This window comes from Aeromonas sp. ASNIH8 (assembly GCF_002919855.1).
GTDB classification, from domain to species: Bacteria; Pseudomonadota; Gammaproteobacteria; order Enterobacterales; family Aeromonadaceae; genus Aeromonas; species Aeromonas caviae.
In genome coordinates this window covers 1-56,150 of record NZ_PQLN01000019.1, presented here as the reverse complement: position 1 = coordinate 56,150, position 56,150 = coordinate 1, and the positions used below count along the sequence as shown (strand labels likewise).

Annotated in this window: 51 protein-coding genes, 4 tRNA genes and 3 pseudogenes; 33 read left to right on the top strand and 25 right to left on the bottom strand. The window is 62.6% G+C overall.

Annotation, left to right across the window (positions count from 1 at the left end; translation table 11 throughout):
• Window positions 1–122: 122 nt before the first annotated feature.
• A pseudogene (gene tyrS, locus C3418_RS07415) lies at window positions 123–758 on the bottom strand (tyrosine--tRNA ligase); the annotation flags it as partial.
• Between the two features lie 145 nt (window positions 759–903).
• Between tyrS and C3418_RS07410 the strand changes: the two are divergent.
• Window positions 904–1,713 (top strand): helix-turn-helix transcriptional regulator, encoded by an 810-nt coding sequence (locus tag C3418_RS07410; RefSeq protein ID WP_103858240.1) that lies wholly within the window; start codon window positions 904–906, stop codon window positions 1,711–1,713.
• A gap of 48 nt (window positions 1,714–1,761) precedes the next feature.
• Here the strand turns inward: C3418_RS07410 and exeN are convergent, their stop codons facing one another.
• The 12 genes from exeN to exeC form a co-directional block, all read right to left on the bottom strand.
• Complete coding sequence (gene exeN / locus C3418_RS07405) at window positions 1,762–2,520, bottom strand: GspN family type II secretion system protein ExeN (protein ID WP_103858239.1); 759 nt, start codon at window positions 2,518–2,520, stop codon at window positions 1,762–1,764.
• Window positions 2,517–3,008, bottom strand: a complete 492-nt coding sequence (gene exeM, locus C3418_RS07400) for a GspM family type II secretion system protein ExeM (protein WP_010675717.1) — start codon at window positions 3,006–3,008, stop codon at window positions 2,517–2,519. The genes exeN and exeM overlap by 4 nt, the downstream gene beginning before the upstream one ends.
• Window positions 3,005–4,189: a GspL family type II secretion system protein ExeL gene (exeL, locus tag C3418_RS07395; RefSeq protein ID WP_080989970.1), complete on the bottom strand. Its 1,185-nt coding sequence runs from the start codon at window positions 4,187–4,189 to the stop codon at window positions 3,005–3,007. The genes exeM and exeL overlap by 4 nt, the downstream gene beginning before the upstream one ends.
• Window positions 4,190–4,302: 113 nt before the next feature.
• Complete coding sequence (gene exeK, locus C3418_RS07390) at window positions 4,303–5,322, bottom strand: GspK family T2SS minor pseudopilin variant ExeK (protein ID WP_069784267.1); 1,020 nt, start codon at window positions 5,320–5,322, stop codon at window positions 4,303–4,305.
• Window positions 5,323–5,411: 89 nt separating this feature from the next.
• On the bottom strand, window positions 5,412–6,053 hold the full coding sequence (gene exeJ / locus C3418_RS07385; RefSeq protein WP_103858238.1) for a GspJ family T2SS minor pseudopilin variant ExeJ: 642 nt from the start codon (window positions 6,051–6,053) through the stop codon (window positions 5,412–5,414).
• A gap of 44 nt (window positions 6,054–6,097) precedes the next feature.
• Entirely contained in the window at window positions 6,098–6,451 is a 354-nt protein-coding gene (gene exeI / locus C3418_RS07380) for a GspI family T2SS minor pseudopilin variant ExeI (protein ID WP_257713654.1), read from the bottom strand.
• A gap of 65 nt (window positions 6,452–6,516) precedes the next feature.
• A complete protein-coding gene (gene exeH / locus C3418_RS07375; RefSeq protein ID WP_010675722.1) occupies window positions 6,517–7,080 on the bottom strand; it encodes a GspH family T2SS minor pseudopilin variant ExeH in 564 nt (187 codons plus the stop codon).
• A 47-nt stretch (window positions 7,081–7,127) separates the two neighbouring features.
• Complete coding sequence (gene exeG, locus C3418_RS07370; RefSeq protein ID WP_010675723.1) at window positions 7,128–7,559, bottom strand: GspG family T2SS major pseudopilin variant ExeG; 432 nt, start codon at window positions 7,557–7,559, stop codon at window positions 7,128–7,130.
• A 116-nt stretch (window positions 7,560–7,675) separates the two neighbouring features.
• Entirely contained in the window at window positions 7,676–8,896 is a 1,221-nt protein-coding gene (exeF, locus tag C3418_RS07365) for a GspF family T2SS innner membrane protein variant ExeF (protein WP_103858237.1), read from the bottom strand.
• Window position 8,897: 1 nt separating this feature from the next.
• Window positions 8,898–10,403 (bottom strand): GspE family T2SS ATPase variant ExeE, encoded by a 1,506-nt coding sequence (gene exeE, locus C3418_RS07360; RefSeq protein WP_103858236.1) that lies wholly within the window; start codon window positions 10,401–10,403, stop codon window positions 8,898–8,900.
• Window positions 10,403–12,457, bottom strand: a complete 2,055-nt coding sequence (gene exeD, locus C3418_RS07355) for a GspD family T2SS secretin variant ExeD (RefSeq protein ID WP_010675726.1) — start codon at window positions 12,455–12,457, stop codon at window positions 10,403–10,405. Before exeD ends, exeE begins: the two co-directional genes overlap by 1 nt.
• A gap of 21 nt (window positions 12,458–12,478) precedes the next feature.
• A complete protein-coding gene (gene exeC / locus C3418_RS07350; RefSeq protein ID WP_270835689.1) occupies window positions 12,479–13,327 on the bottom strand; it encodes a GspC family type II secretion system variant ExeC in 849 nt (282 codons plus the stop codon).
• 216 nt (window positions 13,328–13,543) lie between these two features.
• On the opposite strand from exeC, the gene hslR reads away from it, so the two are divergent.
• The 7 genes from hslR (at window position 13,544) to C3418_RS07315 (ending at window position 20,573) form a co-directional block, all read left to right on the top strand.
• On the top strand, window positions 13,544–13,942 hold the full coding sequence (gene hslR / locus C3418_RS07345) for a ribosome-associated heat shock protein Hsp15 (protein WP_010675728.1): 399 nt from the start codon (window positions 13,544–13,546) through the stop codon (window positions 13,940–13,942).
• Between the two features lie 104 nt (window positions 13,943–14,046).
• A complete protein-coding gene (hslO, locus tag C3418_RS07340; protein ID WP_010675729.1) occupies window positions 14,047–14,931 on the top strand; it encodes an Hsp33 family molecular chaperone HslO in 885 nt (294 codons plus the stop codon).
• Window positions 14,932–15,080: 149 nt separating this feature from the next.
• Window positions 15,081–16,706 (top strand): phosphoenolpyruvate carboxykinase (ATP), encoded by a 1,626-nt coding sequence (gene pckA, locus C3418_RS07335; protein ID WP_010675730.1) that lies wholly within the window; start codon window positions 15,081–15,083, stop codon window positions 16,704–16,706.
• Between the two features lie 173 nt (window positions 16,707–16,879).
• Window positions 16,880–17,545 carry a GntR family transcriptional regulator gene (locus C3418_RS07330; protein ID WP_103858235.1) on the top strand — a complete coding sequence of 222 codons (666 nt, stop codon included), beginning with the start codon at window positions 16,880–16,882 and terminating at the stop codon, window positions 17,543–17,545.
• 33 nt (window positions 17,546–17,578) lie between these two features.
• Window positions 17,579–19,381 carry an aminopeptidase P family protein gene (locus C3418_RS07325; RefSeq protein WP_041213951.1) on the top strand — a complete coding sequence of 601 codons (1,803 nt, stop codon included), beginning with the start codon at window positions 17,579–17,581 and terminating at the stop codon, window positions 19,379–19,381.
• A gap of 137 nt (window positions 19,382–19,518) precedes the next feature.
• Complete coding sequence (locus C3418_RS07320) at window positions 19,519–19,971, top strand: N-acetyltransferase (RefSeq protein WP_103858234.1); 453 nt, start codon at window positions 19,519–19,521, stop codon at window positions 19,969–19,971.
• 131 nt (window positions 19,972–20,102) lie between these two features.
• Window positions 20,103–20,573: a glycine zipper 2TM domain-containing protein gene (locus C3418_RS07315; RefSeq protein WP_010675734.1), complete on the top strand. Its 471-nt coding sequence runs from the start codon at window positions 20,103–20,105 to the stop codon at window positions 20,571–20,573.
• Window positions 20,574–20,650: 77 nt separating this feature from the next.
• Here the strand turns inward: C3418_RS07315 and C3418_RS07310 are convergent, their stop codons facing one another.
• A complete protein-coding gene (locus C3418_RS07310) occupies window positions 20,651–21,604 on the bottom strand; it encodes an inorganic triphosphatase (protein WP_103858233.1) in 954 nt (317 codons plus the stop codon).
• A 169-nt stretch (window positions 21,605–21,773) separates the two neighbouring features.
• Between C3418_RS07310 and C3418_RS07305 the strand changes: the two genes are divergently transcribed.
• Together C3418_RS07305 and C3418_RS07300 are read left to right on the top strand one after the other, a co-directional pair.
• Window positions 21,774–22,454, top strand: coding sequence for a TIGR00153 family protein (locus tag C3418_RS07305; RefSeq protein WP_010675736.1), 681 nt, complete (start codon window positions 21,774–21,776; stop codon window positions 22,452–22,454).
• A 25-nt stretch (window positions 22,455–22,479) separates the two neighbouring features.
• Window positions 22,480–23,745, top strand: coding sequence for an inorganic phosphate transporter (locus C3418_RS07300; RefSeq protein ID WP_039040595.1), 1,266 nt, complete (start codon window positions 22,480–22,482; stop codon window positions 23,743–23,745).
• A 90-nt stretch (window positions 23,746–23,835) separates the two neighbouring features.
• On the opposite strand, the gene C3418_RS07295 is transcribed toward C3418_RS07300, so the two are convergent.
• Complete coding sequence (locus C3418_RS07295) at window positions 23,836–25,074, bottom strand: multifunctional CCA addition/repair protein (RefSeq protein ID WP_103858232.1); 1,239 nt, start codon at window positions 25,072–25,074, stop codon at window positions 23,836–23,838.
• A gap of 229 nt (window positions 25,075–25,303) precedes the next feature.
• Here C3418_RS07295 and C3418_RS07290 point away from each other — a divergent pair, with 229 nt between their 5' ends.
• From C3418_RS07290 to mltC, 5 genes are all read left to right on the top strand, one after another.
• Window positions 25,304–26,947, top strand: coding sequence for an ExeA family protein (locus C3418_RS07290; RefSeq protein WP_010675739.1), 1,644 nt, complete (start codon window positions 25,304–25,306; stop codon window positions 26,945–26,947).
• Entirely contained in the window at window positions 26,947–27,630 is a 684-nt protein-coding gene (gene exeB / locus C3418_RS07285; protein ID WP_042882413.1) for a GspB family T2SS assembly factor variant ExeB, read from the top strand. The genes C3418_RS07290 and exeB overlap by 1 nt, the downstream gene beginning before the upstream one ends.
• 167 nt (window positions 27,631–27,797) lie before the next feature.
• Complete coding sequence (gene mutY, locus C3418_RS07280) at window positions 27,798–28,883, top strand: A/G-specific adenine glycosylase (RefSeq protein WP_042014850.1); 1,086 nt, start codon at window positions 27,798–27,800, stop codon at window positions 28,881–28,883.
• Window positions 28,880–29,152 carry an oxidative damage protection protein gene (locus tag C3418_RS07275; RefSeq protein ID WP_010675742.1) on the top strand — a complete coding sequence of 91 codons (273 nt, stop codon included), beginning with the start codon at window positions 28,880–28,882 and terminating at the stop codon, window positions 29,150–29,152. The genes mutY and C3418_RS07275 overlap by 4 nt, the downstream gene beginning before the upstream one ends.
• Before the next feature lie 119 nt (window positions 29,153–29,271).
• Window positions 29,272–30,375, top strand: a complete 1,104-nt coding sequence (gene mltC, locus C3418_RS07270) for a membrane-bound lytic murein transglycosylase MltC (protein ID WP_041211728.1) — start codon at window positions 29,272–29,274, stop codon at window positions 30,373–30,375.
• Window positions 30,376–30,432: 57 nt separating this feature from the next.
• On the opposite strand, the gene C3418_RS07265 is transcribed toward mltC, so the two are convergent.
• Complete coding sequence (locus C3418_RS07265; RefSeq protein WP_039040598.1) at window positions 30,433–30,813, bottom strand: YgiW/YdeI family stress tolerance OB fold protein; 381 nt, start codon at window positions 30,811–30,813, stop codon at window positions 30,433–30,435.
• 234 nt (window positions 30,814–31,047) lie between these two features.
• Here C3418_RS07265 and C3418_RS07260 point away from each other — a divergent pair, with 234 nt between their 5' ends.
• Both C3418_RS07260 and ompA read left to right on the top strand, forming a co-directional pair.
• Entirely contained in the window at window positions 31,048–32,055 is a 1,008-nt protein-coding gene (locus C3418_RS07260; protein ID WP_103858231.1) for an SGNH/GDSL hydrolase family protein, read from the top strand.
• Between the two features lie 279 nt (window positions 32,056–32,334).
• Window positions 32,335–33,366 (top strand): porin OmpA, encoded by a 1,032-nt coding sequence (gene ompA / locus C3418_RS07255; RefSeq protein WP_103858230.1) that lies wholly within the window; start codon window positions 32,335–32,337, stop codon window positions 33,364–33,366.
• Window positions 33,367–33,421: 55 nt separating this feature from the next.
• On the opposite strand, the gene C3418_RS07250 is transcribed toward ompA, so the two are convergent.
• From C3418_RS07250 to C3418_RS07240, 3 genes are read right to left on the bottom strand one after another with little or no spacing between them, the layout of a single operon-like run.
• Window positions 33,422–33,991: a membrane integrity-associated transporter subunit PqiC gene (locus C3418_RS07250; RefSeq protein WP_010675747.1), complete on the bottom strand. Its 570-nt coding sequence runs from the start codon at window positions 33,989–33,991 to the stop codon at window positions 33,422–33,424.
• Window positions 33,991–35,637 carry an intermembrane transport protein PqiB gene (gene pqiB, locus C3418_RS07245; protein ID WP_029314825.1) on the bottom strand — a complete coding sequence of 549 codons (1,647 nt, stop codon included), beginning with the start codon at window positions 35,635–35,637 and terminating at the stop codon, window positions 33,991–33,993. Before pqiB ends, C3418_RS07250 begins: the two co-directional genes overlap by 1 nt.
• Window positions 35,630–36,901, bottom strand: a complete 1,272-nt coding sequence (locus tag C3418_RS07240) for a paraquat-inducible protein A (protein WP_103858229.1) — start codon at window positions 36,899–36,901, stop codon at window positions 35,630–35,632. Before C3418_RS07240 ends, pqiB begins: the two co-directional genes overlap by 8 nt.
• A gap of 177 nt (window positions 36,902–37,078) precedes the next feature.
• Here C3418_RS07240 and hfq point away from each other — a divergent pair, with 177 nt between their 5' ends.
• Window positions 37,079–37,438, top strand: coding sequence for an RNA chaperone Hfq (gene hfq, locus C3418_RS07235; RefSeq protein WP_010675750.1), 360 nt, complete (start codon window positions 37,079–37,081; stop codon window positions 37,436–37,438).
• Between the two features lie 139 nt (window positions 37,439–37,577).
• Here hfq and C3418_RS07230 read toward each other — a convergent pair whose 3' ends face one another.
• From C3418_RS07230 to dapA, 3 genes are all read right to left on the bottom strand, one after another.
• Window positions 37,578–38,168, bottom strand: a complete 591-nt coding sequence (locus C3418_RS07230; protein WP_010675751.1) for an HAD family phosphatase — start codon at window positions 38,166–38,168, stop codon at window positions 37,578–37,580.
• Window positions 38,169–38,302: 134 nt separating this feature from the next.
• Window positions 38,303–39,949: a diguanylate cyclase gene (locus tag C3418_RS07225; RefSeq protein WP_010675752.1), complete on the bottom strand. Its 1,647-nt coding sequence runs from the start codon at window positions 39,947–39,949 to the stop codon at window positions 38,303–38,305.
• 95 nt (window positions 39,950–40,044) lie between these two features.
• Window positions 40,045–40,917: a 4-hydroxy-tetrahydrodipicolinate synthase gene (dapA, locus tag C3418_RS07220; protein WP_010675753.1), complete on the bottom strand. Its 873-nt coding sequence runs from the start codon at window positions 40,915–40,917 to the stop codon at window positions 40,045–40,047.
• Between the two features lie 278 nt (window positions 40,918–41,195).
• Here dapA and rsmC point away from each other — a divergent pair, with 278 nt between their 5' ends.
• From rsmC to C3418_RS07180, 8 genes and pseudogenes are all read left to right on the top strand, one after another.
• Window positions 41,196–42,224, top strand: coding sequence for a 16S rRNA (guanine(1207)-N(2))-methyltransferase RsmC (gene rsmC / locus C3418_RS07215; RefSeq protein ID WP_103858228.1), 1,029 nt, complete (start codon window positions 41,196–41,198; stop codon window positions 42,222–42,224).
• 147 nt (window positions 42,225–42,371) lie between these two features.
• Window positions 42,372–43,592, top strand: a pseudogene (glgC, locus tag C3418_RS07210) (glucose-1-phosphate adenylyltransferase); the annotation flags it as partial.
• The gene (gene glgA, locus C3418_RS07205) at window positions 43,582–45,042 is read left to right on the top strand and encodes a glycogen synthase GlgA (RefSeq protein ID WP_029314827.1); all 1,461 of its coding nucleotides are present in this window, start codon (window positions 43,582–43,584) and stop codon (window positions 45,040–45,042) included. The pseudogene glgC and the gene glgA, both read left to right, overlap by 11 nt.
• 116 nt (window positions 45,043–45,158) lie before the next feature.
• Window positions 45,159–45,244, top strand: a tRNA-Leu gene (locus C3418_RS07200).
• Between the two features lie 55 nt (window positions 45,245–45,299).
• Window positions 45,300–45,385 (top strand) — tRNA-Leu (locus C3418_RS07195).
• 45 nt (window positions 45,386–45,430) lie between these two features.
• A tRNA-Leu gene (locus C3418_RS07190) sits at window positions 45,431–45,516 on the top strand.
• Window positions 45,517–45,587: 71 nt separating this feature from the next.
• Window positions 45,588–45,673: transfer RNA gene (locus C3418_RS07185), tRNA-Leu, on the top strand.
• A 100-nt stretch (window positions 45,674–45,773) separates the two neighbouring features.
• Window positions 45,774–46,046, top strand: a complete 273-nt coding sequence (locus C3418_RS07180; protein ID WP_103858241.1) for a late competence development ComFB family protein — start codon at window positions 45,774–45,776, stop codon at window positions 46,044–46,046.
• Here the strand turns inward: C3418_RS07180 and C3418_RS07175 are convergent.
• Window positions 46,043–46,252, bottom strand: a complete 210-nt coding sequence (locus C3418_RS07175; RefSeq protein ID WP_052814427.1) for a hypothetical protein — start codon at window positions 46,250–46,252, stop codon at window positions 46,043–46,045. The genes C3418_RS07180 and C3418_RS07175 overlap by 4 nt on opposite strands.
• 299 nt (window positions 46,253–46,551) lie before the next feature.
• Here C3418_RS07175 and nhaC point away from each other — a divergent pair, with 299 nt between their 5' ends.
• From nhaC to C3418_RS07140, 7 genes and pseudogenes are all read left to right on the top strand, one after another.
• Window positions 46,552–47,961: a Na+/H+ antiporter NhaC gene (nhaC, locus tag C3418_RS07170; RefSeq protein WP_045522095.1), complete on the top strand. Its 1,410-nt coding sequence runs from the start codon at window positions 46,552–46,554 to the stop codon at window positions 47,959–47,961.
• Between the two features lie 104 nt (window positions 47,962–48,065).
• Window positions 48,066–48,988, top strand: a pseudogene (locus C3418_RS07165) (LysR family transcriptional regulator).
• A gap of 196 nt (window positions 48,989–49,184) precedes the next feature.
• Window positions 49,185–50,330: an ABC transporter substrate-binding protein gene (locus C3418_RS07160; RefSeq protein WP_103858227.1), complete on the top strand. Its 1,146-nt coding sequence runs from the start codon at window positions 49,185–49,187 to the stop codon at window positions 50,328–50,330.
• A gap of 72 nt (window positions 50,331–50,402) precedes the next feature.
• The gene (locus tag C3418_RS07155; RefSeq protein ID WP_103858226.1) at window positions 50,403–51,416 is read left to right on the top strand and encodes an ABC transporter ATP-binding protein; all 1,014 of its coding nucleotides are present in this window, start codon (window positions 50,403–50,405) and stop codon (window positions 51,414–51,416) included.
• A complete protein-coding gene (locus C3418_RS07150; protein WP_052814417.1) occupies window positions 51,413–52,381 on the top strand; it encodes an ABC transporter permease in 969 nt (322 codons plus the stop codon). The genes C3418_RS07155 and C3418_RS07150 overlap by 4 nt, the downstream gene beginning before the upstream one ends.
• Before the next feature lie 7 nt (window positions 52,382–52,388).
• Complete coding sequence (locus C3418_RS07145; RefSeq protein WP_103858225.1) at window positions 52,389–53,204, top strand: ABC transporter permease; 816 nt, start codon at window positions 52,389–52,391, stop codon at window positions 53,202–53,204.
• Between the two features lie 29 nt (window positions 53,205–53,233).
• Window positions 53,234–54,664, top strand: coding sequence for a gamma-aminobutyraldehyde dehydrogenase (locus C3418_RS07140; protein ID WP_103858224.1), 1,431 nt, complete (start codon window positions 53,234–53,236; stop codon window positions 54,662–54,664).
• A gap of 122 nt (window positions 54,665–54,786) precedes the next feature.
• On the opposite strand, the gene cyoE is transcribed toward C3418_RS07140, so the two are convergent.
• Together cyoE and C3418_RS07130 are read right to left on the bottom strand one after the other, a co-directional pair.
• On the bottom strand, window positions 54,787–55,692 hold the full coding sequence (gene cyoE / locus C3418_RS07135) for a heme o synthase (protein ID WP_052814414.1): 906 nt from the start codon (window positions 55,690–55,692) through the stop codon (window positions 54,787–54,789).
• On the bottom strand, window positions 55,689–56,030 hold the full coding sequence (locus tag C3418_RS07130) for a COX15/CtaA family protein (RefSeq protein ID WP_244053522.1): 342 nt from the start codon (window positions 56,028–56,030) through the stop codon (window positions 55,689–55,691). The genes cyoE and C3418_RS07130 overlap by 4 nt, the downstream gene beginning before the upstream one ends.
• Window positions 56,031–56,150 lie beyond the last annotated feature (120 nt).

Here is a 56,150-nt window from a genome sequence, read left to right as displayed (position 1 = left end):
GGGTGGTAGGATAGGCATCAACTCAGTCCTTTGGGTGTGGCTTGTTTTGTTTGGCGACTAATGAGATCGCACAAACTGGACTGAGTTCCCTTCCTCCAGTGATCTACTATTCGGAACAGCTATTTAGTGAGGTCCATGCCGCTGGTGATGTTGCCCCACTGGTCGTTGCCGCCGATCTGCAGGGTGCAGCCGAGGCGTTGGTTGAGCACGGCGAAGTCCTGGGATTGCAGCAGGGTGTAGGAGAACTCGGTGAACGAGATGCCCTGATCCGGGCGGGCCAGGCGCTGGCGCACCGATTCGCGGGCCAGCATGGCGTTGACCGAGAAGTGCTTGCCGATGTCCCGCAGAAAATCGAGGGCGGACATCTGCCCCATCCAGTCGGCGTTGTTGACCAGCAGCGACGCCGCCAGCCCGTCGCTCGCTGGCAGCAGCGCTTTTATCTGGGCCGACAGGCTGGCGACCCAGCCCTGCACCGTCTCGGCGCTGTTGAGGGGGCGCTCGCTTGCCTTGAAGCTGGGATCGCCGATAAGGCCGGTGGCCCCGCCCACCAGAGCCACCGGGGTGTGGCCCGCCAGCTGGAAGCGGCGCAGCATCAGCAGTGGCACCAGGTGGCCGATGTGCAAGCTGCCAGCGGTAGGATCGAAGCCGCAGTAGACGGTGCGAGGGGTGGCAAGATGGTCGGCCAGCGCCACCGGGTCGGAATTCTGGGCCACCAGGCCGCGCTGGGTCAGCTCATCGAGCAGGTGAGGATTTGTCATGGAGGGCTCCAACAGCAAGAGAAAGAGGGCCATCCTCGCCGTTTGCAGTGCTGGCAGATATGTCCCCCAGGGGACAGTTTTGCCACTCCCGTGCTAGCATCCTGCCATCGTGGGGAAACCATTCCCTGACCCGGAGCCCATCGCCATGCCCCCGTCTCCTGCCACGGATACCCTGAGCCTGACCGCCGCCGTCGATGCCCTGCACGGCAGCGGCTTCCCGGCAGCCCTGGTGCGCCTCATCCAGCAACAGGTGGCATTCGACTGTGCCCTGCTGCTCGGGGTGGGGCTGCGCCCCGTCTACCTCTACGACAACCTGCATCATCAGCGGGCCCTATTGTTCGACCGCTACCTCACCCGCCACTTCAGTCAGGATCCCTTCATGCAGGCGCTGGAGCAGGGGCTGGGTGCCGGGGTCTGGACCCTGACGCAGGTGTCACGGGGGCGGCTCGACCCCGAGTATCGCCACCACTTCTATCAGGCCACCGGCTGGCAGGAGGAGGTGGGGCTGATCCTGCCGGTGCGCGGCGGCCTCACCCTGATGCTGTTTCTGGGCCGCCTCGACAAGCGCAGCTCCCTCAGCCGTGACGAGCTGACCAGGCTGGAGGCACTGTTCCCGCTGGTCCACTCCCTGTGTCGCCAGCACTGGCGGGAAGAGACACCCCGCCTGGCCCGCAGCCCGGCCAGGTCAGATGGCACTGACCTCAAGGGGGCGGTGGAGCAGGCTATCGCCAGTGTGGGGGGAGACCAGCTAACCCGGCGGGAGCGCCAGGTGGCGGGTTTGCTGTTGCAGGGGCTGGATACCGAGGCCATTGCCGGTTCGCTCGGCATCGGCAGCGGCACGGTGAAGAATCACCGCAAGCACCTCTACGCCAAGTTGAACCTGCACTCCCGGGCCGAGCTGTTCAGCTTCTTCCTCAATCACCTCATCACGGCGCCAGCCGGCGCGCCCCCATAACGACACCACCCCGCCGGGGCGGGGTGGTTCAAACCATGGGCAACGCCGTCAGATGCGGCCCTGATAACGCAGCGGGAAGCGCCCCTGCCCATCGGGCTGGCCGAGGAAGGGTAGCCCCTGTTTCATCTGGTCCGGCAGCTCGGGACCCGGTTTCAAGGTGCCCTGGAACAGGTACTGGCGATTGGCCTGCAACTCCAGCTTGCCCAGCACCTGCACCGCCTCCGAGCCCTGCTTGATCTCGGCCACCAGCCGGGAGTCGAGACAGGTGAGCGTGATCTCGGGATCCCCCAGGGCCAGCTTGCCCGCCGGGGTGTCCGCCTGTGCATCATACCAGTGAAGATCCCCGTAAAGGTTGTCGCACCAGGGAGTGCCCTGGGCAAACTGATCGATCTTGAGCTGCAACTGACCCGTCGCCGTCAACGGGAAGGGGGGTCTCATCGGCACCCGCTCCAGCACCCAGGGGGCCGGCGCATTCAGGGTGATGTTGCGCCCGAAAGCAGCACCGTTCCAACCCAGGCTCCCCTGCCCGTTGAGTCCGCTGCGCTCGCCAAAGCGCACCGACACCTCGGGCGACAGCCGCAGCAGGGACCAGCCATCGAGATCCCAGCGCAACTGGGTGAGGGACTCGCTGGCATATTGCACCCGGGCGGCCTGACCGTTCCAGAGGGTGCCGCTCACCCCCTCCAGCCGCACCAGATTGGAGGGCAGCGGCAGATGGCGCACCACCAGGGATGCAGGCAACTGGGCCAGCAGGAAACCGAGATAGGCCAGCAGGAAGAGACTGGCGATCACTATTTTTCGCTTCATTGGGAACGACTCAACTGCAAACGTCTGACCTTGACCAGCCCGGGGGCCAGCCCCTCGCGGGCCAGCTCGATGATCTGCACCTGGACGCCGTATTGATCCGAGAGGGTCGCAAGCCAGATCAGCAGATCATCGAACGGCACCGTGTCTATCCATACCTGCAGCTCCTGACCCTGGGGCTGCAAGCGGGCAATCTTGATCTTCTGGTTGAAGGCGGTGCGGTTCACCACGCCGTCCAGGGTACCACCGGTATCGATCTGGCGCCCCTGTCCCCCCTGCATCGCCAGCACCTCCTGTCCCTTCTCCTTGAGCCAGGCCAGGGTCTGCTGCTGGTTCACCACCTGCCGCTCGCGCTCGGCAATGCGATTTGCCACCGGCTGCCAGATCGCCCAGTAGAAGAGCCCGATGAGCAGCACGCTACCCCCCACCGCCACCAGCCGCTGCTCGCGGGCACTGATGCCGCGCCACCAGCTCTGCAGTTTGTCCATCATGACGACCTCCCCTTGAGCACCAGCGCCCCTTCGACCTTGCCTTCGGTGCTTCGCACCTCACCCTGCTGCACCGCGAAGCGCTTGCCCGCCAGCTCGCGGAAACGTTCGATCTCGGTGAAGCCGGGGGCCGTCACCTGCAACCTCAGCTCGCCCCGGGCTGCATCGAAGCGCAGCACTTCGGGCTTGAGGCCGGGCACCTCGGCAAACACCGGGGCCAGCTCGGTCAGGAGCAACAGGACGCCATCCTGGGGAGCCTGCCCCAACTGCTGGAGGTGCTGGGTCATCTGGCTGCGCACGTTGACGATGCGCGTCTCCCCCGGGAAGATCCGGGTGTAGACCTGCCGGATCTCCGCCTTGAGGGCCTTGTCCTGTTCCGTCAGCTGGTGCAGATGCACACCGCGCTGCACCAGGGCCACCAGCAACAATACGCCTGCCAGCACCGCCACCTTGCGCCACTGCAACCAGTAGCGGGCGTATTCGGTCTGGGGACGATAGGGCCCCTGCAGCAGGTTGGCCTGGCAGGTCAGCGCCCCTTTCGCCAGCAACAGCATGGGCAGTTCCGGGTCAGCCCCCTGCCAGTTGCCCGCCGCCATGGCGGGGATGGGAGTATGGCAGTGCAGGGTGACGGGTTCGGTCTGCGCTGCCAACAGCATGGCCAGCAGGGATTCCTCCGCCACTATGCCCTGACGGGGGCCCTGGCGGACCAGCCACTCCTCCCCCAGCTGCAGGGCTGACCAGCCATCGGCGGCGAGCGGCAGCGCCAGCACGTCGGGCAGCAGGTGCAGGGTCTTGAGCCCTGCCTGCTCCAGCCAGCCGAGCCAGGAGTGCATCTTCCCCTTGTCCACCGCCATCAGATCCACCTCGCGGCCCTGATGGCCGAGCACCACCAGGTGCAGATCGTCCACGTCTGAGGCGATCTGCTCCTCCAGCAGATAGGGCAGGGCCGCCGCACTCTGGCGGCTGTATTTGCCCGGCAGATTGACCCGCCGGAAGATAAGATCGCTGCCGGGCACCAGGGTCACCACGGGGCGACCACCGGCACGCTCCTGCAGCTCGCCGAGGGCGTGCGCCGATGCCAGGATGCCGGAGGCGATGATCTCCTGCTCCTGCGCCGACCAGACCAGCCAGTGCACTGGCTGCTGCGCATTGGTCCCCAGACGGATGACCAGACTCTCGCTCACTAATGTCTCTCCTGCCATGCCCGCTCCTCCCTCAGGGGGGCGGGCGCACAGCCATGGGTTGCAGTCCAATCGGGGGATGCGCAGGGCAGCTGAAACCGCCCCACGCCCCCTTGTTATTCGGCGCCGCCGCTCAGGCGACGCAGCATCACCAGCTTGTTGTCCTTGCCACGCTGGAAGACGGTCTCAAGCCTGGCGCGGGTCTCCCCCACCTCCGCCAGCAGGCGGGCCTCGAAGAAGCTGCTCTTGATGTCCAGGGCGCCATCCAGCCCGGTGATGGCACCCGGCTGAACCTGCAACTGCTCCGTCATCTCCTGCTTGTTCTTCCACCCCTTCTTGGGGCGGCTGGTCAGCACCCGCTTGGCATCGTCCAGCCCGATCTTCCCCTGGTAGAGCCCCACCAGCAGGGCCGCCTGCTCCGGCCGGATGGTGTTGATGTTCACCACCAGCTTGTCATTGGGCAGGGAGCACACATAGGGGGCCAACCGGGCGTACAGGCTGGCGCTCACCCCGCGCACTGCCCGCAACTCGTCGGTGCCCAGCATCCGCTGGTTAGCCACCAGGTAGGGGGGATTGAGTCCCTCGTAGTAGGCATCCTCGGCCCCGTTGCTCGAGACCAGCTGGGTATCCTTGTCGGTCCAGTCGCGGATGGCGTCCGTCAGCTGCACCGCTTCGTAATCATCCACCTCGAGCTGGGCGAGCAGGGCCCGGAACACCTTGAACTGATAAGGCTGGGCCTCGAGATCGTCGCCGTTCTCCCCCTCCTTGAGGGGCACGCTCAGGCTGTTGAGGTTGAAGCAGGATTGCAGATCCCGCACCCGGCCCGAGAGAGTGCCATCCTCCACCGGGAAGACCCCGTCCTCCCGCGCCCAGTTCTGTCCCAGACTCACCCGATCCGGGTCATCCTTGAAGTCCTGGTTCAGCACCTTGATCACCAGGGCCTCCGCCGACATGGCATACCACCAGGCCTGCTTGCCCAGGGTGAGGTTGGCGGTGCGACGCAGCTCCAGTTGCAGGCGGCCGCTCATGTTGCTGGCGACGATCACCATCACCGCGAGGATGAGCAACACCACCAGCAGGGCCATGCCCCGCTGTCTGCCGGGGGCCAAAGAAGGGCGGGGGCGCTTAATTGCCATTGTCCGCCCTCTGGCCACCGGCTCCGATCAGGAACTGGCGACGTCGAATAGTGCTGTCATCCTTCGTGACGGACAGGGGAAAACGACGATCAGTTACCATTCTCTGCCCTCTGGCCACCGGCTCCGATCAGGAACTGGCGACGGATGGTGCCGTAGTCTTCAAGCTCCAGCTCCACCGCCAGCCCGTAGGGCAGCAGGTCGCGCTGGGTCCACTCCTCCTTCCACTGTCCCTTGTCGTAGAAATAGAGGCGCAGCGCCGTCACGCCGGTCAGCACGGGCTGAATGCGCGGCTCGGTGCCAATGGCCGGATCCGGATAGAGGTAGCTCAACCGCTCCAGGGTCTGCCCCTTGAGACGCCAACCCACCCGTTGCAGGCCGGAGCGCGGCAGTATGCCGTCCGGATTGAGCCAGCCGCCGCGAATGAAGGCCATGCCCCAGTCGTCGCTCTGCTGGCCGAAGCGGGACGCCGCCAGCAGCACCTTGTTGTTCTCGCCGTCGATGCGACCGCTGCGCGGCACCATCTGGGTGACGTCCCGCTCCAGCAGGCTGAAGGCGAGCTGCAGTTCCGAAAGGCGGGCCTCCTTGCGCTTGGCAACCTCGTCGCTGGTCAGCACCCCTTGCAGCACCTGATAGGCCCCCAGGCTCAGGGTGGCGAAGATGGCAATGGCCACCAGCATCTCAAGCAGGGTAAAGCCGCGGTGGCGCGATGGGCGGGGGTTGCTCTGGATCATCGGCTGACACCGGCTCCGGATCATGGACGCACGTTGATGAATGTTCATCGGCTGAGATAGGTCCGGATCATGGCCACCGGGCTGTCGGCCTTGGGCGCAGTGCGCACTTCCATGTCCAGCGCCCTGAAGTTGCTGTCCGCCGTGGCGACGCCGCGATAGCGCCAGTACCAGGTCTGCCCGGCCATCTCCTCGTCCCCTTCCACCCAGCTGTCTCCCGGCCATTTGCCTTCGAGCTTCTGCTGCACCAGCTGATTCTCCACCACCCAGGTCGCCAGGGTCTTCTGCTCCAGATAATTGAGGCCGGCCAGGTGTTCGCTCGCGGTCTTCATCACCGCCAGCCCGGCGATGGCAAACACCGCCAGGGCCACCATGACCTCCAGCAGCGTCATGCCGCGCACCCGGGCGGGGCCGTCCGACAGAGCGGTGCGACGCGCTAGAGCGCCCCCTGCGGGCCTGGCGCTCCTCACTCTTCTTCCTCTTCATCCTGCAACAGGGAGAGACGACCGAACTCGTCCCCCCTGACGGTGCGCAGGTAGTGCAGATCCTCGTCCTGCTGGCTCAGGGTCAGCACGAAGGGAGAGAGCTCTCCCCCCGGAAAGACCAGGATCTGGGGTGTCCGCTCGCGCTCGTCCCGACCCTGCTCCTGGCGTTCGTCCGACGCAGTACGCCAGTTGAAACCTTCCAGCTCCACCGCCAGGGTCATCCCCTCCGGCAACGTCACCGGCCCCAGCAACTTGTCACCGGTCAGGGCGCGCCACTTGCGATCCTTGGGATCCCGGGACATAAACTGCCAGCCGTTCTCCTCGACCCGCAGCCCCAGCAGCCTGCCATCCATCACCGAATACTCCTGGGCCTGCTGCAGGGTCGCCATGAAGCGGCGCGCCTGCTTGTCGAGCTCCCGATCCCCCCTGGCGCCCCCCATGCTGAGGGTGACGGCGGTCGCCACCAGTCCCATCAACATGGCGACCAGCAACACCTCCAGCAGGGTAAAACCGGCCTGGTGACGGGCCGAAGAGGCCACCTTCATTCAGGCAGCCCCGGGGTGGCGCAGTGAGCACGACGCGGCGGAATCACTTATTGGAAGTCCTTCAGGTTCCAGTTGCCGATGTCGTCATCGGTCCCGGCTTCGCCGTCCATCCCCATGGAGAAGATGTCGATCTTGCCGAACTGGCCCGGGCTCAGCAGCTGGTACTGGTTGCCCCAGGGATCCTGCGGCAGGCGCTTGATGTAGCCCCCTTCACGGTAGCTGCGCGGCTCAGGGGATGCGGTCGGCTTGTTGACCAGGGCATCCAGCCCCTGCTCGGTGGTCGGGTAGCGGTTGTTGTCCAGCTTGTACATGTCGAGGGCGTTTTCCAGCGCCACTATGTCGGAGACCGCTTTTTGCTGATCCGCCTTCTCCTTGTTGCCCATCAGGTTGGGCACCACCAGGCTGGCCAGGATCCCCAGGATCACGATGACCACCATCACTTCCAGCAGGGTAAAACCCGATTGACGACGCTTTTGCATGACTGACTCCCTAACGAAATGAGATGGCATTAGCCATCAACGATTAACTGTTAAACCACTATCGTTCGATTGAATTTGCAGGTTCGAATGGCGAAGCCTATTCGGGCACCCGACCCTCACAGATTCACCATGTTGTTGAGCTCCAGGATCGGCTGCAGGATCGACATCACGATAAACAGCACCACCCCGGCCATGGAGACCACCAGCATGGGCTCGAACACCCCGAGGGCGATGTTCACCTGGGTTTCGAACTCCCTGTCCTGGTTGTCCGCCGCCCGCTCCAGCATGCTGTCGAGCTCGCCACTCTGCTCGCCCGAGGCGATCATGTGCAGCATCATGGGCGGAAAAATTCTGGTTTCATCCAGCGACTTGCGCAGGCTGGTCCCCTCCCGCACCCGCTCGGTGGCCTCACCGATGCGCATGCGGGCATAGTCGTTTGAGAGCACTTCCCCGGCGATCTTCATTCCCTCCAGCAGGGGGACGGCGCTGGCGTTGAGGATGCTCAGGGTGCGGGCAAAGCGGGCGGTGTTGAGACCGCGGCTGACCCGACCGATCACCGGCAGGCGCAGTATCACCTGGTGCCAGCGACGACGACGCTTGTCGTCGGTCAGCCACCAGCGCCAAATCAGACCGCCAATGCCAAGGAGCAGCAGGAACCAGAGGCCGTAGTGCTGCAACAGCTCGCTGGTGCCGATGAGGAAACGGGTGGTGCCCGGCAGTTGCTGGCCCATGTGTTCGAACTGGGCCACCACCTTGGGCACCACGGCGGTGAGCAGTATGGAGATGACCCCCACCGCCACCAGGGTGAGGACGATGGGATAGATCATCGCCTGCAGCAGCTTGGTGCGCATGTGCTGGCGCTGCTCGGTGTAATCGGCGAGACGGTTGAGCACCTTCTCCAGGTGACCGGACTTCTCGCCGGCCGCCACCATGGAGCGGAACAGCTGGTCGAACACATGGGGGAAGGCCCCCAGCGAATCGGCCAGGGAATACCCCTCCACCACCTTGCTGCGCACCGTCGCCACCAGGCTGCGCAGGTGGGCCTTCTCGCACTGCTCGGCGACCGCCTTGAGGGCCTCTTCGATGGTGAGACCGGCCCCCACCAGGGTGGCCAGCTGGCGGGTGATCATCGCCAGCTCGGCGGTGCTGGCACCACGGCGGAACAACACGAAGCGGTTCGCCTCGCGCTTGGCCTTCTCGGTGGTCTCGTTCACCTCGAGCGGGGTCAGCCCCTGCTCGCGCAGCAGCTGGCGCACCTGGCGGGCGGAATCCCCCTCCAGCACGCCGCTCTTGTTGCGTCCCTTGCTGTCGAGGGCCTTGTATTCGAATGCTGCCATCTCAGTCTTCCCGGGTCACGCGCAGCACCTCTTCGAGGCTGGTCTGCCCCTTGAGCACCTTGTCGATGCCGTCGCGGCGGATGCTGGGGGTGTGACCCCGGATCAGCCGCTCGATGGCGAGCTCGCCGCTGGCGCTGTGGATCGCCTCGCGCACCGCCTCGTCCACCACCACCAGCTCGTGGATGCCGGTCCGGCCGCGATAGCCGGTGTGGTTGCACTGCTCGCAGCCCACCGGACGCCAGATCTGCTGATCCGGCGCAAGCTCGATGCCCATGGCAACACGCTCCTGCTCGGTGACAGGGTGCGGTGCGCGGCAATCCGGGCAGAGGGTGCGCACCAGCCGCTGGGCCAGTACCGCCAGGAGCGACGAGGAGAGCAGGAAGGGCTCGATCCCCATGTCCCGCATCCGGGTGATGGCGCCGATGGCGGTGTTGGTGTGCAGGGTCGACATCACCAGGTGACCGGTGAGGGATGCCTGCACCGCGATCTGGGCGGTCTCGAGGTCACGGATTTCCCCCACCATCACCACGTCCGGATCCTGGCGCAGAATGGCGCGCAGGCCCCGGGCGAAGGTCATGTCCACCTTGCTGTTGACCTGGGTCTGGCCCACCCCTTCGAGGTCATATTCGATGGGGTCTTCGACGGTCAGGATGTTGCGATCCCGGGAGTTGATCTCCGAGAGGGCCGCATAAAGGGTGGTGGACTTGCCCGAACCGGTCGGGCCCGTCACCAGGATGATGCCGTGGGGCTTGCGAATGAGTTCGCTGATGATGTTGCGGTTGGCCAGCGTCATGCCGAGCTGCTTGAGCTCGAGGCGCACGTTGTTCTTGTCGAGCAGTCGCAATACCACCCGCTCGCCGTAGCTGGAGGGCATGGTGGAGACCCGCACGTCCACCGCCCGGCCGCCGATGCGCAGTGAGATGCGGCCATCCTGGGGCACCCGCTTCTCGGCGATGTCCATGCGCGACATGACCTTGATGCGCGACACCAGCAGGGAGGCGAGTTTGCGATGGGGGCGCAGGATCTCCCGCAGCACCCCATCGATGCGAAAACGGATCACCAGGGCCCGCTCGAAGGTCTCGATGTGGATGTCGGACGCCTCTTCTTTTATCGCCTCGCTCAGCATGGCATTGATGAGGCGAATGATGGGGGCGTCGTCGTCGGCATCCAGCAGATCCTCGCTCTGGGGCAGCTCTTCGGCCAGGGCAAAGAAGTCCATCTCGTTGCCGAGATCCTCCATCAGCTGACGCGCCTCGGAGGAGTCACGCTGATAGTGGGCCATCAGCAGCTCTTCGAAGGCCTCGCCGTCCATCTGCTCCACCGTGAAGGCGCAGCCCGCCACCCGCCGCACTTCCAGCAGGGTTTGCGGTGTCACGCCCTGGCGGCAGAGCAGCACCGGGGCACCCTGGCGCTCGGTCAGGATGGCCCCGAAGTTGCGGGCAAACGCGAACGGCAGTTCCGGCAGGGGAGCCGGCAGCTCGCTGCCATCGAGCTGGTAGGCGGCCATCAGGGCTTGCTCTGCACGAAGGGCTGCTCCTGCACCTGGGCGCGCACGCCGGTGGCGGTCGCCTGCTGCTGGGCCTGCATTCTCTGGATCTGCTGCTGCACCTCGGGGGACATCATCACGTCCTGGCCATAGGCGGGCAGCACCTGGCGAGCCGGCGAGGTGGCATAGCCCTCTTCCGCAGCCCGGCTCAGCTGTTCGGCCCTGAACAGGGTGTACTTGTTGCTGGAGACCCCGGAGTAGACATTGGCGTCACGCAATATGGTCGGGCGGATGAAGACCATCAGGTTGCGCTTGGCGGTGGAGGTCTTGGAGGAACGGAACAGGTAACCCAGCACCGGAATGTCCCCGAGCAGGGGCACCTTGGAGATCTGCTCCTGGGTCTGTTCGTCCATCAGGCCACCCAGCACCACTGTCTCGCCGCTCTTGACCAGCACGGCGTTCTTCACGGTGCGGGTATCGAAGGTGGGGCCCAGGTTGGCGGTCCCGGTCGCCTGCTTCTGTGCCACGCTGGAGACCTCCTGCTCGATGTTGAGCAGCACGGAATCTCCTTCGTTGATCTGGGGCGTCACCACCAGCTTGGTCCCCACCGTCTTGCGCTCTATGGTGTTGAACACCTGATCGCTGGTGGTGGAGCTCTGGGAGCCACTCTGCACCGGCACTTCCTGACCGACGTTGAAGGAGGCCTCCTTGTTGTCCATGGTGACGATGCTCGGGGTGGAGAGGATGTCGTTCTTGCTGTTGGTGGAGAGCGCCGTCACCAGCGCCGCCCAGTCCCCGTGATAGAAGCCTGCCGCCATGCCGCTGAAGCTACCCGCCAGGGATGACAGGCCGTCGGTGTTGCCGTTGTCTTTGTAATCCTTGGCGGCGATGGCCAGGGAGCCGATGGGCAGACCGGTGTCGGTGAACTGGGTGCCGCCGCCATTGGTGTTGGCCCACTGCACCCCGAGGTTCATGCCGTCACCATCCGATATCTCGACGATGATGGCCTCCACCAGCACCTGGGCACGACGAATGTCGAGCTTGGCGATGACCTGCTCCAGCTCGGCCATCACATCCGGCTGGGCGGTGATCACCAGGGCATTAGTGGTCTCGTCGGCGGAGATGGCGAGCTGGCCGCCGCCGATGCTGGCGCCGCCCGTGGCCGTGGCAGCCGCCCCGCCCTTCTTGTCGGCGGCGATGCTGGAGCTGACCCCCTTGAGGACGTCCACCAGATCCTTGGCCTTGCCATATTTCAGGTAGAAGACCCGGGTGTTGCCCTGGCTCTGCAGATCCCGGTCGAGCTGGCGCACCATCTGGATGATGCGGGCACGGGCCTTGGGCTCGCCGCTGATGACCACGGAGTTGGTGCGCTCGTCGGCCACCACCTTGGGGGAGAGCAGCAGCGAGGCGTTGGCCCCCTGATTGCTGCCATCCTTGTTGAGGTTGGTCACCAGCCGCACCATCTCGCCGGCGGAGGCGAACTTGAGCTTGATGACGTCCATGTCCTGATCCCCCGCCTTGTCCACCCGGCGAACTACCTCCACCAGGCGGTTGACCACGGCGGCGCGGCCGGTGATGAGCAGCACGTTGGAGGGCTCGTAGTGGACCACGTTGCCGCCGCCGGCGTTGTCGTTGAGCTGACGCAGCAGGGGGGCCAGTTCACGGACCGAGACATTGCGCACCGGCACGACCCGGGTCACCATCTCGTCACCCACGCCGGGGTTGGTGTCATCCACCACGGGGATGGCCGAGGTCTTGGCATCCTTGGAGCGCACCACCTTGAGCACGCCGTTGTTCATGGGCACCACGGCAAAGCCGTAAACGTCGAGCACGCTCAGGAAGAACTGGTAGTACTGATCCTCGTTGAGCAGGTCATAGCTGCGCACGTTGATCTTGCCGCGTACCGATGGCTCTATGATGATGGTTTTGTTCAGGTTCTTGCCGACCGTGTTGATGAACTCCTCGATGTCGGCGTTCTTGAAACTGGCGGAATACTCGGTGGCCCAGGCAGAACCGGCCATCATCAAGGCTGCCGCCATGGTGGCCAGACGCCAGCCCTTCCCTTTATTTGTCATTCTTGGTGCTACTCCAATTCATTATTCTGACAAGCCGACATAGACGTCGTAGAGCTGTCCTTGCCGCTCGACGGTGACGGTCATTTCCGTGGCGCCCGCCACCTGCTGCATCGCCTGCATGGCCTGGGCGTTGTCACGCAGATCCAGGCCGTTGATGCTGACCGCCAGATCGTTGGCGACCAGTCCGAGTTGATTGAACAGTTCCGGATTGCGACCCGGGTTGAGGCGATAGCCGGTCATGCGACCGTCCACCCGGACCGGAGAAATATTGAGGTAATCGGTGATCTTGCCCGGGTTGCCCAGCAGTTCGCTGCGCACGGAGGAGAGTCCCTCCTGGCGGGCCGGTTTGGGCAGGGGCTTGCCATACTCTTCCCCGTCCAGCATCAGGGTCTCGTCACGGCCGTCCCGGGCGATAATGACCCGATCGGCAAACACCTGGCGGATCCTGGCCTGAGTACCGTCGATGTAGTCTCCGATGCCGTAAGAGTTCTGTGTCCCGTTGTGGGCGATGATGGCGATGGACTTGGCGGGATCCGAGCTTGCCAGCACCCCGTTGAGCTGGGCGTTGAGCTGGGTTTTCGGGGCATCCACCGCCACCGTCTCTGCCGCCTTGTCCGCCTGGGGTTGCAGCGCCTTGCCAAAGAGAGAGAGGCGGCTGAGGTTGCCAAGATCGAGGCGATCGCCACCACTCCCCTGCACCGAGGTGACCGAGGGTTGCCAGGGGGTCAGGGGAGCGGGCTGGGCCAGTTCGTACAGGCGCCAGGTGAGCACGGCACACTGCTGGGCCAGCAACAGCAGCAGAAGCCAGAACAGGGGCTGGCTGAAACGGGAGAGTGGCATGGCCTTGCAGCGAGCCAGAAGGGAAGTCAACAAATCATCCCTGAACGGTAGCGTCATCTTTCTCAAAATTGTCTGGCATCCAAGTCGGTTGGCTATTGTGTACGGCAATGGACCCAGAGACAACCGACCGGATGGGACCAAGGGGTGAAAATTCAGTTTCCGTCACACCCGGATGCCCCCTGTTTCTATCCCGGGGCCCGCCTCTGGTATAATCAGGCACCTTTTCAGCCATCCCGGAGCCGATCCATGTCGAATCCAGCACAAAGCAGCACTCAGGTCCGTCTCGACAAGTGGCTGTGGGCCGCCCGCTTTTACAAGACCCGCAGTCTGGCGCGGGATCAGATCGACGGCGGCAAGGTGCACTACAACGGCCAGCGCACCAAGCCGGGCAAGGCGGTCGAGGTCGGCGCCCTGGTGCGATTCTGGCAAGGCCAGGACGAGCGGGAGGTGCGGGTGCTCGAGGTGAGCGAGCAGCGCAAATCCGCCCCGCTGGCCCAGCAACTCTATGAAGAGACAGAGGCCAGCCTGAAGAAACGGGCCGAAAACAGCGAAGCCCGCCGCTTCAACAGCCAGTTTGCCCCAAGCCCGGAGCGCCGACCCGACAAGCAGGAGCGACGCCAGCTTATCCGGGTCAAGCAATCCTAATCCGCGTCTGTGGCCCCTTTATGACGACAGGTGGAGGAATTAGTTCCTAACCACCTGTTTAACAATGTGTTTATTTTTCCCCAAGAACATCCTAGGAAACCATGATGAGTAACCAAGACCTCCTGTATCGCTATCTGTTCGAAGAGTACGAAGTGCGTGGGGAGCTGGTCCAGCTGGATCGTACCTACCGCCACATCATCGACGCCCAGAACTACCCGGTACAGGTGCAGCACCTGCTGGGCGAGCTGCTGGTTGCCACCAGCCTGCTGACCGCCACCCTCAAGTTCGAAGGCTCCATCACGGTGCAGCTGCAGGGGGACGGTCCGGTGCGTCTGGCCGTCATCAACGGCGACAACAACCAGCAATTGCGCGGCGTGGCACGCTATGAAGGGGAATTGCCGACGGACGGCAAGCTGCAAAGCCTGATCGGCAACGGTCATCTGGTCATCACCATCACTCCGGATCAGGGAGAGCGCTATCAGGGCATCATCGCCCTGGAGGCCGACACCCTGGCGGCCTGTCTGGAGCACTACTTCGCCCAGTCCGAACAACTGGCCACCCGCCTCTGGATCCGCACCGGCCACCACGAGGGCGAGCCCCGTGCGGCGGGCATCCTGCTGCAGGAGCTGCCGGCCCAGAGCGAGGATCACAGCGAAGATTTCGACCACCTGGTCCAGCTCACCACCACCATCAAGGACGAGGAGCTGTTCGGTCTGGACGCGGAAGAGATCCTCTACCGCCTCTACCACCAGGACAAGGTACGGGTGTTCGATCCCCAGGCCATCGAGTTCCGCTGCACCTGCTCCCGCGCCCGTTGCGAAGGGGCCTTGCTGCAGATAGACAAGGAAGAAGCGGTATCCATGGTGCAGGAGCTCGGCAAGATCGACATGCACTGCGATTACTGCGGCGCCCACTACGAATTCGACGGGATAGACATCGAAACCCTGTTCAGCAGGGCTCCCGGTAATGATGCAAACCAGTTACACTAATCAAAGGCGGGCAAAACCCGCCTTTAACTTAAATAACAAAAAAATACCCTATTTTATAAAGTTTGATGGCGATCGCTAAAAACTACCACCTAGGTGGTAGCATGAACGTCAGATAGAACCCTACACACCTCTGAACCCAGGAGAATACAATGACAATCGTGGTAGAACCCACCCTGGCCCAACAACTGAAGCTGGACCAATACGGTATCAAAAACAGCCAGGAAATCGTTCGCAACCCCTCCTATGAGCAGCTTTTCGCTGAAGAGACCCGCTCAGACCTTGAGGGCTTCGAACGTGGCGTCGTCACCGAGCTTGGCGCCGTCAACGTCAACACCGGCATCTTCACCGGCCGCTCCCCTAAAGATAAATATATCGTCAAAGATGCCACTACCCAGGATACTGTGTGGTGGTCTGACCAGGGTAAAAACGATAACAAGGCGATCACCCCGGAAGTGTGGTCACATCTGAAAGGGCTGGTCACCAAACAGCTCTCCGGCAAGCGTCTGTTCGTGGTGGACGGCTTCTGCGGCGCCAACCCGGACACCCGCCTGGCAGTGCGCATCATCACCGAGGTGGCCTGGCAGGCGCACTTCGTGAAGAACATGTTCATCCGCCCGAGCGAAGAGGAGCTGAAGACCTTCAAACCGGACTTCGTGGTGATGAACGGTGCCAAGTGCACCAACCCGAACTGGAAGGAGCAGGGTCTCAACTCCGAGAACTTCGTCGCCTTCAACATGACCGAGAAGATGCAACTCATCGGCGGCACCTGGTACGGTGGCGAGATGAAGAAGGGCATGTTCTCCATGATGAACTACTTCCTGCCCCTGCGCGGCATCGCCTCCATGCACTGCTCCGCCAACGTGGGCAAGGATGGGGACGTGGCCATCTTCTTCGGCCTCTCCGGCACCGGCAAGACCACCCTCTCCACCGATCCCAAGCGTCAGCTGATCGGCGATGACGAGCACGGCTGGGATGATCACGGCGTGTTCAACTTCGAAGGGGGCTGCTACGCCAAGACCATCAAGCTCTCCGAAGAGGCCGAGCCGGACATCTACCACGCCATCCGCCGCGATGCGCTGCTGGAGAACGTGACCGTGGCCGCCGATGGCACCATCGACTTCGACGACGGTTCCCGCACCGAGAATACCCGGGTCTCCTACCCCATCTATCACATCGACAACATCGTCAAGCCGGTCTCCAAGGCGGGGCACGCCACCAAGGTGATCTTCCTGACCGCAGACGCCTTCGGTGTGCTGCCCCCGGTCGCCAAGCTGACCAAGGAGCAGACCAAGTACCACTTCCTGTCCGGCTTCACCGCCAAGCTGGCCGGTACCGAGCGCGGCATCACAGAGCCGACCCCGACCTTCTCCTCCTGCTTCGGCGCGGCTTTCCTCAGCCTGCACCCGACCAAGTACGGCCAGGAGCTGGTGAAACGGATGGAAGCGGCAGGGGCTGAAGCCTATCTGGTCAACACCGGCTGGAACGGCACAGGCAAGCGGATCTCCATCAAGGATACCCGTGGCATCATCGACGCCATCCTGGATGGTTCCATCGAGAAGGCGCCGACCAAGGTACTGCCGGTGTTCAACCTGGAAGTGCCGACCGAGCTGCCGGGCGTCAACCCCGCCATCCTGGATCCGCGAGACACTTACGCCGACCAGGCCGAGTGGGATGCCAAGGCGGCCGATCTGGCCGGGCGCTTCATCAAGAACTTCGAGCGCTTCACCGACAACGACGAAGGCAAACGCCTGGTCGCGGCGGGCCCGCAGTTGTAAGAAACGCGCCTCGCGTCTCGCAATCCCGTACCGGTCAGCCCTGCTGGCCGGTATTTTTTTGGCCGATGCGCGGCATATGGCTCCCGCCAAGCCTTGCCTTGACGGCCCTTGCGCGTTAGATTCAGCCAAACTTTATACAATATACAATTTTGCAACCTGCCCGTGACCCCAGCATGACCCCACCTTACAAGACCCGAACCCAGATGGTGATGGAGAACCTCCGCGGCCGGATATTGCGTGGCGAGTTTGCTGCGGGCGCCCCCCTGCGCCAGGACGCCATCGCCAAGGAGCTGGCGGTGAGCCGCATCCCGGTGCGGGAAGCCCTGATGCAACTGGAAGCTCAGGGGCTGGTGAAGTTCGAGGCCCATCGCGGCGCCGTGGTGACCATGCTGGATGCCTCGGCCATCGAGGAGCTCTTTTATTTGCGGGCACTGCTCGAAGCCGATACCCTGTTCCACGCCGTCGACCTGATGACGGAGGAGACCTTCGCCCAGGCGCAAGCCATCCTCGCCCAGTTTGATCTGGCGCTGGAGTCTGGCACCCAGATCGAACACTGGGCCGAGTTGAATCACCGCTTTCACGCCACCCTTTACCAGGCAGCCAATCGCCCCCAGGCACTGGAACTGATCGCCCAGATCAATCTGAGCTGCGACCGCTATGTGCGTTTCGAACTGCTGTTCGACCAGGGCGGCGTGGACAAGGCCGAGCGGGAGCACGCCCGACTCCTTGAACTGTGCCGCGCCCGGCGCAAGCACGAAGCAGTGGTACTGCTCAAGCAACACATCGAGGCGGCAGGCCAATCGATCAGACAGATCCTGGCAAGCGGCCACCATCAATGAACACTCACATCACCACAAGCTGGCAATAACGACATGAACCATTTCGAGATTATTGAAACCCGCGTCGCCCAGGTCAGGGCCACACTGGCCACGCTGGAGCTGGACGCCTTCATCGTTCCCCACGACGACGAGCATCTGGGGGAGTACATTCCCGCCTATGCCGAGCGGCTGGACTGGATCACGGGTTTCAACGGCTCCGCCGGGCTCGCCATCATCCTGGCGCATCGGGCGGCCCTGTTCATCGACGGTCGTTATACCGTGCAGGCCCGCATGCAGGCGCCGGCCGAGCTGTTCGAGTTTCTCCACCTCAATGAAGACCCCCACGTGCAGTGGCTGGCGGAGCAGTTGCCCTCAGGCTCCCGGGTCGGCTTCGATGCCCGCCTGCACAGCCTGGCCTGGTATCAGAACGCCAACGCCGTGCTGGCCGATCACGGCATCGAGCTGGTGCGCATCGACGAGAACCCCATCGATCTGCACTGGAGCGATCGTCCCGCTCCGACCAAGAGCCCTGTCATCCTCTACAGCGAGGAGCTGGCGGGCCAGTCCAGCCAGGCCAAGCGCGAAATGCTGGCCAGCGATCTGCGCAAGCGCGGGCTGGATGCGGTGTTGCTGACCCAGGCCGAGCCCATCAACTGGCTGCTCAACCTGCGTGGTCGCGACGTGGAACGCCTGCCGGTGGTGCTGGGCTTTGCGGTGCTCTACGCCAACGCCACCATGGATTTCTTCGTCGACACCGACAAGATCGACTGCTTCGCCTTCAGCCAGCACGTGGGGCAGGATGTCTCCGTCTACCCCATCGACAAGCTGGGTGACGTGTTGCAGCGCATCGGCGAGGATCAGCAGAAGGTGCTGGCCGACCCCAACACCGCCAACGCCTGGACCCAGCTCGTGATGGAAGAGGCGGGCGCCATTCTGGTGGCCGGCCAGGATCCCACCATGCTGCCCAAGGCGTGCAAGAACCCCGTGGAGCTGGCCGGCATGCGTGCCGCCCACCTGCGCGACGGCGTTGCCGTCACCCGCTTCCTGGCCTGGCTGGATCGCCTGATCGCCAGCGGCGAGTTCGACGGTGTGGACGAAGGCACCCTGGCCGACCAGCTGGAAGCCTTCCGCCACGAGCAGGAGCACTATGTGGAGCCGAGCTTCGACACCATCTCGGCACTCGGCCCCAACGCCGCCATGTGCCACTACCGCCACACCAACGGTACCCCGCGCGCCTTCGGCCAGGACAGCATCTATCTGGTGGACTCCGGCGCCCAGTACCTGGACGGCACCACCGACATCACTCGCACCGTCAAAGTGGGTGAGGTGACTGACGAGCACAGGGCCATGTTTACCCGGGTGCTGCAGGGTCATATTGCCCTGGATCAGGCCCGCTTCCCCCGCGGCACTGCCGGCATCCAGCTCGACGTGCTGGCCCGCATGCCCCTGTGGCAAGCCGGTTACAACTACGACCATGGTACCGGACACGGGGTCGGCCACTTCCTCAGCGTGCACGAAGGTCCGCAGCGCATCGCCCCCAAGGGCAGCCTGGTGGCCCTGCAGCCGGGCATGGTGCTCTCCAACGAGCCGGGCTACTACCGGGAAGATGCCTTCGGCATCCGCTGTGAAAACCTGGTGGTGGTGACCGAGCAGGAAGCCCGTGGCGAGCTGACGATGCTGGGCTTCGAGCGACTGACCTATGTGCCGTTCGACATCCGCCTCATCGATCGCAGCCTGCTGAGCCCGGCGGAGTTCCGCTGGATCAACGAATACCATGCGGAGGTCTACCGCCGTCTGAGCCCGCTGCTGGAGGGCGAGGATCTCGCCTGGCTGGAGCAGGCGACCAGCCTCCTCTGATGACACAGGGCCTGCGGGCCCTGTTTCTTTATCTGCGGCATGCCACAAATGCCCCCCTTGCATCGACTCCCCGCCCCTTCTACCCTGTGCCTCCTTTTTGGCTGCCCCGCAGCAGAGACCCGATGAGAGGAGCCCCGATGCACTCGTCCCCCGTATTGCGCCTTGCCACCCACACCGACATGCACGCCATCTGGCAGATAGATGCCGATGTCTTCGGCGAGGATGTCTACCCCGGTTTCTTCTTTCGCCAGGCCATGGATCTGTGGCCCGAACTGCTGGTCGTCGCGGAGCGGGAAGACCGGCTGCTGGGCTATGCCCTGGGGGGGCTTGGTCAGGATCGGTCGCAGGGCTGGCTGCTCTCCCTCGCGGTGCGTCCCGAAGCGCGCGGCTTCGGCCTGGCCGAGCAAATGATGTTGCAGGTGGAGCAGGCTCTGGCGCATTTGCAGGTTGCCCGGGTGAGGCTGACCGTGGATCCCGCCAATCCGGCCCAGCGCCTCTACTTCAGGCTGGGTTATCAGCAGTTGGCAGAAGAGAGAGGCTACTTCGGGCCGGGCGAGGATCGCCTGCTGCTGGAAAAAGCCCTGATCTGACCATCCACCACCGGCACGGGAGTCTTCCGGCCACATAATTGGTTACACTTTGCGGGTTTAATGCGCAATCTGGTTGGCGTAAAGTGCAATTCATCACCAGATTAATCCGATGCCCGCCCAGGAGGCCCATCATGTTCAAACGTATTGCTCTCGTCACCCTGCTGGCGGCCACCACCGCCATCACCGGCTGTGCCAACAGCGACGTCTACTCCGGCGATGTCTACACCAAGGATCGCGCCAAGCAGGTACAGACCGTCAGCTATGGCACCATCCTCTCCACCCGCCCCGTCAAGATCCAGGCCGATGAGAACTCCCTGATCGGCACCATTGGCGGTGCCGTGGTCGGCGGCCTGCTCGGCAGCACCATAGGCGGCGGTCGTGGCAGTGACATCGCGGCGGCCGGTGGCGCCATTGCGGGTGCGGCGGCCGGCAAGGCGGCAGGGGACAAACTCAACCAGGTTGACGGGGTCGAGCTCGAGATCAAGAAAGAGAACGGCGAATCCATCGTGGTGGTACAAAAGGCCAGCCCCACCTTTGTACCTGGTGCCCGGGTCCGCATGACCCAGGGCAACGGCACCATCAACGTGGCCGTGGTGAACTGATAGCGCCGCTCAAGGTGCAACTGCCATAAAAAAGGTGAGCCCGGGCTCACCTTTTTGCGCTCTGCACCACTGAGGATTCACTCCCCCAGATGCAGCCAGGCCGCGATGGACAACTGCAGGCCCACCAGGTCGGCATGGTGGAACAGGGCATGCAATGATGCACGATCCCCGGCCACCTGCATCATCAGACGCTGTTGCGCCTGCAGGTCGGCCAGCCAGGAGGGTGGCACCGTCAGCGTGCCTGCCGCCTCGGCAACCAGGGATACCCCCTCGAGCAGGGCATGCAGCGCCCGTTGTTGTTCGCCAGCATCGTCACTCTCGAGCCAGAGCTGCTCATGATACTGCCAGTGCTGCATACCCAGGGTAATGCTGGCCTTCTGACCTTTACCCTCAATCCTTTGCAGGGGCTGCACGGCCAGTGGCTTGCCAAGCCCAGCCAGCCTGTATCCGCGCTGCGCCTTGGACTGGGCACCCAGCCGCAATCCTCCCAGCGCCGCCAGCTTGCTCGCCAGGGTGAACAGCGCGCGGGCATCGCCGGATTTCAGCTCCAGCTCCAGCTCGTCGATCCCGGTACGCCCCAGGGCACCGGCAATCTCCCCCTGATCCCAGGCCAGCTCGATCTCGGCATCTCCGAATGCGATCAGCCAGTGGCGGCGCAGGAAATCGGTGCTGAACTGGGCCACCAGACGGCTCTGGAGTTCATCGCGCACTGCCAGACTCGGCCAGATATCGACAGGAAAGGCAGACAGGGTCGGAATGGTTCCCTCCACCGGGGCGTTGTACTCGGGTCTGGCGTGCAATCCGCCCACGACCTGCCCCCGGCACTTGATGGTCTGCTCGGAAAAATCATCGCTGCGACGAATGCGCAACCCCATCTCGAGCCCACGCAAACCCAGATCGGGCGTGTCGAAATAGACGTTGCCAAGAGCGGCTTGATTGGAAGATATAATATCTAGTGAATTCAGAAGCTTGGAGAGGGATTCTTGAATATTGCTGGTGACGAAAAACTTTATCTCGATCTCAGTTTGCATAGTCATTCCGGGCTGGCGGGCAACTTTGGGGGGCATGTTCAGAGTCGCGAGGATATAATGCCAGCGACAGTTCACGATTAATTCACGGTTTTATTGATGGCACAGTTCGGTTACCATGCGCCCCTCATAAAATCGTATCGAGTGTTTTTTCACCGACACAGGTTTGGCCATGCCAGTAAATACTATTTTGGGTCTTTTTGCCAAGTCCCCCATCAAGCCGCTGCAGAAGCATATCGTCAAGGTTCACGTGTGCTGCGAACAGCTCATTCCCTTCTTTGATGCCGTCGCTGAAGACCGCTGGGAAGATGCCGAGAAGATCCGGCAACAGATCGCCCAGCTGGAAAAAGAAGCGGACATCCTCAAGCGCGAAATCCGCTTGAAACTCCCCCGCGGCCTGTTCCTGCCGGTCGCCCGTACCGATCTGCTGGAGCTCTTGACCCAGCAGGACAAGATTGCCAACCGTGCCAAGGATATTTCCGGTCGCATGCTTGGCCGCAAGATGGAATTCCCCACCGAGATGCGCGCCGATTTCATGGCCTATCTCAAACGCTGTATCGATGCGACCGCCCAAGCCGAAAAAGCCATCGGAGAACTCGATGAGCTGCTTGAAACCGGCTTTAAAGGACGTGAAGTTGAAATGGTTGCCGAGATGATCCACCAGCTGGATCTCATCGAGGACGATACTGACACCATGCAGATCGGACTGCGCCAACAGCTGCAAGCCGTTGAGCACAAATACAATCCGATCGACGTTATGTTCCTCTACAAGATCCTCGAATGGGTAGGTGACCTGGCTGATCAGGCAGAGCGCGTTGGCGCCCGTCTGGAATTGATGCTGGCTCGTTCGTAATCGACTGACTGGGTAAACACTACTAATGGACATTATCGCGAATTACGGCACCACCCTGGTGCTCGTGGCGGCCTTGTTCGGCTTTTTGATGGCCTGGGGCATTGGTGCGAACGACGTCGCCAATGCAATGGGCACATCGGTCGGCACCAAGTCCCTGACCATCCGTCAGGCGATCATCATCGCCATGATCTTTGAATTTGCCGGTGCCTATCTGGCCGGTGGCGAAGTGACGGCAACCATCCGCAGCGGCATCATCGACAGCAACGCCTTTGCCGACACGCCGGATCTGCTGGTGCTCGGCATGATCGCCTCCCTGCTGGCTGCGGGTCTGTGGCTGATCCTGGCCTCCTATTTCGGCTGGCCCGTCTCCACCACCCACTCCATCATCGGCGCCATCGTGGGCTTCGCCGTGGTGAGCATCGGTCCGGAAGCGGTACAGTGGAACAAGTTTGGCGGCATCGTCGGCTCCTGGGTAGTCACGCCGGCCATCTCGGGCATCATCGCCTACTTCATGTTCATCAGCGTGCAGAAGCTCATCTTCAACACGGACAATCCCCTGGACAATGCCAAGCGCTATGTCCCCTTCTACATGTTCCTGACGTCCCTGGTCATCTGCCTGGTCACCATCAAGAAGGGGCTGACCCACGTCGGTCTGCACCTGAGCAATGGCGAAGGCGCGCTGCTCTCCGTCGCCATCTCCATCGCGGTGGCGTTTGCCGGCTGGATCTATATCCGCGGCCAGCAGTACAACCCGAAAGATGACAGCAAGATGCACTTCGCCAACGTGGAGAAGGTGTTCGGCATCCTGATGATCATCACCGCCTGCGCCATGGCCTTCGCCCATGGCTCCAACGACGTGGCCAACGCCATCGGTCCGCTCTCTGCAGTCGCCTCCATCGTGGCGGCCGGCGGCGAGATCGGCGGCAGCTCCCACATCGCCTGGTGGATCCTGCCCCTTGGCGGCATCGGCATCGTCATCGGTCTGGCCACCATGGGCGAGAAGGTGATGGCGACCGTCGGCACCGGCATCACCCACCTGACCCCGAGCCGTGGCTTCGCAGCCCAGCTGGCCACCGCCGCCACCGTGGTGATAGCCTCCGGCACCGGTCTGCCCATCTCCACCACCCAGACCCTGGTCGGTGCCGTCATGGGCGTCGGTCTGGCACGGGGCATCGCGGCCCTGAACCTGGGCGTGCTGCGCAACATCGTGGTCTCCTGGGTCATCACCCTGCCCGCGGGCGCCATCCTGGCCATCGCCATCTTCTACGTGTTGCAGGCCTGCTTCTCCTGAGCAGCCCACGCCGCACGACAAAAAGCCCGGGTCATTGACCCGGGCTTTTTTATGCTTCGCCCATATCACGCCGTCGATCGGCTGCGGCGTTTACTCCTCGATAAAGGTCCACTCGTCGCGCACCCGGCTGATGGCATCGAGCCGCCGTTTGGCAAGCTGCTCGCGGATTGCCTCCCCCTTGAAGCCGGCCGCCACTATCTCCTTGACCGGCACAGCCTGCGCCGCCTCCAGGGCCTGAGCGACATAGTCCGGCTGGCTGTAGACTTTCTCTTCGAAGCCGGTACGACCGTGGAAGTCGGCGCGACAGGCATCGAGCAGCTGGGTAAAGCGCTCCGGTCTGCGCCAGGCATCGGCCTTGTCGAATACCTTGAGCAGGGTCGCGGGCTTGAGCTCGAAGGCAATGTGGATATGGGTGTGCAGGTCGCTCACCAGCAGTGCCAGATCGCGACACTCGTTCGGCACCCGGAAGCGCTCGCAAAAATCGCGAATGAGCGGCAACCCCTTCTGACCATGGCCGTGATGGCTCGGCCAGAAGGCGGGCGGGGTCAGCCCCTTGCCAAAGTCGTGGCAGAGGGACGCGAAGCGCACGGTCAGTTCGGGGGAGAGACGACATGCCTGCGCCAGCACCATCATGGTGTGGATGCCGGTGTCGATCTCCGGGTGCCATCTGGCAGGGGCCGGCACACCGAACAGGGCATCGAGCTCGGGGAAGAGCGCCTTGAGTGCGCCGCATTCGCGCAGCACCTCGAAGAAGATCTGGGGTGTCGGCCCCAGCAGCACTTTTTCCAGCTCCTTCCAGACCCGCTCCGGGGTCAGGTGGGCCAGCTCTCCAGCCTCCGTCATCTCGCGCATCAGCCCCAGCGTCTCGGGGGCCACCACGAACCCCTGGGCATGGAAACGGGCGGCGAAGCGCGCCACCCGCAGGATGCGCAGGGGATCCTCGGCAAAGGCCGGCGAGACATGGCGCAGCAACCGCGCCTCCAGATCCTGCACGCCGCTGTAGGGATCGTGCAGTTGCCCGTCCTCATCTTCGGCGATGGCGTTGATGGTGAGATCCCGGCGCAGCAGATCCTGCTCCAGCGTCACCTCGGGGGCGGCATGGCAGACGAAGCCGGTGTAACCCTGCCCCTGCTTGCGCTCGGTGCGCGCCAGGGCGTACTCCTGCTGGGTTTTGGGGTGAAGAAAGACTGGAAAGTCTCGGCCCACCTGGGTGAATCCGAGACCCAGCATCTGCTCCACCGTGGCGCCGACCACCAAGTGATCCCGATCCCCCTGGGGCAATCCCAACAGGCGATCCCGCACCGCCCCTCCGACCAGATAAATCTGCACGCGCACTCTCCCTCGATAAACTTGCCACGATGATACCGCTTTTGGCCAAGAGAGACGATGTGAACCCGTCGCACCAGGCTCGCCATCACTCGGCCGGGCGGCGGCTTCCCGTCATCGTCCCGGGCGACTCAGCCCGTGGTTCGAGCCAGCTCCCCTTATGGTATCCGGGTCTTTGACATCCCTTTTGGGAGGCTTTAACCTGCCGCCCATAACAATGGAATGGATCCTTATGTACACACAGTTCTTCGGTCTGTCGGAGCCCCCGTTCTCCATCTCGCCCAACCCCAAATACCTCTATATGAGCGAGCGTCACGGGGAGGCCCTCGCCCACCTCAACTACGGGTTGCAGGACGGTGGTGGCTTCGTGCTGCTGACCGGGGAAGTGGGTACGGGAAAGACCACCGTCTCCCGCTGTCTGCTGCAGCAATTGCCCGCTGACACCGAGATCGCCTACATCCTCAATCCCTCTCTGACCGAGCGGGATCTGCTGGCCGCCATCTGCGACGAATTCCAGTTGCCCTACGGCGAAGAGGCCAGCCTCAAGCAATTGTTCGACCTTATCCGGGATCATCTGCTGGCGAATCTGGCGGCAGGCAAGCGCAGCGTGGTGCTGGTGGATGAAGCCCAGCACCTGCTGCCCGGCGTGCTGGAGCAGTTGCGACTGCTCACCAATCTGGAGACAGACGAGAAGAAACTGCTGCAGGTGGTGCTCATCGGCCAGCCCGAGCTGCAACAGATGCTGCGCCAGCCCCTGCTGCGCCAGCTGGCGCAGCGGATCACCGCCCGCTATCACCTGCTGCCGCTGTCGCGCCAGGATGTGGATGCCTATGTCCGCTTCCGGTTGCAGGTGGCAGGCTGCGTCCAGCCCATCTTCACCCCCAGGGCCATCCAGACCCTGCATCGCCTCTCCGGGGGCATTCCCCGCCTCATCAACCTCATCTGCGACCGCGCCCTCATCGCCGCCTTCGCCCGTGGCAGCCACAAGATAGTGCACGGGGACATCAGCCAGTCCGCGTATGAGGTGAGCGGCATTCGCGACGAGGGGAGCTGGCAATCCGGCCTCACGGTCGCCCTGGTGGGCGCCCTGCTGGTCGCCACCGGCTGGTGGGGCTGGCAATTCTTTGGATTCTTCCCAGCCCGCCCCCTGGTCAAGGTCGAGGTACCGGTCAAGGTGGATGACACGCCGGAGCAGCAGGCCCAGCTGACCCGCGCCATCAATCAGGCGCTGGAGCCGGACGTCGCCATGCAGAATCTCTACAAGGTATGGGGCTACCAGGCCGAGCTGGAGGAGGCAACCTGCGACAATGCCCCCCGTGCGGGCCTGCGCTGCCAGGAGGGAGAAGCCTCCCTGGCGCAATTGCAGGCGCTGCAATACCCGGCCCTCATCAGTCTCACCGACGAGACCGGCGGCCTCTATTACGCCACCCTGGTCAGCCTGGGGGCGGACAAGGCTTCCCTGCTCATCGGCAACCAGAGCTGGCAGGTGGACAGGCAGTGGCTCTCCGACGCCTGGGGCGGCAGCTACACCCTGCTCTGGCGCATGCCCAGGGGCAACGTGCCCCTGATAGCGAGCAATGCCGGGGCTGCCCAGGTGCAGTGGCTGGACAACGCCCTTAGCCGCGCCATGCAGCAACCCGATCGCAAGGTGAGCCGCTTTGACGCCACCCTCAAGAACAAGCTGCAACAGTTCCAGCGCGAGCAGGGACTGACCCCGGACGGCATCGCCGGCAGCAACACCCTGCTGCGGCTGAATGTGGCCTCCGGCGAACCCATGCCCAGGCTGGAGGATGAATCCCTGCGAGCCAGCACGCCGGTCGATCTCGACAGCGTGGCGGATGATGAGACGGATCCCATGGTCGAGGAGGCCTCCTGATGTCCACCCTGCTCAAGGCCCTGCGCCGGGCCGACCAGCCCCAGTTCACCCCCCATATGCCGCTCATGGGTCTGCCCGTGAGCCAGGAAGAGGAGCCCAACCGCCGCTGGATCTGGTGGGCCCTGGTGCCCCTGGCCCTGGTGATGGGCGCCGCCGCCAACTATGGCTGGCACCTCTATCACCTCAAACCCGTGGAACAGCAGGTCGAAGTGAAGGAAGTGGTGACTCCCCCCTTCGTGCGGGTCGAACCCAGGCCCATGATCACCCGGCCGCTGCCGCCCCCCCTGCCGGAGCCCGTGGTCGCTCCAAGACCTGCCGCAACCCCGGCTGCGACTACCGCAAACCAGGGGGGACAGAGTCTGGCAGAACGGCTGATGGCCGCCCTCAACAACACGCCGCTGGTGGAAGAGAGTGCGCCCCAGGCTCAGGTCCAGACCAGTGCCATCCCCCTCGGCGCCCTGGCCCCGGCCCTGAAACAGCAGGTACCGTCCCTGACCTATGGTGCCCACAACTACTCCTCCGACCCGGCCAAGCGGGCCGTCGTGCTCAATGGACGGGAGTGGCGCGAGGGGAATGAGATCGCCCCCGGTGTCATCCTGGCAGCCATCGCCCAGGACTACATCGTCCTGCAGGTCGACGGCCAGTATGCCAGCCTCAAGGCGCTGCAAGACTGGCGCGGCTGATCTGCCGGCATCCGGTGGCCCTCCCCCGGGAGGGTCAGCGCCCATTCTGAGGGAGCCCGAGAGCTCCCCTTTTTCATCAATAACCTACACTCGACCATTGCCATGCGCCGGGTCGGGGATCGCCCTCCTGATGGCGGGCGGACTTATCATCAGAACATGAGCACACTGTGAGCCACTCAGACAACACCACCTTCGCCACCCGCATTCTGGACTGGTACCAGATCCACGGCCGCAAGACCCTGCCCTGGCAGCAGGACAAGACCCCCTACCGGGTCTGGGTCTCCGAGATCATGCTGCAACAGACCCAGGTTGCCACTGTCATCCCCTATTACGAGCGGTTCATGGCCCGCTTCCCCGACGTGCTGGCCCTGGCCAACGCCCCCATCGACGAGGTGCTGCATCACTGGACCGGGCTTGGCTACTACGCGCGCGCGCGCAACCTGCACAAGGCTGCCCAGCAGATCCGCGATCTGCACGGCGGCCTCTTTCCGGAACAACTGGAAGAGGTGATGGCCCTGCCCGGCATCGGTCGCTCCACCGCCGGGGCCGTGCTCTCCCTCTCTCTGGGCCAGCCCCACGCCATCCTGGATGGCAATGTGAAGCGGGTACTCACCCGCTGGCTGGCGCTGGCGGGCTGGCCGGGCCAGAAGCAGGTCGAGCACGATCTCTGGGAGCTGGCGACCCGCCTCACCCCGCGCGTCGGGGTGGCCCAGTACAATCAGGCCATGATGGACATGGGGGCCACCGTCTGCACCCGCAGCAAGCCCGCCTGCGAGCGCTGCCCGGTACAGGCCGATTGCCAGGGGCTGTCGCAGGGCAACCCCACCGCCTACCCTCACAGCAAGCCGAAGAAGAGCATTCCGGCACGCAACGGCATTATGCTGATCATCCGCCACGGCGATCAGCTGCTGCTGGAGAAGCGTCCGCCGCAAGGGATCTGGGGCGGGCTTTACTGCTTCCCGCAGGTGGAATCCCTCACCGAGGTGACCGGACGACTGCGGGAGTTGGGGCTGGAGGATGCCGCCTATCAGGAGCTCGCTGGATTTCGTCACACTTTCAGCCACTTCCACCTCGATATCCGCCCTTTGCTGATCGAAATGGCTGTTCCGCCCGCCCCCCTGCTCATGGAAGCGGATACCCGACTCTGGTATAACTTACGCCATCCTGCCGAGGTGGGATTGGCGGCGGCCACGGCCCGTCTGCTCGCCTACCCGGACTTACAACCAGACTTGCAACCACAGAGGTCAACATGAGCCGTACCGTATTTTGCCTGCGCCTGAAGAAAGAAGCGCCGGGTCTCGATTTCCAACTCTACCCCGGTGAACTCGGCAAGCGGATCTTCGACAACATCAGCAAGGAAGCCTGGACCGAGTGGCAGAAGAAGCAGGTCATGCTGATCAACGAGAAGAAGCTGAACATGATGAATCTCGAGCACCGCCAGTTGCTGGAAAAAGAGATGGTCAGCTATCTGTTCGACGCGGGTGAAGTCCAGATCGACGGTTACACCCCTCCCAGCCAGTGAGCGGGAATCGAGTCAAAGGGCCAGCGTCCCCCTGAGTCGTCAATATGCCGCAGGGTGACACCAATCCTGGCTCAGGCCAGTCAGTGACGGGCGGCCCCACCGCCCGGTTTGAGGATCTTATGGGTCGTTTTTTTGGGCTGCTGTGCGCCCTGCTGTTTCTCTCTGCCTGTTCATCCACACCCCAGACCAGCGGGGGTGGCGATGATGATCTGGTCAACGGCAAGGACGTGCGCGGTTTTGAACACATGATCAGTGCGCTCTCCCATAACGTGAACGAGATATGGGGGCGCGAGGCGCTGTTCGCGGGCAAGTTTGACTACGTCAAATACACGGATCAGTACAAGAGCCGCGCCCACATCGATTTCTCCAGCGGTCACATCATGGTGGAGACCGTCTCGGGTCTGGATCCCCGTGCCCACCTGCGTCGCGCCATCATCGAAACCCTGCTGACCCCGGACGATCCGGCAGAAGTCGACCTTTATTCCGACCGTGAGATCATGCCAGGTGGCGAGCCCTTCCTCTATGGCCAGGTGCTGGACAACCAGGGACAAGCGATCCGCTCCAGCTGGCGTGCAGAGCGTTATGCCGACTATCTGATCGCCAACGCGATGAAGAAGCGCACCCTCGGGATCCGCAACATCTTCTTCATCGACATTCCCATGGTGGCCAACCACGAAGACAGGCGCGGCTACAAATACGCCAGCATCATCCGCGATGCCTCCCGCAAGTACGGGGTCGCCGAGAGTCTCATCTACGCGGTGATCAAGACCGAGAGCAGCTTCAACCCCTATGCGGTCAGCCACGCCAACGCCTATGGCCTGATGCAGGTGATCCCGGCTACCGCTGGGCGGGATGTCTATGTGAGGGTCAAGGGCAAGGATGGCCAGCCGACCAGGGAAGATCTGTTCAATCCGGCCTACAACATCGATGTGGGGACCGCCTACCTGCACCTGCTGCAGACCGTCTATCTGGCGGATATCCAGGATCCCCAGTCCCGCCGCTATGCGGTGATCTCCGCCTACAACGGTGGTGCGGGAGGGGTGCTCAACACCTTCTCCAACGATCGCAAGGCGGCCCCCGGCATGATCAACCGCCTCTCCCCCGAGGCCGTCTATCAGGTGCTGACCGAACAGCATCCCAAGGCAGAGGCTCGCCGCTATCTCTACAAGGTCAATCAGGCCGAGAAGGGGTTCAAGCGAACCGTCGCAAGCCGGGCTGGCTGATGGCATGCAAGAAGGGCGCTCCTGGAGCGCCCTTCCCATTTACTGTGGCCTGAAAACTTACTTGGCGATGAAGCCACCCTTGCTCAGGGGCGCTGCCCCCACCTTCTCCAGGTGTTCCACCTCGACTTCGGTCTTGTTCCAGCTGTGGTCCACCTCGCCGCGCACGCGGATCAGATCGTCAGGGCCCACCTCGGTACCGCGCCACACGTCACCGTCCACCTCCACTTCCACCTCGCCGCTGTCGTCACGGAACAGGTAGTTTTCGCCACCCAGGTGTTTGACCAGCTTGCCTTCCAGGGTCACCCACTGATCATCGGCCACGTCTTTCAACTGGGCGACCGATACCTTGTTCTGCTCCTTGGGGCCGGTGTAGGCCGCCATGGCGAAAGAAGAGACGGACATCAGGGCCACCAGGGCGATTGCTTTTGCGTTGTTCATTTCATGCTCCTGTCTTTGCGGTATAAGGGCATCTTGCCCGGGGGCGCGTGAAACAAACGTGAAGCCTCCCCATTCAGGGAGGAGTGATGTGATCGCAAGCGATTAAATGGCCACGGCATGCTGCAAATATGTATTCGAGTGGATACCTTCTCACCTGGCCATGCGGGTTCCCAGCCCGCCGCCATCGAGGAACAGCCCGCAGGCCCGTCCTGCCCCATCCATGAGAACAGCTACATGAACAAATGGCTTTTGTGTTTATTGGGTCTCTTCGCCCTCACGGCCCATGCCGCCGAGACGCGTCCCCCCTTCTCCCGCATCGTGATGTTCGGCGACAGCCTCTCCGATACCGGCAAGATGTACGACAAGATGCGTGGTTACCTCCCCTCCAGCCCGCCCTACCATCAGGGCCGCTTCTCCAACGGCCCGGTCTGGCTGGAGCAGCTCACCCAGCACTTCCCGGGCCTAGCCATCGCCAACGAGGCGGAAGGGGGCGCCACTGCCGTGGCCTACAACAAGATCTCCTGGAATCCCAAGTATCAGGTCATCAACAACCTGGATTACGAGGTGACCCAGTTCCTGCAAAAGGACAGCTTCAAGCCCGATGATCTGGTGATCCTCTGGGTCGGTGCCAACGATTACCTGGCCTATGGTTGGAACACCGAGCAGGATGCCAAGCGGGTGCGCGATGCCATCAGCGATGCGGCCAACCGCATGGTATTGAACGGCGCCAAGCAGATCTTGCTGTTCAACCTGCCGGATCTGGGCCAGAACCCCTCGGCCCGCAGCCAGAAGGTGGTCGAGGCGGCCAGCCATGTCTCCGCTTACCACAACCAGCTGCTGCTGAACCTGGCACGCCAGCTGGCCCCCACCGGCATGGTGAAATTGTTCGAGATCGACAAGCAGTTCGCCGAGATGCTGCGCGAGCCGCAGAACTTCGGCCTGAGCGACACCGAACACGCCTGCTATGGCGGCGGCTATGTGTGGAAGCCGTTTGCCTCCCGCAGCGCCGCCACCGACAGTCGGCTGGCCCCCTTCAATCCCGAGGAGCGCCTTGCCATCGCCGGCAACCCCCTGCTTGCTCAGGCCGTCGCAACGCCCATGGCGCGCCGCAGTGCGGGCGAGCTGAACTGTGAAGGCAAGATGTTCTGGGACCAGGTCCACCCCACCACAGTGGTACACGCCGCCCTGAGCGAGCGGGCTGCCGCCTTCATCGAACAGGAGTACGAATTCCTCCCTCGATAACGGAGGCCATCCTGCCAGGGCCGGCGCTTCGCCGGCCCTCTTGCCGACAAGGGAAAGCAACCCCATATGACACCCATCACAGATTCGAGTCACGGTTCCCCGGCGCTCTTCTGTCTCCACTATGATGCAGATGGATATCACAATATGTTTTATATCAGTTGCTTGTAGATCGAGAAAAGCGAGCTACGTTTAAACGTGTTGTGGTCGAACACAGGCCCAACCCACGAGGCGAGGCGACATGAATTCGCGCTCCCCACACACAAGATTGCAGAGGCATCTATGAACAAAACACTGATTACCTTGCTGGTTTCAGGCTTGCTTGCGGCCAACGCCCAGGCAGCCGGACAAGACAACACCTGGTATGGCGGTGCCAAACTGGGTTGGTCCAACTTCTACGGTGTCGATGAAAGCAACGCCATCGCCATCACCGACAAAGACGACGATGAAGTCGGCGCCGGTGCGTTCGCCGGTTACCAGATCAACCAGAATCTGGGTGTCGAACTCGGTTATGACTACCTTGGCAAGCTCAAGTACAGCGGCACCCGCAATGGCGCGGCCTTCAATGACTCCGTGCAAGCCCAGCTGGCCCAGCTCACGCTGAAACTGGGCTTCCCGGTTGCGGACAATCTGGACCTTTACGGCCGTGTCGGGGGCGGCTATGGCTGGACCGACAGCGATCAGCTGGAAAACGACAGCCGCTTCACCTTCGTCGGCGCGCTCGGTGCGGAGTATGCCCTGAACCTGGATTGGGCAGCCCGCCTCGAATACCAGTACAGCACCCCGTATGGCAGCCGTGACGATACCGGCCTACGCATGGACAACGGCCTGCTCTCCCTGGCCGCCGTCTATCGCTTCGGTCAGGTTGCACCGGCTCTGCCGGTCGCTGCTCCCGCCCCCGCGCCCGAGCCCGTGATGGTCGACAAGCAGTTCACCTTGAGCTCGGACGTGCTGTTTGACTTCAACAAGGCCACCCTCAAGCCCCAGGCCGGGCAGGCGCTGGATACCCTCTACAGCCAGATTGAAGAGGCCAGGCCCAAAGACGGGTCGGCCACCGTCATCGGCTATACCGACCGCATCGGTTCCGAGACCTACAACCAGAAGTTGTCCGAGCAGCGTGCCCGGACCGTGGCCGATTACCTGATTGGCAAGGGCCTGCCTGCCGGCAAGGTCAATGTGGAAGGGCGTGGCAAGCAGTCTCCCGTCACCGGCGACAGCTGCACCAGCAAATCCAAGCGCGAGCTGATCGTCTGCCTGGCCCCGGATCGCCGGGTAGAGGTCAAGGTACAGGGCGTCTCGGAAGTACAGCAATAACGACGACCCCAAACAAAACGGGAGGCCATGGCCTCCCGTCTTTTTTTATGCTTCCTCAGATGCGCGTGCGTACATCCGCCGCAATCTGATCGAGCAACAGTTGCCAGCCCTGTCCCAGCTCGTTCACCAGGGCGCCATACCCATCGGCAGGCAGCACCCGCTCCTGCTGGAAGGGAACATCTCTCAACACGACCCCCTCCTCCGTCAGCAGGCGCCAGCGACCGCTAAGCAGGGCCCGGCCGTCGTGCCGCCCCTGGAAACGCTCGACCGAGATGCTCAGCACAGGCCCCTTGCGGGCCCCGTCCTGACGCACCACCCAGCCAGGCAAGCGGCTGGAGAGGCCATTGAGGGTCAACTGGTTCAACTGGGCATCGAGGGAACCTGCCCAGCGATGGTACTCGGCAAAGTGCAACTCCTTGCCCTCCAGCTGATAGACCAGGCTCATCCGGTCAAGCTGACCGGACAGGGCGACGGGGCGCAGCACCAACTGGTGCTGCGGCTGCGCCGTGGTGACACTCGACGGCGCCGTGTCAGCATCCAGCGAATAGTAATGCAGCGTCGTCGGCGCACTGCCACATCCCGCCAGCAGGCCCAGCAAGGCCAGCGTCAACATCCGTTTTTTCATCATTTTCCTCGCTTGGGCTCGGGATCCCGCGGACGAGCGCGGTCAAAGATCAGCGAACTCGGCTGCTCGTTCAGTGAATGGACCAGAGGTTGCAACTCACTCATCAGCTGGTTGAGTGATTGCACCGACTGACGCAGCTCCTGATTGGTCTGGGAACCGGCATCATAGGTCTGCAACGTCTCCTGCAACTGCTTGAGGCTCTGGTTGAGGGAGGCCGGCAACTGCTGGGTCGACTGCTGACCGGTAAACTGCTCCAGATTCGCACTCACGGCACTGACATGCTTGAGCGTCTTGTCCAGTGTCATCAGGGTGCTGTTGACCTGAGTGAGGGTGGTGGCCATGTCCATGTCGACGAACTTGTCGAGGATGAGGTTCACCTTGCGTTCGATCTGATCCAGACCGGCCTGGGCAGTCGGGAAGACCTGATAGCCCGCCATCTTGAGCGGCTGATAGACAGGCGCATCCGGATAGAAGTTCAGATCGATCACCTTGCCCCCCGTCAGCAGGCTGGCGGTCTTGAGGCTAGCCCTCAGCCCTTCCTTGAACTGCTTGTTGAACAGGGCCCGCCACTGCTCCTTCTCCGCATTGGCATAACGGTGGGAGAGACGCTGCACCTCGATGCGCGCCAGCACCGGGATCTGCCGGCTCTTGAATAGCTGGACGCCCTTGTCGTCGATGAGATAGGGAGCCGAGATGACGGTACCGACCCGGATGCCGCGATACTGTACCGCCGCGCCGGGATGCAGCCCGCCCACGTCATTGTCGAACAGGAAGACATAGTCGATGAACTGATCCAGGCTACCGGCCAGCACGCTCTCCTCGTCCTTGAACAGCACGAACTCGTCGTTCTGTTTCACCGGCTCCCCCGGCAACCAGCCGGGAGGCAGCCCCATGGTGATGCCGCCGTTGATCAGGCTCTGCAGCGAGTCCATCTTCACCTTCATCCCCTCGCTGCTCATGGAGACCTCGAAGCCGGGCGTCAACCAGAACCGGGAGTTGCTGCTCACCAGGACGTCATAAGGCGCGTTGATGAAGAGCTGGTACTGCATCTCGCTCTTCTCGGGCAGGAATTTGGCCTCTTCGACCTGACCGATGGTGAATCCCTGATAGCTGATGGGGGAACCCGCGCCCAGCGCGTTGGCATCCCGGCTGGACAGGGATAGCCGCAATCCCCTGGCATCCAGGGATGCCAAGGGCGGCCTGTCCAGCATGGCGTATTCGCTTCGCGCCCTGCCCTTCTTGCCGGGAGAAAGCTCGATATAGGCACCGGAGAGCAAGGTGCCAAGACCGGAAACGCCCTCACGCCCGACCCTGGGCTTGACCACCCAGAACTGGCTGTCTTTCTTGAGCATGCCGGCGGCGGCATTGGTCAGGCGAGCCTTGAGCACGGCATGGCTATAGTCCTCGCTGAGCTCCACCGTCTCGATACGGCCCACCTCCACTTCACGAGAACGGATCACCGTCTTGCCCGCCACTATGCCCTCGGCGGTCGCCACCGTCAGGGTGAAGCTCGGCCCTTGTGAATACCAGTGCTGGAACAGCATCCAGGCGCCGATGAAGAGGGCCAGCAAGGGCACCATCCAGATAGCGGCAGCCGAACTCATGAAATCAGAGCCCGGTTTCCACCTTGTCTTACGCTCACTCACGTTCGCGTTCTCCTTGTTGTAAATCCCAGATCAGGCGGGAATCGAAACTCATGGCAGCCACCATGGTGACCAGTACGACCCCGGCAAAGGCAATGGCCGCGGGGCCGGGGTAGATGCTCATCAGATTGTCCAGGCGGATGAGGCCGGCCAGGATGGCCACCACGAAGACGTCGATCATCGACCAGCGCCCCACAAATTCGGTCATGCGATAGAGTTTGAGCTTGCCGAGGGGAGATGTCCCCTGGCCGCGCTGCACCACGTAGCAGAGCCACAGCAGCGCCAGGATCTTCACCAGGGGTACCACCACGCTGGCGAAGAAGATGACGGCGGCGATGGGGTAGGACCCCATGGCCCACAGCAGTACCACCCCCCCCATGATGGTCGAGGGACTGTCATCCCCCAGAAAGACGGTATCCATGATGGGGTAAAGGTTGGCGGGAATATAGAGGATGATCGAGGTGACGAGCAGAGCCCAGGTGCGGTTCAGGCCACCCGGTTTGCGCTGGTGCAGGTGATCGCCGCAACGCACGCAGGTATGGGCATCCCCCTCATTCAGGGCGCCGCAAATGTGGCACCCCACCAGCCCGGACGCCAGGGCGCTGGCCTCGGGATCCACCTCTCGGGCGGCGGTCGGCCCGAACAGTCGCTGCCACAGCCACATCCTGTCCAGGGACGAGATCATCTTGATGAGCAACAGGGTATAGCCGACGAAGGCCCAGAACGACAGCCCCATCTTGATGTCGGCCATGCCCATCAGCTTGACCAAAGAGATGAGCACCCCGATGAGGAAGACATCGACCATCAGCCAGGGCTTGATCCGGCACAGCAGGCGGCCGAGGGATCTCAGGGCATGGCTGTGCAGATCATTGTCGAGGCGCCACAGCACCAGCATGATGGAACCGATGTAGACCAGCGGCAGGCCGATCAGGGTCAGGCTCAGCACCACTCCCAGAAACAGGTAACCCTGATCCACCAGGGTGGTGATGCACTGCAGGAAGGTCATCTCCTGCCCCACCCCCTTGGCCGAGAACGACATGAAGGTGAAGGCGTTGGAGAGCACGAACATGATAAGGGCGGCAAAGCCGTAGGCCAGCGGCCTGCGCTCCTGCTCCGGCAGATGGCGGCTCAGGGTATGGCCGCAGCGTGGACAGCCGCTCGCCTCTCCCACGACCAACGTCGTGGCCGGCACCAGCAGATCACACTCTTCGCACGCCGTTGCGTCATGGGTATAGGTGGTTGGATGTTGGTGTGAAACCGGATGCAAATTGAGACCCCAGCGTGAGGCCCGCCACGGGGCCAGAACCGCCAATTATTGCAGCTGTTGCCCACGCCCACCAGCCCTGTCGTTGCACCATCCGCGGCGGGGATGAGAATGACTTTGACAAGGCAGTGACCATTTAGCACAATCAAACGCCACTTTTTTTCCGCGGGACAATAATTTATGACAACCGAATCCCCAAGCTACTCCACCATTGAGCAGGCCTTCTCCCTCGGGAACGGGCAAGATTCCGCCCTCAACTGGTTGCGCAAGAACCGCAGCCAGGTCGCCATCTTCCTGGTAAGCGGCATCAAGCTGGAGGGGACCATCAGCGGCTTCGATCAGTACAGCGTGCTGCTGACAGATGCACACGGCAACCAGCAACTGGTCTACAAGGCCAAGATTTCCACCATCGCCATGCACTCCGGCCGCCCTGCGGTCAGCATCCAGCGCGCCCGCAAACCACGCGTCTCCATGGCGCCGCGCCCCCACGGTGCACCGAGCCGCTATGACGACAATCAGGGTGGCAGCAGCGAGCAGTAATGCTCGCCTTCTTCCTCCGCCGGGCGTGTCGCTGCGTCAGCCAGTGACCTCCCCAAGATCCCCACTCTCATGTTTTGCCTGTCCCGTATGAGAGTGGGTCTTCTCCTCCGCTTCGGCGCTCATGGCCGTCACGCCATGATCAGTAGGTCAGCCCGACCGGCATTCCCTCTCTGACCATGCAGACCTGCATGCCCGCGGCCTCACCGGCCTGCGCACCTATACCCGTATCCTCGAACACCAGACATTGACCCGGCTCCACACCCAGGCGGCGTGCAACCAGCAGGAAGGTATCCGGATGGGGTTTGTGCAGCTCCACGTCGTCGGCGGTGACCACCACGGGGAAATAGCGATCGAGCCCGGTATTGCGCAGTACTGCCTCGGCATTGATGCGGGGGGAGCCGGTCCCGATCCCCATGGGAATGCGACCGTGATAGCGCTCGACCAGATCCAGCATGGCCGGGAAAGGGGTCGCCTTGTGCAGATTGGCCACGTAGTGCTCCGTCTTGCAGCGGGTCACCACCAGCGGATCCAGTGCCACTTGCTGCACCTCGGCCACCAGCAGGGCTATCTTGCGGCTGGGCATGCCCCCCAGTTCATAGAACCAGTCGGCATCGAACTGAAAACCAAACTCGCGGGCGGTGTGCTCCCAGGCGGCCAGGTGCAACGGCATGGAATCCACCAGGGTACCGTCGAGGTCAAAAACCAGGCCTTGAAATCCGGATAGGGTCATGGTGCAGGATCTGTCTGTCGAAAATGGGCCTTCATTCTAGCCAGAGCCGGGGGGCATCGCCATGTGCCAGATGGCGATAAACGCTTGCCACCGCATTAATCTCGTACCCCAGAGGGAGGGCCTTCGACAACGGGTCAGCCCGACAGATAGGCCAGGGTACGGGCCCGCCCCTGGGACTTGGCATGATAGAGCGCCTGATCCGCCTGCTCGGTGAGGGTCTGCCACCCCTTGTCCGATGAGGGGACGAGATAACTGAAGCCGATGCTGACCGTGAGCTGAGGTGCCACCCGGGATGCGGGATGCGGGATCTGCAGCGCAGACAGGCCCCGATGGATTTGCTCCGCCAGCCGCTCCGCCTCCCCCGGTTGCGGGGTACACAGCAGGATCACGAACTCCTCCCCGCCATAGCGGGCCACCAGGTTGGTGCGCCGCCGCTCCGTCTCCTGCAGCAGAGCAGCAACCCGCTGCAGGCACTGGTCCCCCTTGCCGTGGCCGAAGTGATCGTTGTAGGACTTGAACTCGTCCACGTCGATCATCAGCACCGCCAGGACCCCCTGGTGGCGGCGTGCCCGCTCCCACTCCCGCTCCATGGTGATATCCCACTGGCGGCGGTTGGCGATCCCGGTCAGGGGATCCTCCAGGGACAAGAGGGAAAGACGCCGATTCGCCTCTTCCAGCGCCCGGTTGGTGTCGGCCAGCTGCCGGGTTCGCTCCTGCACCCGCAACTCCAGATCCCGGTTGAAGCGCTCCAGCTTGGCCTGGGTACGCTGGCGGATCAGCAGTTGGGAGAGCACGGCGGCATACTGCTTGAAGATCTCGCTCTGGTACGTTTTGAGGGGACGCCGCCAGAGCAGGTTGTCGGCGGCAATCCAGCCGATGGGGGTACTCCCGTCCCAGAGCGACACCATGGCGTTCCAGCCGCGACCCACCTCCTGCTTCTCGTAATAGAGAGGCGTGTCCTCCAGCACCAGGACATAGTCCTTGCGACGCAGCGCCTCCTGCACCGTGGGATGATCCGGAATGGGGCTGATGAAATGGCGCTCGTCGATGAGCTCACCCGCCTCGTTGGTACCCCAGGTACCGTGCATGGTCTTGAATTCACTGTCAGTCAGGAAGATGGCGATGCGATCGAACTGCAACTCCTGGCGGGCCAGTGCCACCGCGTCGTGCAGCAAACGATCCTCGCTCTCGCAGCGGGAGAGCTTGACCCCCACCTGATGCAGCGCCTGCAGCATGCTGAGGAAAGAGTCCTGCAGGGCCTGGCTGCGCACGAGGTCTGCCTGGGTGTGGAGCCGCTGATCCCGCTCCAGATCCACCTGTCCCGCGAGTCGCCGACTCTCGAGCTCGGCGGCGAGATAATGCATGAGCAGCTGGATGCTCTGCTGCTGGCGTCTTGGCAGGCGATCGAGACGACGGCGGGTTTCCAGATAGACCACGGCCTCCAGCCCCTTGTGACGCTTGAGGGGGAAGCAGGCGCGCAGGCGTGGTATCTCCGGCTCGACGCTCTCCCAGATGGCATGGGTCGGCGCGATCGGTTCCACCAGCAACTGGCCGAGTTCGAGGGAACGTTCGATGAAGAGCATGGGCAGCTCGAGGGAGCCAAGGAGGTCGGCGTTCAGGCAGAGCAGCCCTTGCTCGGGACGATAGTGATAGAGCTGGGGCGTCGGTGCTCGCAACCACAGATAGATCTGTTCGGCCTCGGTCTTTTCTCTGACCGCAGACAGCGTCACTTCACAGAGGTGTTCAAAACTGGTGAAGTGCTCGGGATCCCATTCTTCCATGCCGACTCATCCTTGATTGTATCCAAGCGAGTATATCGACAAAGCCCGGTCATTCATTGATCGGGCGATCAAAAGCGAGATCCAGAGCCCAGTTTTTACAACAGATCCAATGCCTGCATGGCGGCGCGGATCCGCTCGCGGGTAGCTTCCGACAACGGCATCACCGGCAGACGGCACTCTTCGCTGCACAGACCCAGCAGGGAGACCGCATACTTGGCCCCTGCGGGGCTCGGCTCGGCGAACATGGCCTGGTGCAGCGGAATGAGCTTGTCCTGCAATTCGCGGGCAGCTTGCCACTCACCGGCCAGCGCCAGGTTCTGCACCTCGGCCACCAGCTTGGGGGCCACGTTGGCCGTCACCGAGATGCAACCCTGGCCACCACCGATGTTGTAGGCCACGGCGGTGGCATCTTCACCGGAGAGCCAGGCAAACGGCTTCTTGATGAGCTGGCGTTCAACCCAGGGGCGGGCCAGATCACCGGTGGCATCCTTCACGCCGGCAATGCGCGGCAACTCGGCCAGACGGGCCAGGGTCGCCGGCTGCACGTCAACGATGGCGCGGGGCGGAATGTTGTAGACGATGATGGGTTTGGTGGTGGCGTCGTGCACCGCCTTGAAGTGGTGGTAGAGCCCTTCCTGATTGGGGCGGTTGTAGTAACCGGCCACATGCAGGGTGGCATCCGCTCCCATCTGCTCGGCATAGCGGGTGTATTCAATGGCTTCAACCGGGTTGTTGGAGCCTGCACCTGCGATCACGGGAATGCGCCCGGCCACCAGCTTGACCACCAGCTCCACCACGCGGCAATGCTCATCGTGGGTCAGGGTCGGGCTCTCCCCGGTCGTGCCGACCGGCACTATGCCATGGGTTCCCTGCTCTATGTGCCACTCCACCAGGCGAGCCAGTGCGGCCTCGTCCAGCTGGCCCTGTCGAAATGGGGTGATCAGGGCAACTATCGAACCTTGAAACATGGGATTTCCTTCTCCTAAACAGATGGATTGGTCAATAAAAAGCCCCGGTACGGGAGTCGCTACCGGGGCTTGAATCGTCTCAGGGATGAGAGGTTACGCGCGCACGCCAGCAGGCCCGATTGTCAGGCTGTGTTTATGCTTTCGTTTCGATACGCATGACCGCATTGCATCATCTCTGGGTAAATAAGGCGTCTGGGCATATTTCGGGAACACGGCATAAATGTCAAGGCGAAAGCGGCCATGTATAATGGCCGCCCAAAAATGCGTGGAGAGACCCAATGAGCCGTCCTGTCAGTGCCGTCAGTCAGATGCTGGAACGTAACCAAGCCCTCTTTGTCGGCAAGCGGCTGTTGGTGTGCGGTGCCCTGGAGGATGATTATCCTCGTCAACTGGCCGAGCTGGCACAAAGCCTGACCGTCTTCACCACGGATTACTGCTATTACCGCACCCAGCAGGCCGTTCTGGGAGACGCCATCCTGTTCGATTACCAGCTGGGTGGCGCCCCCCGATTCGATGCCCTGCTGCTGCTGATGCCCAAGGCCAAGGCCGAGGCGCAATACCTGCTGGCCATGATGACGCCGCTGCTCGAAAGCGGGGCCGACCTATTTCTCGCCGGCGAGAACCGGGGCGGCATCAACGGGGCCGACAAGCTGCTGGCACCTTATGGCGAGAAACCGATCAAGCGCGACTCTGCGCGCCGCTGCTCTCTCTACCACGGCACGCTCGACAAACCGGTCGTCCCCTTCGAGCTGGACGCCTGGTTCAGTCGCTATGAGTGCCAGGCGGGCGACACCACCCTGACCGTCATGGCCCTGCCTGGGGTCTTCAGTGCAGACGGCCTGGATCTCGGCACCCAGATGCTGCTGGCGAGCCTCCCCCCCGTAACGGGCAAGCTGCTCGACTTTGGCTGCGGCGCCGGCGTCATCGGTTCCGTGCTGGCCAAGCGCAACCCGGCCCTGGCTGTCACCATGGTGGATATCAATGCCCTGGCACTGGAGTCCAGCCGCCGAACCCTGGCGGTCAACGGTCTGAGCGGACGTGTTCATGCCTCCGATGTCTATTCCGACATTGCCGAAACATTCCAACAGATTGTCTCGAATCCCCCCTTCCATGCCGGGCTCAAGACCTTCTACGCCGCCACCGAAACCTTCCTGGCAAAGGCACCTGAGTACCTGACCGCAAATGGCACCCTGACCATAGTCGCCAATGCCTTCCTGCGATACCAGCCTATACTGGATGCGCACTTCAAACAGACCGAGGTGATCGCGGGCGACGCCAAATTCAAGGTGTATCTGAGCAAAGCTTAAAGAAGTGCAACGGTTGTAATAAAACAAGTAGAGAGTGCCAGACGGGATCTGTTAAGGTACCAAGAAAACGTTCACCACCCCTTTAGGGGTGTTTTTTTCGCAGCAACATGAAAACCTTTTCAACATCATGATCTCAGGGAGAGAACGACGATGGCAGGCATACTCACCATGATACTGGCAGGCGGTGAAGGTACCCGACTGCAACCGCTGACCACCACCCGCAGCAAACCCTCCGTGCCCTTTGGCGGCAGTTACCGGTTGATCGACTTCGTGCTCAACAACTTCGTCAACGCCGACTTCCTGCGCATCTATGTACTCACCCAGTTCAAGTCCCAGTCCCTTTATCTGCACATGAAGAAGGGCTGGAACATCGTCGGCATCACGGATCGCTTCATCGACCCCATTCCGGCCCAGATGCGAATGGGCAAACGTTGGTATGACGGCACCGCAGACGCCATTTACCAGAACCTGCGCTTCATCGAGATCTCCGACCCCGAACACGTCTGCATCTTCGGCTCCGATCACATCTACAAGATGGACGTGAGCCAGATGGTGAGCTTCCACAAGCAGAAAGCGGCCGCCCTGACCGTCGCGGCACTGCGCATGCCCATCGAGGAAGCAAGCGCCTTCGGGGTGATCGAGGTGGATCAGGAAGGGCGCATGATTGGCTTTGAAGAAAAGCCCCGTCACCCGAAACACATCCCCGGCGACCCCACCCAGGCCCTGGTCTCCATGGGCAACTACATCTTCGAGACCGAGGCCCTCTATCGGGAGCTCAAGCGGGATGCCGCCGAGGAGAACTCCAGTCACGATTTCGGCAAGGACATCATTCCCAGCCTGTTCCCCCGTGCCCCCGTCTACGTCTACGACTACAGCACCAACGTGATCCCGGGCGAGAAGCCCAACGTCTACTGGCGCGATGTGGGGACGCTCGACTCTTACTGGCAGGCACACATGGACCTGGTGGCCGACGATGCCCCCTTCTCTCTCTACAATCGCAAGTGGCCGCTGCACACTCATTACCCGCCCCTGCCCCCCGCCACCTTCATCGATACCGACGACTGCAAAGTCAAGATCGCCAACTCCCTGATCTCCGGTGGCTGCTTCATTCAGGGCAGCCAGATCCAGCGATCCATACTGGGATTTCGCTGCAACATAGGCCCCTGCAGCCACATCAGTGAATCCGTGCTGCTGGGGGATGTGAAAATCGGCGAAGGTTGCTCCATTCGCCGCGCCATCATCGACAAAAACGTTGAAATTGCACCCGGCACCGTGATCGGTGAGAATCTGGACCATGACAGAGAGCGGTTTACCGTATCCGAAGGCGGTATCGTCGTGGTACCTAAGGGAGCAAGAGTTGGCTATTAACCCACTGAAAATCCTGTTTGTAGCCTCGGAGGTTGAGGGGCTGGTGAAGACCGGGGGCCTGGCGGATGTGGCCAAGGCCCTGCCGCAGCATCTCGCCCGTCAGGGGCACGATGTGCGCATCATTATGCCCTTCTACAAGACCATCAAGCGCCGGGACGAGGCCACCCTCCTCGCCTCGCGCTGGCTCCCCACCCCCCAGGATCGCAGTGATATCAGCTATCGCATCCATCAGCTGGAACTGGACGGGATCTGCGTCTATCTGCTCGATTGCCCGCACTATTTCGACCGCCCCCAGCTCTATGCCGAGAACAACCAGGCCTATCCCGACAACGGTGAACGCTTTGCCTTTCTAGCCGCGGCGGCTCTGCATGCGTGCGAACAGCTGGGTTTCGCTCCCGACATCGCCCACTGCAACGACTGGCACACCGGTCTGCTGCCGCTGCTGCTGAAAACCCGTCATGCCCACAACCCCTTCTTCCAGCGCACCCGGTCGGTCATCAGCATTCACAACGCGGCCTTTCAGGGGGTATTCGATCGCCAGCAGTTCTGGGCCGTGCCGGAAATCCACGACTACGAGCAGCGCATCAACTACGACTATGGTCACATCAATCTGCTCAAGTGCGGTGTGCTCTACGCAGACAAGATCAATGCGGTCAGCCCCAACTACGCCAGCGAGCTGCTGACGCACCCGGGCGCTCACGGCATGGCCAGCGTATTCCAGCAGCGGGCTGCTGACCTGCGTGGCATCCTCAACGGCTGTGACTATCAGGACTGGGATCCCGCCTTCGATCCTCTGTTGCCCGCCACCTATGATGCCGACAACCTGGATGGCAAACACACCTGCAAGCGCATCCTGCAGCAGGAGACGGGGCTCCCCGTCGGCAACCTCCCCATCTATGGCATGGTGTGTCGACTGACCGAGCAGAAAGGAGTACACCTGCTCATCCCGGCGCTAGACAAGTTCTTGCAACATCAGGTCCAGGTAGTGATCGTGGGCTCCGGTGATCCCTCTCTCGCCGCCCAGTTGCAAAGCATTGCCCAGCAGCATCCCGACAAGTTTGCCTTCATCAATGCCTATGACGACCGTCTGGCCCACCTGGTGGAGGCCGGCGCCGACTTCTTCCTGATGCCTTCTCTGTTCGAGCCATGCGGGCTCAACCAGATGTACAGTCTGGCCTATGGCACCCTGCCCCTGGTTCGGGCTGTCGGCGGATTGAAAGATACCGTCGTGGACTGGGATGCCGACCCGACGCACGCGACCGGTTTCTGCTTCAACGATCCCACTGCCAGCACCTTGCTCGATGCCATGCGCCGCAGCCTGCTCCATTATCTGCAGGAGCCGGCACGTTTTGCCCGTGTGCAGCACCACGCCATGAACACCCGCTTCGACTGGGCAGACTCCGTCATCCTGTACGAACAGATGTATCAGGATGCGCTGGCCACCGTCTGACGCCGATTGCTGAAGTTTTGTGCCCTTGGCACGCCTTTATCCGTCAACAGCGAAAAAAGTCCCCTTTGGCTGTTGACGCCCCCCCAAAACTCTATAGAATCCCCCACCGCAGTGATGCGAAGGTGGCGGAATTGGTAGACGCGCTAGCTTCAGGTGTTAGTGTCCCACGGATGTGAGGGTTCGAGTCCCTCTCTTCGCACCATACTGCAACATGCTCTTATCAGACGGCATGTAAATTCAGACTGATAACCCGATGTGCGAAGGTGGCGGAATTGGTAGACGCGCTAGCTTCAGGTGTTAGTGCCCCCCGGGTGTGAGGGTTCGAGTCCCTCTCTTCGCACCATGCTTTTGTCAGACAGCATGTAAATCCAGACTGATAACCCGATGTGCGAAGGTGGCGGAATTGGTAGACGCGCTAGCTTCAGGTGTTAGTGCCCCCCGGGTGTGAGGGTTCGAGTCCCTCTCTTCGCACCATGCTTCTGGCATGTAAAACACAGAAAATGCGCTCCAACCGCATTTAAAAACCAGCTGGAGAAAATCAGTGTGCGAAGGTGGCGGAATTGGTAGACGCGCTAGCTTCAGGTGTTAGTGTCCCACGGATGTGAGGGTTCGAGTCCCTCTCTTCGCACCATTATTCTGCAAAGGCCCGTTACGAGAGTAACGGGCCTTTTGTGTTTTCATGCCCCATGGCTATGCTGTTGAAGATGCTGCGCCACCACGGGGGTTTTCCCATGATCCTGGATACCGATATTCACAACTTCTATGAGCATCTGGTGCTCAAGGAGATAGAAAAACAGAGGTTGGCTCGAACATTGACCCCCTATCAGCTGGCAGACCTCTGCTGCCTGACACTCAACCAGCTTCCTTCCCACTATATCCGCCACGATGTCGACATGATCTACTTCACGACAGACGCCGAACGCAGCGAGATGGAGAAGAAGGTCATCGCCTCCCTGCGCCAGGCCTACGACAAGATCCAGGCCGTCCCCACTCGCCAGGCTTAATGCCAACCCTGCTGCCAGAGCAGAGTGACGACCCCTGTTATTCCCGCAACCGGCAGCAGGATCAACACCGGTCTCAGCCTGGGTTCCAGCATGACCCAGGCAGCCAGCAAGAACCCCAGGCTCCAGAACCCGTATTCCTTCTCCTGACCCCAGACCAGCACCGCCAGAAGGGCGGCCAAGAGCAGAGCGCGTGCTATCCAGTTCATTGGCATTGGTCCGAAAAAGATTAATGATAACTATTATCATCTTTGGTGTTGCCATCTGCAATCGAACTTGCCTATGGATCTCCGGCTATCAAACGGTGTCGATTGAACAGTGAAAAATGCCGATTAGATCAACTATTTTGTGGGATTTTAAAATTTTAAAGCTGTTTTGCCGAATGAGCAGGGATTTTACACCTCCGCTTTATGGTAGATTGCGCCCTCTTTTGGTAAGCCTCTCGGGATCGACGCATCCGCAGGACGAGAGGGGCTGACCTTGGCGAGCAAGAGTTTAGGGAGCGTCTATGCAAAACCAACAACACCACATCCGATTGCCGGGCATGTCGCAAGTATTTGCCTGCCTGGCCATTTTCCTGGCCCTGGCCTTCTCCTTCACCAGCGTGCTGGATCTGCCAATCCAGCTGGCACTGTTCATCGCCTGGTTCGTCATCATGGGACTCGGCATCAAGCTCGGCCATGATTACAAATCCCTGGAACAGGCGGCAGTCGACGGCGTCGCCAAGGGGATGGGGGCCATCCTGATACTGATCTCCGTCGGTGCCCTGGTGGGCACCTGGATTGCCGGCGGCATCGTCCCCAGCATCATCTACTTCGGCCTCAAGGTGATACACCCCTCCATCTTCCTGCTGGCGACCCTGATCATCTGCTCTCTCACCTCGCTGGCCACCGGCACCTCCTGGGGCTCGGCGGCCACCGCCGGCATCGCCATGATGGGTATAGGCCACAGCCTGGGGGTACCCGCGCCGCTGGTAGCCGGTGCCGTGCTCTCCGGCGTCTACTTCGGTGACAAGCTCTCCCCGCTCTCCGACTCCGTGGTGCTGGCCTCGACCATGTCCAACGTCGACGTGATGGAACACATCAAGGGGATGCTGCCCATCAGCCTGTTCTCCTACGTCATCACCGCCGCCCTGTTCACCGTGGTCGGCATGCAGTATTCCGGCAACGTCAGCCTGGAGCAGGTCAATCTGGTGATGGACGCCCTCGACAAGCAGTTCAACATCACCCCCATGGCCATAGTGCCCGTGGTGCTGGTGCTGGGCCTGTTGGCCAACCGCAAGCCCGCCTTCCCGGTGATCAGCTTCGGCGCCTTGCTGGGTCTTGTCTGGGCCATCGTCTTCCAGGACATGGATCCGGTGAAGGCAATGCACTCCGCCTACAGCCCGTTTGCCATTACCTCCGGCGTCGACTTCATCGACAACATCCTCGGCCGCGGCGGCATGGAGTCCATGCTGGGTTCCGTGGCCGTCATCATCTTCGGCTTGGGCTTCGGCGGTCTGCTGGAGAAGGTCGGCATCCTCTCCGTCATCGCCAGTGCCTTCGAGAAGCGCATCAACAGCGCCGGCAGCCTGACCAGCCACACCATCGGCACCGCCTTCTTGGCCAACGTGTTCGGTTCCGCTATGTATGTATCGCTGATCCTGACCCCCAAGATCATGGCCAAGAACTACGACAGACTGGGGCTGGCGCGCAAGAACCTCTCCCGCAACGCCGAGTTTGGCGGCACCCTCACCTGCGGCATGGTGCCCTGGAGCGACAACGGCATCTTCATGGCCGGGGTCCTCGGGGTAGCGACCCTCGACTACCTACCCTACATGTGGCTCAGCTTCACCTGCATCATTGTGACCATCACCCTCGCCTATCTGGGCAAGGGAGTGAACCGTGTACCGGTCACAGAGGCGGTGACAGCCCGCTAATTTCCGTAAAAACAACGACAAAGGCGCCATCACGGCGCCTTTGTCTGGGCGCGATTCGAGGTTAAGCTGGCACTCACCTTGATCGCACGTGGCAGGACGCCCAGATGAACTTCACCTTTCGCCAGATCCGCTATTTCGTGGCGGTGGCCGACAGCTTCTCGGTGAGCCGGGCAGCCGCCGAGCTGCACATCTCCCAGTCGGCGGTCACCAGCGCCATCCGCGAGCTGGAGACCGAGCTCGGCGCCGCCCTGTTCGAGCGCAACCCGCGCGGCGTCAGCCTCACCACCCAGGGCCACCAGTTTCTGCTGCACGCCCGTCGCATCCTAAGCGCCATGACCGAAGCCAGCCACTCCCTCAAGGCGGTGGCCCAGCAGGATCAGGGGCGGCTTACCATAGGCGTAACCACCCTGGTTGCTGGCTACTACCTGTCGGAAGCGCTCGGCCGCTTTCGCCGCGCCTTCCCGGCGGTACAGATCGAGGTGAAGGAGGATGAGCAGCCCTATCTCGAACACCAGATCGTCAACGGCGAGGTGGATGTGGGGATCCTGATGACCAACCGCACCATCCGCCAGGAGGCGTTCGATACCGAGCTGCTGACCCGCTCGCCGCTGCGGGTCTGGCTCGCCGCCAACCCCCCCTCTGCGCCGAGTCGACCCTCTCCCTCAAGGCGCTCGGCGAGGAGCCCATGATCTCGCTGACCGCCGACCAGCTGGACCAGATCATCGGCGGCGGCCTGCGCCGCTACGGCATCTCGCCGCGCATCGTGCTGCGTACCGCCTCGGTGGAAGCGGTGCGCAGCCTGGTGGCGAGCCAGCTCGGGCTCGCCCTGCTGCCGGACTTTGCCTACCGCCCCTGGTCGCTGGAGCAGGAGCGGGTCGAGGCCCGCGCCATCAAGGAGCCCATCCCCGCCATCGACATCGGTCTGGTGTGGCGGCGCGGCTCGCGCCTTGACTGGGCCGCACGCGAGTTCATCGACATCGCCAGAGATCAGAGCCGGCTGCGGGCCCGCCAGCACCTCCCCCGCTAGGACTGAGCCTGAACAGCCGTGACTCCGGCAAAAAAATCAGATTCATCTGCACTCGATATCGATTTTACAGATACCAAAGCCGCTAAAAATTGAAATTCTCATTGCTCACGGCTTCTCCTACGCTCATGACTGGTTAACAGGATGTTAATTGTCAGCGTGGCATCACAACCGTGCCCGCCCCAGCAAGGAGAGCAAGATGAAACTGACCCCCCTCACCCTGGCCCTGATCCCCGCCCTGCTGGCAGGCCAGGTCCAGGCTGCCCCCACCACCCTCGGCAAGGGTGAAGGCCAGCTCAACATCGTGGCCTGGGCCGGCTACGTGGAGCGCGGCGAGACCGACAAGAACTACGACTGGGTGACCGGCTTCGAGAAAGAGACCGGCTGCAAGGTCAACGTCAAGACGGCCGCCACCTCGGACGAGATGGTGGCGCTGATGAACGAGGGGGGCTTCGATCTGGTGACCACCTCCGGCGATGCCAGTCTGCGTCTGATTGCCGGTGGCAAGGTGCAGGTGCTCAACCTGGCGCTCATCCCGAGCTACAGCAAGATAGACCCCCGCCTGCAGAATGCCCCCTGGCACACGGTAGACGGCAAGCACTATGGCGTGCCCTACCAGTGGGGCGGCAACATCTTGATGTACAACACCAAGGTGTTTCCCAAGGCGCCCGACTCCTGGAACGTGGTGTTCGAGGAGCAGACCCTGCCGGACGGCAAGTCCAACAAGGGGCGGGTGCAGGCGTTCGACGGCCCCATCCACATCGCCGATGCCGCCCTCTATCTGATGAGCCACCAGCCGGCGCTCGGCATCAAGGATCCCTACGAGCTGAACGAGGATCAGTACAAGGCCGCCCTCGACCTCCTGCGCCAGCAGCGCAAGCTGGTGGGACGCTACTGGCACGATGCCTTCGTCCAGATCGACGACTTCAAGAACGAGGGGGTGGTGGCCTCCGGCTCCTGGCCGTTCCAGGCCAATACCCTGATCGCCGACAAGCAGCCTATCGCCACGACGGTGCCCAAGGAGGGCGTCACCGGCTGGGCCGATACCAGCATGGTGCACAGCGAGGCGAAGAACCTCACCTGTGCCTATCAGTGGCTGGAGCACTCCCTCAACAACAAACTGCAGGGGGATCTCGCCTCCTGGTTCGGCTCCGTGCCCGTGGTACCGGCCGCCTGCGAGGGCAATGCCCTGCTCGGGAAAGAGGGGTGCAAGACCAACGGCATCGACAACTTCGATCGGGTTCACTTCTGGCGTACCCCTGTCTCCCAGTGCAAGAGCCAGGGAACCTGCGTGTCCTACTACCGCTGGGTTTCGGACTATATCGCCATCCTGGGTGGCCGCTGAGGTGCCTCAGTAAATGCCGATATGGGGCCGGACAGGAGTCCGGCCCGCTTCCCACACAGACAAGGACGTCCCATGAATGCCGTACAATTTGACCGGGTCAGCCGCCACTATGGCGAGGTGAAGGCGGTCGACGACATCTCCTTCCAGATCCCGGCCGGCGAGTTTTTCACCCTGCTGGGGCCGAGCGGTTCCGGCAAGACTACCTGCCTGCGGATGATCGCGGGCTTCGAATACCCGAGCGAGGGGGAGATCCAGCTGTTTGGCGAGCCCTGCTCCACCGTGCCCCCCTACGATCGCAACCTCAATACCGTGTTTCAGGACTACGCCCTGTTTCCCAACATGGATGTGCGCGACAACATCGGCTACGGCCTGATGCTCAAGGGCGTCGCCAAGGCGGAGCGTTACCGCAAGGTGGACGAGATGCTGGAACTGGTGCGCCTGCCCGGCGTCGGCAACCGCAAGCCGGGCCAGCTCTCCGGCGGCCAGCGCCAGCGCATCGCCATCGCCCGAGCGCTGATCAACCAGCCGCGCATCCTGCTGCTGGACGAACCGCTCGGGGCCCTCGACCTCAAGCTGCGCGAGCAGATGCAGCTCGAACTCAAAGCCTTGCAGCGCCAGCTCGGCATCACCTTCATCTTCGTCACCCACGATCAGCAGGAGGCGCTCTCCATGAGCGACCGCATCTGCATCTTCAATCAGGGCAAGATCGAGCAGATCGCCGCGCCGGATACCATCTACGACGCCCCCGCCACCCCCTTCGTCGCCCGCTTCGTCGGCACAGTCAACCTGTTCGAGGGGGAGCAGGCCCGCCGTCTGTGCGGCGATGCTCAGCAGATGATGGTGCGCCCGGAGCGGATCCGCCTCGCCGAGGCCGGCACACCGGGCTGGTCCGGGGTGGTGCGCGAAGTGGAGTATCTCGGCCCCTTCGTGCGCTACCGGGTCGATCTCGGCGAGCAGCTCGAGCTTATCGTCAACCACCCCAACGAGGGCCAGGCCCGTCTGCCCCGTGGCGCCCGGGTCAGCCTCAGCTGGCCGGAGCAGGCGATCCATCGCCTGCACACCGCCCCTCAGGGAGCTCAACCATGAGCGCCCCCCACAGTGCGAGCCTTGCCATGAGCCAACCCACTGCCCCCCTCTCCTATCGGCCGCTGCGGCGCCTCTCCACCCTGCTCTACGGGCGGCCGGGTCTGTTGCTGGCCATCCTGCTGGGGCCCCCCCTGCTCTGGCTTGGCATCATCTATGTCGGCTCCCTGCTGATGCTGCTCTCCAACGCCTTCTTCGGACTGGACGAGTTCAGCGGCCAGATCCGCCACGAGCTGGGGCTGCAGAACTTCGTTGCCCTGCTGCGGGCTGAGAACCTGGACGTGATCCTGCGCACCGTCGGCATGTCGCTGCTGGTGACCCTGGCCTGCGCCCTGCTCGGCTTTCCGGTGGCCTACTACATGGCGCGCTACACCAGCGGCAAGACCCGGGCTCTGTTCTACGTCGGCATCATGCTGCCGCTCTGGTCCAGCTATCTGGTACGGGTCTACGCCTGGAAGCTGATCCTGGCCAAGGAGGGGGTCATCAGCTGGCTGGCAGATACTCTGGGACTGGACTGGCTGCTGGACGCCATCCTCTCGCTGCCGGTGATAGGGGGGCCGTCGCTCTCGTTCTCGCGCATCGGCACCTTCATCGTGTTCGTCTACGTCTGGCTGCCTTTCATGATCCTGCCCATCCAGGCGGCGGTGGAGCGGATCCCGCGCTCCTTGCTGGAGGCGAGCGGCGATCTCGGCGCCACCCCTACCCAGACCTTTCGCACCCTGATCCTGCCGCTGGCCCTGCCCGGCGTGGTGGCGGGCTCCATCTTCACCTTCTCCCTGACGCTGGGGGACTACATCATCCCCAGCATCATAGGCAACTCCACCATGTACATAGGTCAGGTGGTCTACATGCAGCAGGGCACGGCGGGCAACCTGCCCTTCGCCGCCGCCTTCTCGCTGGTGCCGATCCTCATCATCGCCATCTACCTGACCATCGCGAAACGCCTGGGGGCCTTCGATGCGCTCTAATACTTCCATGAAGCGGGACCATGGCAGCCAGCCCTCCGGCCTGCTCAAGTACGCGGCCATCGGCGGTCTCCTGTTCCTGCACTTTCCGATCCTGTTCATCTTCCTCTACGCCTTCACCAGCGAGAGCAAGAGCTACCAGTTCCCGCCCCCCGGCATCACCCTCAAGTGGTTCGAGGTGACCCTCAACCGCCCCGACGTGTGGCGCGCGATCCAGCTGTCGCTGGAGGTAGCGGGACTGGCGACGCTGGCCGCCATGGTGCTCGGCACCCTGGCGGCGGGGGCCATCGCACGCAGCCGCTTCTTCGGCCAGGAGGTGGTATCGCTGTTGCTGGTGCTGCCCATCGCCCTGCCCGGCATCGTCACCGGCATCGCGCTGCGCTCCGCCTACGGGGTGATGGAGATCCCTTTCAGCTTCTGGACCATCGTCATCGGTCACGCCACCTTCTGCGTGGTGGTGGTCTACAACAATGCCCTGGCGCGCTTTCGCCGCACCAACCAGAGCCTCATAGAGGCGTCGATGGATCTTGGTGCCGACAGCTTCCAGACCCTGCGCTACGTGATCCTGCCCAATCTGGCCACGGCACTGCTGGTGGGGGGCATGCTGGCGTTTGCCCTGAGCTTTGACGAGGTGATCGTCACCACCTTCACCGCGGGCCAGCAGACCACGCTGCCGATCTGGATGTATCAGGAGCTGATCCGGCCACGGGACAGGCCGGTCACTAACGTGGTGGCGCTCATCATAGTGGCCTTCACCACCATTCCCATTCTGCTTGCCTACTACCTCACCCGCGACGGCCAGGACGTTTCCGGCAGCGGCAAATAACGACTCAACGCGTGCGCAAGGATGCAACCATGAAACTCTCTACCCAACTTTTGATCGACGGTCAGTTCGTCACCGGTGACGGCCAGGCCGAGCCCATCCTCAACCCGGCCACCGGGGAGCTCATAGCCTCCGTGCCTGAAGCCTCGTTCGAGCAGGTGAACCGGGCGGTGAACGGCGCCCAGCGCGCCTTCGCCCAGTGGAGCCGCACCACCCCGGCGAGCCGCAGTACCCTGCTGCTGCGCCTGGCCGATGCCATCGAGCGCCACGCCGAGGAGTTCGCGGCCCTCGAATCCCTCAACTGCGGCAAACCCTATCTGGCGGTGCTCAATGACGAGCTGCCGGCGGTAGTGGACTGCTTCCGCTTCTTCGCCGGCGCTGCCCGCTGCCTGCAGGGGCCGCTGGCGGGGGAGTACATCGAGGGGCACACCAGCATGATCCGCCGCGACCCCATCGGTGTGGTGGGCAGTATCGCCCCCTGGAACTATCCGCTGATGATGGCGGCCTGGAAGATGGCCCCCGTGCTCGCCGCCGGCAATACGGTGGTGCTCAAGCCCTCCGAGCAGACCCCGCTCACCGCCCTGCGCCTGGCGGAGCTGGCCAGCGAGCTCTTCCCGCGCGGCGTCATCAACATCGTCTGCGGCCGGGGCGAGAGCGTGGGGGCGCCGCTGGTGGAGCACCCGCTGGTGCGCATGGTGTCCCTCACCGGTGACATCGCCACTGGCCAGAAGATCCTGCAGAGCGCCGCCCGCACCATGAAGCGCACCCATCTGGAGCTTGGCGGCAAGGCGCCGGTCATCATCTTTGACGATGCAGACTTGGAGGCCGTGGTGGCCGGCATTCGCACCTTCGGCTTCTACAACGCCGGCCAGGATTGCACAGCCGCTTGCCGCATCTATGCCCAGGGCAAGATCTACGACAAGTTCGTCGCCGCCATGACCGAGGCGGTTGCCTCCATCAAGGTGGGCGGTCCGCGCGAGGAGGGGGTGGAGATGGGGCCGCTCATCTCGGACCGGCAGCGCAACCGGGTGGCCAGCTTCGTGGAGCGGGCCCAGAGCAGCGGTCACGTGGAGGTGACGGCGGGGGGCAAGATCCGCCCCGGCCACGGCTTCTTCTTCGAACCGACCCTGATCGCCCACGCCCGTCAGGAGGATGAAATCGTGCGCCGGGAGGTATTCGGCCCGGTGGTGTCGGTGACCCGCTTTGGCGACGCCGAGCAGGTGGTGCAGTGGGCCAACGACTCGGACTACGGCCTCGCCAGCTCGGTCTGGACCCGGGATCTCGGCCTTGCCAGCAAGGTAGCCAGCCACCTGCAGTACGGCTGCACCTGGATCAACACCCACTTCATGCTCACCTCCGAGATGCCCCACGGCGGCATGAAGATGTCCGGCTATGGCAAGGATCTCTCCCTCTACGCGCTGGAGGACTACACGGTGCCGCGGCATATCATGGTCAAGCTCTAGACTCCCGTCCCCCTGAAAACAAGATGGCCCCTTGGGGCCATCTTGTTTTGCATCAGGTCTGTGCATCCCTGCTGTGCACCGACGCAGCGTCACCATTCACCCGACCGCGACCCGCATCAACATCATGACAACCGCCACAGCCAGTGGTGATCCAGAATCAGCAGACCAAACAGCAGCATCAGGTGATAGATGGAGAAACGGAAGGTGCGCATCGCCTGGCCGGGGCGCTCCTCATATTTCAACAACCAGCCATGCCAGCAGAATCCAAGGTTCAGCCCCAGGCTGCCGACCAGGTAGACAAGCCCCGACATGCCGATCAGATAGGGCAGCAGACAGACGAGCGTCAGGATCAGCAGATAGAGCAGGATGGCTGTCTTGGTGAAATCGGTGCCGTGGGTGACCGGCAGCATGGGAATGTCGGCACCGGCATAGTCATCGCGCCGGTGGATGGCCAAACACCAGAAATGGGGCGGCGTCCAGGTAAAGATGATCATCACCAGCAGCCAGGGCTCGGCCGAAAGCTGCCCCGTGATGCTGGTCCAGCCCAAGAGCGGTGGCATGGCTCCCGCCAATCCACCTATGACGATATTCTGCGATGTGGCCCGCTTCAGCAGCAGGGTATAGACGACCGCATAGCCGAACAGGCTGGCCAGGGTTAGCCAGGCAGTCAGGGGATTCACGCCCCAATGGAGCAGAACAAACCCCGACAGTGCCAGACAGATCGCAAAATTCATCGCCTGCCCCGGCGTGATCCGTCCCGTGGCGACCGGGCGCCAGCGCGTTCTGCGCATCCGGGCATCGATGCCGCTATCCAGAGAATGGTTCATGGCCGCCGCCCCGGCAGCGAGCAGTCCAATCCCCGCCAGGCCCAGTATCATCTCGTCCAGAGAGGCGCGTGTCGGCTCGGCCAGCAGCATGCCCACCCAGGCGGTCAGGAGCAGCAGGGCGACCACCTTTGGTTTGGTCAACTGACAATAATCGTGCACCCGGCGGAGGGCGAAGCGCTGTACCCGCCCTCTCCCATTCATGTCCGGCTCCTGACCATCCCAGGGGATGGCAAGGGGTCGTGATGAGGCAAAGAGAGGCTCCCGCGCGCCAGCACACAACAGGCCAGCAGGTGGGCGGCCACCAGATTGTGTGCAAGGGCGTTGGCCAGCGGCAGGGCCAGATGGACGTTCGCCAATCCCAAGGCAATCTGCACGGTCAGCAGACCCAGCAACAACCAGCCAAACCCTCTCAAGGGGGACCGCTGGCAGAGCAGCGCGAGGGCGAAAGCACCCACCAGCAAGGCCGTGGTCAGCGCTCCCAGGCGATGGGCGATGTGAATGGTCTGGCGCGCCTCCTTGCCCAGCACGCCGAATACCAATCGGATTAAACATTAGGTCAGTTTTATCCAATCTCGGCTACAAAGTGACATCACCCGCTCCACATCGGCAATAAAGTGCTTCCAGGCCGATGTGCAGGCATCAAGGATGTCGTCGTAATC

Excerpts from the sequence above, each read along its gene's own strand:
- C3418_RS07410 (WP_103858240.1), top strand. The coding sequence starts at position 904 with ATGCCCCCGTCTCCTGCCACGGATACCCTGAGCCTGACCGCCGCCGTC.
- exeN (WP_103858239.1), bottom strand. The coding sequence starts at position 2,520 with ATGAAGCGAAAAATAGTGATCGCCAGTCTCTTCCTGCTGGCCTATCTC.
- exeM (WP_010675717.1), bottom strand. The coding sequence starts at position 3,008 with ATGATGGACAAACTGCAGAGCTGGTGGCGCGGCATCAGTGCCCGCGAG.
- exeK (WP_069784267.1), bottom strand. The coding sequence starts at position 5,322 with ATGGCAATTAAGCGCCCCCGCCCTTCTTTGGCCCCCGGCAGACAGCGG.
- exeJ (WP_103858238.1), bottom strand. The coding sequence starts at position 6,053 with ATGATCCAGAGCAACCCCCGCCCATCGCGCCACCGCGGCTTTACCCTG.
- exeH (WP_010675722.1), bottom strand. The coding sequence starts at position 7,080 with ATGAAGGTGGCCTCTTCGGCCCGTCACCAGGCCGGTTTTACCCTGCTG.
- exeG (WP_010675723.1), bottom strand. The coding sequence starts at position 7,559 with ATGCAAAAGCGTCGTCAATCGGGTTTTACCCTGCTGGAAGTGATGGTG.
- exeF (WP_103858237.1), bottom strand. The coding sequence starts at position 8,896 with ATGGCAGCATTCGAATACAAGGCCCTCGACAGCAAGGGACGCAACAAG.
- exeE (WP_103858236.1), bottom strand. The coding sequence starts at position 10,403 with ATGGCCGCCTACCAGCTCGATGGCAGCGAGCTGCCGGCTCCCCTGCCG.
- exeD (WP_010675726.1), bottom strand. The coding sequence starts at position 12,457 with ATGACAAATAAAGGGAAGGGCTGGCGTCTGGCCACCATGGCGGCAGCC.
- hslR (WP_010675728.1), top strand. The coding sequence starts at position 13,544 with ATGTCGAATCCAGCACAAAGCAGCACTCAGGTCCGTCTCGACAAGTGG.
- hslO (WP_010675729.1), top strand. The coding sequence starts at position 14,047 with ATGAGTAACCAAGACCTCCTGTATCGCTATCTGTTCGAAGAGTACGAA.
- pckA (WP_010675730.1), top strand. The coding sequence starts at position 15,081 with ATGACAATCGTGGTAGAACCCACCCTGGCCCAACAACTGAAGCTGGAC.
- C3418_RS07330 (WP_103858235.1), top strand. The coding sequence starts at position 16,880 with ATGACCCCACCTTACAAGACCCGAACCCAGATGGTGATGGAGAACCTC.
- C3418_RS07325 (WP_041213951.1), top strand. The coding sequence starts at position 17,579 with ATGAACCATTTCGAGATTATTGAAACCCGCGTCGCCCAGGTCAGGGCC.
- C3418_RS07320 (WP_103858234.1), top strand. The coding sequence starts at position 19,519 with ATGCACTCGTCCCCCGTATTGCGCCTTGCCACCCACACCGACATGCAC.
- C3418_RS07315 (WP_010675734.1), top strand. The coding sequence starts at position 20,103 with ATGTTCAAACGTATTGCTCTCGTCACCCTGCTGGCGGCCACCACCGCC.
- C3418_RS07310 (WP_103858233.1), bottom strand. The coding sequence starts at position 21,604 with ATGCAAACTGAGATCGAGATAAAGTTTTTCGTCACCAGCAATATTCAA.
- C3418_RS07305 (WP_010675736.1), top strand. The coding sequence starts at position 21,774 with ATGCCAGTAAATACTATTTTGGGTCTTTTTGCCAAGTCCCCCATCAAG.
- C3418_RS07300 (WP_039040595.1), top strand. The coding sequence starts at position 22,480 with ATGGACATTATCGCGAATTACGGCACCACCCTGGTGCTCGTGGCGGCC.
- C3418_RS07290 (WP_010675739.1), top strand. The coding sequence starts at position 25,304 with ATGTACACACAGTTCTTCGGTCTGTCGGAGCCCCCGTTCTCCATCTCG.
- exeB (WP_042882413.1), top strand. The coding sequence starts at position 26,947 with ATGTCCACCCTGCTCAAGGCCCTGCGCCGGGCCGACCAGCCCCAGTTC.
- C3418_RS07275 (WP_010675742.1), top strand. The coding sequence starts at position 28,880 with ATGAGCCGTACCGTATTTTGCCTGCGCCTGAAGAAAGAAGCGCCGGGT.
- mltC (WP_041211728.1), top strand. The coding sequence starts at position 29,272 with ATGGGTCGTTTTTTTGGGCTGCTGTGCGCCCTGCTGTTTCTCTCTGCC.
- C3418_RS07265 (WP_039040598.1), bottom strand. The coding sequence starts at position 30,813 with ATGAACAACGCAAAAGCAATCGCCCTGGTGGCCCTGATGTCCGTCTCT.
- C3418_RS07260 (WP_103858231.1), top strand. The coding sequence starts at position 31,048 with ATGAACAAATGGCTTTTGTGTTTATTGGGTCTCTTCGCCCTCACGGCC.
- ompA (WP_103858230.1), top strand. The coding sequence starts at position 32,335 with ATGAACAAAACACTGATTACCTTGCTGGTTTCAGGCTTGCTTGCGGCC.
- C3418_RS07250 (WP_010675747.1), bottom strand. The coding sequence starts at position 33,991 with ATGAAAAAACGGATGTTGACGCTGGCCTTGCTGGGCCTGCTGGCGGGA.
- hfq (WP_010675750.1), top strand. The coding sequence starts at position 37,079 with ATGACAACCGAATCCCCAAGCTACTCCACCATTGAGCAGGCCTTCTCC.
- C3418_RS07230 (WP_010675751.1), bottom strand. The coding sequence starts at position 38,168 with ATGACCCTATCCGGATTTCAAGGCCTGGTTTTTGACCTCGACGGTACC.
- C3418_RS07225 (WP_010675752.1), bottom strand. The coding sequence starts at position 39,949 with ATGGAAGAATGGGATCCCGAGCACTTCACCAGTTTTGAACACCTCTGT.
- dapA (WP_010675753.1), bottom strand. The coding sequence starts at position 40,917 with ATGTTTCAAGGTTCGATAGTTGCCCTGATCACCCCATTTCGACAGGGC.
- rsmC (WP_103858228.1), top strand. The coding sequence starts at position 41,196 with ATGAGCCGTCCTGTCAGTGCCGTCAGTCAGATGCTGGAACGTAACCAA.
- C3418_RS07180 (WP_103858241.1), top strand. The coding sequence starts at position 45,774 with ATGATCCTGGATACCGATATTCACAACTTCTATGAGCATCTGGTGCTC.
- C3418_RS07175 (WP_052814427.1), bottom strand. The coding sequence starts at position 46,252 with ATGAACTGGATAGCACGCGCTCTGCTCTTGGCCGCCCTTCTGGCGGTG.
- nhaC (WP_045522095.1), top strand. The coding sequence starts at position 46,552 with ATGCAAAACCAACAACACCACATCCGATTGCCGGGCATGTCGCAAGTA.
- C3418_RS07160 (WP_103858227.1), top strand. The coding sequence starts at position 49,185 with ATGAAACTGACCCCCCTCACCCTGGCCCTGATCCCCGCCCTGCTGGCA.
- C3418_RS07155 (WP_103858226.1), top strand. The coding sequence starts at position 50,403 with ATGAATGCCGTACAATTTGACCGGGTCAGCCGCCACTATGGCGAGGTG.
- C3418_RS07150 (WP_052814417.1), top strand. The coding sequence starts at position 51,413 with ATGAGCGCCCCCCACAGTGCGAGCCTTGCCATGAGCCAACCCACTGCC.
- C3418_RS07145 (WP_103858225.1), top strand. The coding sequence starts at position 52,389 with ATGAAGCGGGACCATGGCAGCCAGCCCTCCGGCCTGCTCAAGTACGCG.
- C3418_RS07140 (WP_103858224.1), top strand. The coding sequence starts at position 53,234 with ATGAAACTCTCTACCCAACTTTTGATCGACGGTCAGTTCGTCACCGGT.
- cyoE (WP_052814414.1), bottom strand. The coding sequence starts at position 55,692 with ATGAATGGGAGAGGGCGGGTACAGCGCTTCGCCCTCCGCCGGGTGCAC.